Here is a 57,671-nt window from a genome sequence, read left to right as displayed (position 1 = left end):
AAGGCCGACGGCCTGCCGGACATCGGCCACGGCGGGCAGGTCGCGCTGCTGGGCACCGCCGCGATGCCGTACTTCGACCAGGACGGCGTGCACGACATCTACCGGGACTGGCGCCGCATCCTCGACGAGTACGGGCCGGTGGGCGAGGCCGGCGGCCAGGAGCGGATCGCGGTCGCCGAGGCGTGGACGCCGACGATCGAGCGCGCGGCGCGCTACCTGCGCCCCGACGAGCTGCACCAGGCGTTCAACTTCGAGTACCTGACCGCCGGTTGGGGCGCGGACGCGCTGCGCGAGGTGATCGACCGGTCGCTGGAGGCGATGGGCGCGGTCGGCGCGCCCGCGACCTGGGTGCTGTCCAACCACGACGTGACCCGGCACGCCACCCGGCTCGGCAACCTCCCGCCGCTCACCGCCGGGCAGGCGCCGCCGGCGCCGCCGACCCAGCTGCGCACCCCCGGCGACCGGGAGCTGGGCCTGCGCCGGGCCCGCGCGGCCACGCTGCTGATGCTGGCGCTGCCCGGTTCGGCCTACCTCTACCAGGGCGAGGAGTTGGGGCTGCCGGACGTCACGGACCTGCCGGACGAGGTGCGCCAGGACCCGTCGTTCTTCCGCGCTGCCGGGCAGGACGGCTTCCGCGACGGCTGCCGGGTGCCGATCCCGTGGTCCGGCGACACGGCGCCCTACGGCTTCGGCCCGGTCGCGGGCGGACCGAGCTGGCTGCCGCAGCCGCCGGAGTGGGCGGGACTGAGCGTCGAGGCGCAGACCGGCGACCCCGACTCCACGCTGGAGCTGTACCGCTCGGCGCTGGCGGTGCGCCGCGCGCACCCGGCGCTCGGCGCCGGCACCGAGGTGACCTGGCTCGACGCGCCCGAGGGGGTGCTCGCCTTCCGGCGCGACGCACCCGGCGGCGCGTTCGTCTGCACGGTGAACCCGACGGCGTCGCCGGTACGACTGCCGCGCCCGGGCCGGCTGCTGCTGTCCAGCGACGGCCCGGCGGCGGACACGGAAGCACCGGCGGCCACCGACGCGGCGGGGGCTGAGTCGGAGACGGCCGCGACGGCGGCGGCCGAGGACGCGCAGCTCACAGGCGCCACGCAGGTTACCGACGGGTCGGTTCCGGCGGGCTGCTTCGTCACGCTCCCCGCCGACACGGCAATTTGGTGGGCGATCTGACATGGCGGTGTTCCGCCCCGTAGCATCCGGTGCTGTGACCGCGCGGCTCGCAGACATCGCAGCCCAGGCGGGGGTCAGTGAGGCGACGGTCAGCCGGGTGCTCAACGGCAAGCCAGGTGTTTCCGCGGCCACCCGCGAATCCGTGCTGGCCGCACTGGACCTGCTCGGCTACGAGCGACCGGTCCGGTTGCGGCAGCGCAGCGCCGGCCTGGTCGGGCTGATCACCCCGGAGTTGGGGAACCCGATCTTCCCGGCGATGGCGCAGGTCATCGGCCAGGCGCTGACCCGGCAGGGCTACACCCCGGTGCTGGCCACCCAGACGCCGGGCGGCTCCACCGAGGACGAGCTGGTGGAGATGCTCGTCGAACGCGGCGTGGCCGGCATCATCTTCGCCTCGGGCCTGCACGCCGACTCCACCGCCGACACCGAGCGGTACGCCCGGCTCCAGGGCCAGGGCGTGCCGTTCGTGCTGATCAACGGCTACTCCGACAAGATCGACGCGCCGTCTGTGTCGGTGGACGACCGAGCAGCGGTGGGGCTGGCCGTCACCCACCTCGCCGCGCTCGGGCACCGCAGGATCGGGCTGGCCGTCGGGCAGAAGCGGTTCGTGCCGGTGCAGCGGAAGATCGAGGGCTTCCTCGCGGCCATGGGCGAGGTGCTGGGGCTGTCGCACGACGACGCCGAGGCGCTGGTGCAGCACTCGCTGTACACGCTGGAGGGCGGGCAGGCGGCGGCTGGCGCGCTGATAGCCGCCGGCTGCACGGCGATCGTCTGCGCCTCGGACATGATGGCGCTCGGCGCGATCCGCGCGGCCCGGCAGCTCGGGCACGCGGTGCCGGGCGACATCTCGGTGGTCGGCTTCGACGACTCCCCGCTGATCGCCTTCACCGACCCGCCGCTGACGACGATCAGGCAGCCGGTCCCCGCCATGTGCCAGGCGGCGGTCAACGCGCTGCTGGAGGAGATCGGCGACAACCCGCCCCCGCACAGCGAGTTCGTCTTCATGCCCGAGCTGGTGGTCCGCGGTTCGACCGCCGCCGGTCCGGCCGACCGCGGGGCGCCGTCGGCCGGCTGACGGCCCGGCCGGACACCGACACGCGATGTCCGGTTCAGCGGGCCTGGCACCTGTTTGACCGGGCCGGTCTGGCAGACTGGTGTCCCATGGGGGAACCGACCGCCGACACCGCCAAGTCGCCGAAGGCCCGCCGTGCCGACCACGTCGACACCGCCGGGGCCGGCGCCGCCGGAGCGGACCGCGCAGGCACCGCACGTACCGGGCAGGGCGCTTCGGGACCGGACGCTTCCGGGCCGGATTCTTCCGGGCCGGACACGGGCGGCGCCTCCCGGGCCCCCGGACCGGGCTGGTCGCCCGGCGCGCTGCTGACCCGGCTGCGCACCCCGCGCCGGCCCCGGCTCTGGTTCGAACTGGTGCTGATCGGTGTCAGCTACTGGCTCTACTCGCTGATCCGCAACGCGGTGCCCGCCCAGCGCACCACCGCGCTGCGCCACGCCCACGGCGTGTGGGACTTCGAGCGCCATCTCGGCCTGGGCGTCGAGCACAGCGTCAACCACGCGCTGGACTCGGTGACATGGCTGATCGTGGGGATGAACTACTACTACGCCTCCCTGCACTTCGTCATCACCATCGGTGTGCTGGTGTGGCTGTACGTCGCCCATCCCGACCGCTACGCGCCGCCCCGGCTGGTGCTGTTCGCGACCACCTGGCTGGCGCTGATCGGCTTCTGGGCCTATCCGCTGGCCCCGCCGCGGCTGCTGCCGGGCGGCGGCTTCATCGACACGGTGGCCGTGCACGACACCTGGGGCTCGCTCTCCCAGGGCAGCCTGGCCCACGTGTCGAACCAGTACGCCGCCATGCCGTCGATGCACATCGGCTGGTCGCTGTGGTGCGGCGTGACCGTCTTCACGCTGGCCCGGCGCAGGTGGGTGCGGGTGGTGGCGCTGCTGTACCCGGTGTTCACCCTTACCGTCATCATCGCCACCGGCAACCACTTCTGGCTGGACGCGGTCGGCGGCGTGGTCTGCCTCGGCGCCGGCTACGGGCTGGTGTGGCTGCTGTACGGTCGGTGGGCGTACCGGCCGGCGCCCACCTCGTAGGCCGGCGGCACGCTCCTGGTGGACCAGCGCCTCACGCCTCGTAGAACAGCCGGTCCACCACCGCGCGGGCCCGGCGGGTGCGGCGGCGGTACTCCTCCAGCATGTCGCCGACGTGCCCGACCGGGTAGCCGAGGTAGCGGGCCACCGCGGCCAGTTCGCGACCGTCGCCGGGGAAGGTGTCGCCGGGGCGGCCGCGGACCAGCATCACCGCGTTGCGCACCCGGGTGGCCAGCACCCACGCCTCGTCCAGGATGCGGGCGTCCTCCGCGCCGATCAGGTCCTCGGCGCACGCGGCGGCCAGCGCGGACCGGGTGCCGGTGGTGCGCAGCGACGGCAGCCGCGCGCCGTGCTGGAGCTGGAGCAGCTGTACGGTCCACTCCACGTCGGACAGCCCGCCGCGGCCGAGCTTGGCGTGGGTGGTGCGGTCGGCGCCGCGCGGTATCCGCTCGCCCTCCATCCGCGCCTTGAGCCGGCGGATCTCCCGCACCGCCTCGTCGTCGAGGCCGTCGGCGGGGTAGCGCAGCGGGTCGATCAGGGCGATGAACCGCTCGCCCAGCTCCGCGTCCCCGGCGACCGGCAGGGCCCGCAGCAGCGCCTGGCTCTCCCACCCCAGCGACCAGCGCCGGTAGTACGCCTCGTAGGAGGCGAGGCTGCGCGACAGCGGCCCGGACTTGCCCTCCGGGCGCAGGTCGGCGTCGATCAGCAGCGGCGGGTCGGCGGTGGGGATCTGGAGCAGGCGGCGCAGTTCGTTGGCGACGGCGAGCGCGGCGCGGTTGGCGTCGGTGCTGTCGGCGCCCTCGCGGGGTTCGTGCACGAACAGCACGTCGGCGTCGGAGCCGTAGCTGAGTTCGCGGCCGCCGAAGCGGCCCATGCCGATCACCGCGACGCGGGTGGGCAGCGGGTGGGCGTCGCCGCCGGTGACGGCGTTGACCGCGGCGCGCAGCGCGCCCGCGACGGTGGCCGAGGTGAGCCCGTACACGGCGGTGCCGACCCGGTCGACGAGGACGGCCGGGTCGAGCGGGCCGTCGGACTCCTCGTCGTCGCCGTAGGTGTCGATGAGGTCGCCGGCCGCGGTGCGGAACAGCTCGCGGCGGCGCACGCCGCGGACGGCGGCGATGGCCTGCTCGGGGGTGTCGGCGCGGCCGACGGCGGCCAATACCTCCTGTTCCAGGGCCTGGTGGTCGCGGGGGGCCAGGCCGTCGCGGGAGCCGAGCAGCGCGACGGCCTCCGGGGCGCGCATCAGCAGGTCGGGGGCGAGCCGGCCGGAGGACAGCACCCGGGCCAGCCGCTGGGCGGCGGCGCCCTCGTCGCGCAGCAGCCGCAGGTACCACGGGGTCTTGCCGAGCGCGTCGGAGACCTTGCGGAAGCCGAGCAGTCCGGCGTCGGGGTCGGCGGAGTCCGCGAACCAGCCGAGCAGCACCGGCAGCAGGGTGCGCTGGATGGCGGCCTTGCGGCTGACCCCGCTGGCCAGGGCCTCCAGGTGGCGCATGGCCGCGACCGGGTCGGCGTAACCGAGGGCCAGCAGCCGGGTCCTGGCCGCTTCGGTGCTCAACCGGGTCTCTTCGCGGTCGAGTTGGGCGACGGCGTCCAGCAGCGGGCGGTAGAAGAGCTTCTCGTGCAACCGCCGCACCTCGCGGGCGTGCCGCTTCCACTCCCGGTCCAGGGACTGCACGGGTTCGACCCGGAAGCCCAGGCCCCGCCCGAGCCGGCGCAGTCCGGCCTCGTCGTCGGGCACCAGGTGGGTGCGGCGCATCTTCTGGAGCTGGATGCGGTGTTCCATCAGCCGCAGGAAGCGGTAGGCGGCGTCCAGGGAGGCGGCGTCGGCGCGGCCGACGTAGCCGCCGGCGGCCAGCTCCGCCAGCGCGGTCAGGGTGGTGGGGCTGCGCAGGCTCGCGTCGGTGCGGCCGTGCACGAGTTGCAGCAGCTGCACCGCGAACTCCACGTCGCGCAGGCCGCCGGGGCCCAGTTTCAGCTCCCGTTCGACCTGTGCGGCCGGGATGGTGTCGACCACCCGGCGGCGCATCTCCTGCACGTCGGTGACGAAGTTGTCGCGTTCGGCGGCCTGCCAGACCATCGGGCGGATCGCGTCGACGTACGCGGCGCCGAGCGCGGCGTCCCCGGCGACCGGGCGGGCCTTCAGCAGTGCCTGGAACTCCCAGGTCTTGGCCCACCGCCGGTAGTAGGCGAGGTGGCTGCTGAGGGTGCGCACCAGCGGGCCGTTCTTGCCCTCCGGGCGCAGGTTCGGGTCCACCGGCCAGATGGTGCCCTCGGCGGTGGTGTCGGAGCAGACGCCCATCATGCGCACCGCGAGCCGGGTCGCGGACCGCAGCGCCGCGGTGTCGCTGCCCCCGCCACCACCCCCGCCCTCTCCGTCGCCGTCTGCGGTGGCCGCGGCTGCCTCGGCCGGTTCGGCGACGAAGATGACGTCCACGTCGGAGACGTAGTTCAGCTCGTGGCCGCCGCACTTGCCCATCCCGATCACGGCGAGCCGGCAGGCGGCCGCGTCCTGCGGCAGTTCGGCGGCGGCGATCGCCAGGGCGGCGCGCAGCGTGGCGGTGGCGAGGTCGGCGAGTTCGGCCGCGGTGCGCACCAGGTCGTTGGTGCCGCACACGTCCCTGGCCGCTATGCCGAGCAGGCACCGCCGGTAGGCCGCGCGCAGCGCGTCGGCGGTGCGGGCGGCGGCGAGCAGCTCCTCGAACTCCTCGACGCCCGGGTGCAGATCGCGTGCCTCGTACGTCACCAGGGCGTGCCAGTCCGCGGGGTGGCGGGCGAGGTGGTCGCAAAGCGCCTCGGAGGCGCCCATCACGCCCAGCAGGCGGTCGCGCAGGGGCTTGGCGCTGGTGACGGTGTCCAGCAGGGTGTGGCGCTCGCCCGGGTCGAGCGCCTCGGCGAGCCGGACCAGGCCGAGCAGCGCCTGGTCGGGGTCGGCGGTGGCGCCGAGCGCTTCGAGGAGCACCGGGTCGCCGCGGACGCCCGCGAGGGCGTCGTCCTGCAGCAGCCGCTCGGCGGCCGCGGCATCGGTGAACCCGTGCCGCAGCAGACGGGAGAACGTACTGCTGCGTCGACCCTGCATCGGCCCTCCCGGGGTCACCGCGGTTCGCCGCGCTGCGGCACATGACGGGCGGCCGACCTGCGCCGGCCGCCGTGACGAGCCTAGCCGTCCGGCCGGTCCGCGGCGCCCGGCGGGGCCTGCGGTCCGGCCGCGCCGGGCGTACGGGTCGGGGCGCCGGGCGTACGGGGCCACGGCGTACGGTCCGGTTCGCCCTGCATACGGTCAGGGGCGGCCTGTGTACGGTCAGGGCCGCCCGGCGTACGTTCCGGTTCGCCCGGCGTACGGTCGGGGCCGCCCGGCACCAGCGCGCCGTCCCGTACGGTCCAGTGCCCGGCCGCGCCCGGGCGCCCCGCGAGGTAGTGCGCGATGTCCGCGTCCCGCCAGCCGCCCGCCTCGCGCAGGCCCGCCGCGAGGTGGTCGAGGTAGGCCGCCGACGGCACCGTCCAGGGCACCTCGGCCATCGCCCAGGGCGCGGTGAACGTCAGCAGCGGTACGCCGTCCAGCGAACCGGCCCGCACCAGCGTCTCGTAGCGGCCCGGGCCCAGCCGGTCGCGGCCGGTGGCCAGCACCCGCGTCAGGTCCAGGTCGCGGCCGGGCGCGGCGTACATCTCCTGCGCGGCGATGTCCGAGAACTGGCCCACCGTGACCAGGTGCGCGCGGGCCAGCACGCGGCCGGGCGCGGCCGGGTCGTAGAAGGCGCGGCCGCCGCCCCACACCGGGGAGTGCGTGGCGAAGTACATCGTGCCGGGCAGTTCCCACGGCACCGACCGGGCCGGGGGCGTGGTGTCCCGGCACCCCGGGTACTCCCGCGCGCCGCCGGCCGGGCGGCCCCCGGCCAGGTACCGGTGCAGCCGCGCCAGGTGCGTGTTGGAGCCGTAGGAGACGTACCAGACCGTGCGGGCGCCCATCCCCCCAGTGTGGCGCGGGTGGGGCGCTACTGCATCGGAGTGGCACGGGTGCCGGGGCGGGTTCACAGTGGTAGGAGAGCCCGCGTTTCGCCGGCGGGCAGTCGAGAGAGAAGGGGCTTGCCCCATGACAACCGCGGAGAACTCTGCCAAGACCGGTCCCGGCCGCCACAAGGAGACCGCCGGGCGGACCACGATCGCTGACTCGGTGGTGGCCACGATCGCCGGGATCGCCACCCGGGAGGTCGAAGGGGTCCACGCGATGGGCGGCGGCGCCACCCGCGCGGTGGGGGCGGTCCGCGACCGGGTCGCCCGCTCCGACGCGCATACCCGCGGCGTCAAGGTCGAGGTCGGCGAGGAACAGGCCGCGATCGACCTCGATGTCGTCGTCCTCTACGGCACCCATATCGCCGAGACCGCCTCCGACATCCGGGGCAGCGTCACCAGCGCCGTCGAGCTCATGACGGGCCTGGAGGTCGTCGAGGTCAACGTCAACGTCCGCGACGTGCACGTACCCGGTGAGGAGTCCGACGAGGAGGAGGAGTCCCCCGGGCGCGTCCGCTGACCCCTCCGCCCCGGCAGGCGGCAGCCAAGCGGTCCTCGCCGAACCGCGGTGGCCCCGGCGGACGATCCCGCCGGGCCCACCGCACGTGCGTGCCGATGCCCCGGATGACCCGCGCTTACAGGTTCGGGAGGTTCTTGCGCAGCTCGAAGGCGGTGACCTCGGAGCGGTACTCCTCCCACTCCTGCTTCTTGTTGCGCAGGAAGAAGTCGAAGACATGCTCGCCGAGGGTCTCGGCGACGAGTTCGCTGCGCTCCATCAGGGAGATGGCCTCGCCGAGGTTCTGGGGGAGCGGTTCGATGCCGAGGGCGCGGCGCTCGGAGTCGCTGAGGGCCCACACGTCGTCGTCGGCGCCGGCGGGCAGTTCGTAGCCCTCCTGGATGCCCTTCATGCCCGCGGCGAGCAGGACGGCGTAGGACAGGTAGGGGTTGGCGCCGGCGTCCAGCGAGCGGACCTCGACCCGGGTGGAGCCGGTCTTCCCGGGCTTGTACATGGGCACCCGGATGAGCGCGGAGCGGTTGTTGTGGCCCCAGCAGATGTACGAGGGGGCCTCGCCGCCGGCGCCCGCGGTGCGCTGGGAGCCGCCCCAGATCCGCTTGTAGGAGTTGACCCACTGGTTGGTGACCGCGGCGGTCTCCGCGGCGTGCCGCAGCAGGCCCGCGATGAAGGAGCGACCCACCTTGGAGAGCTGGAACTCCGCACCGGACTCGTAGAACGCGTTGCGGTCGCCCTCGAAGAGCGAGAGGTGGGTGTGCATGCCGGAGCCGGGGTACTCCGAGAACGGCTTGGGCATGAAGGTGGCGTGCACGCCCTGCTCCAGGGCGACCTGCTTCATCACCAGCCGGAAGGTCATCACGTTGTCCGCGGTGGACAGCGCGTCGGCGTAGCGCAGGTCGATCTCCTGCTGGCCGGGGGCGCCTTCGTGGTGCGAGAACTCCACCGAGATGCCCATCGACTCCAGCATCGTGATGGCCTGGCGGCGGAAGTCCATGCCGACGTTCTGCGGAGTGTGGTCGAAGTAGCCGGAGTTGTCCGCGGGCGTCGGCCGGGTGCCGTCCAGCGGGCGCTCCTTGAGCAGGAAGAACTCGATCTCGGGGTGGGTGTAGAAGGTGAAGCCGAGGTCGGAGGTCTTGGCCAGCACGCGCTTGAGGACGTAGCGCGGGTCGGCGTACGACGGGGAGCCGTCGGGCATCAGGATGTCGCAGAACATCCGGGCGGTGCCGGGTGCCTCCGCGCGCCAGGGCAGGATCTGGAAGGTACTCGGGTCCGGCTTGGCGATCATGTCGGACTCGTACACCCGGGCGAAGCCCTCGATCGCGGAGCCGTCGAAGCCCATGCCCTCGTCGAACGCCTGCTCCAGTTCGGCGGGCGCGACGGCGACCGACTTCAGGTAGCCGAGCACGTCGGTGAACCACAGCCGTACGAAGCGGATGTCCCGCTCCTCCAGGGTGCGGAGAACGAACTCCTGCTGCTTGTCCATATGCTTCCATCCTCGCCGCTCAGCACCGCTCCCCCGCCGTCGCCATACCGGGGGATCAGGAGCATTGCACCACACCGTTTCGCACGCGTTGCGCGCGCCGCTCCTCCATGGTGCACCCCGGGCGGGGCGGGCGCCGCACCCCGTCCGGGCTGCGGCCCGGCCGCTCAGCCGAAGGTGTCGATGGCGGAGATCTTCCAGCTGCCCGCCTGGCGCACCGCGTCGACCGCGAGCATGGCGGCGGAGTAGGCGCTTCCGGCGTTCGCGCCCTTGGCGGTGGAGGTGTTGGACTGGTCGGCGTAGACCAGCACGCGGGCCCGGTCGCCGCTGATCATCTCCACGCCGGTGGCGGTGACCGTGGTGGTCAGCACCAGCTTCTGCTTGGGGGCGGCCGCCTTCACCTGCGCGATCATCGTGGCGTACTGCTGGACGGCCTTGCCGGTGAGCACCTTCTTCGCGGCGGCGTCGGTGCGGGCGGTGTTGCTGTAGTCGTAGGAGAAGACCGAGTTCACGTCCTGGGCGATCTGGCCCTTGACCTCGGCGGTGCGGGCGTTGTCGGTGAGCGCGGTGTTGGCGGTGGCCGCGTCGTCGTGCAGCGCGGACGCCTTGCCGGCCGCCCAGGCCGCGAAACCGCCGAGCAGCACCGTCAGTGCCGCCAGCAGCGCGACGGCGAGCGGGAAGCGGCCGGGCCGCCGCGCGAGGCGGGTCCGGGACGGCCCGACGGCGTCACCGCTGCCGTCCGCTTCCGGGTCCGTGTCCTCGTCCACCGCGGGTAGGGCGGCCGGTTCCGGCGCGGCGGGAGCCGCCGGGTCGGCGGAAGGGTCGGCGGCGGGACCGGCCGTACGGTCGGGGGCCGGCCGTACGACGGTGCGCGCGCCCACCGCGGCGAGTCTGCGCTGCCGGTTGATGAGGTGGCGGGTGGTGGTCGACATGGGCTGCGGTCCTCTCGCGTACGAACGTACGGCGTGCGGCATACGGCGCTGCTGCGGTGCGGGGCGCGGGCGGTGCGGCTGTGCGGGGGCGCGGGCGGCGCGCCGGTGCGGGGTCAGTGGCCGGCGGTCGTCGTGGGGGTGGGGGTGGCGGTCGCGGGGGCGGTGTCCGTCGAGGTGGCCGCGCTGTCGCCCAGCGGCGCGTCGCCGAGCGCGCTGAGCTTCCACCCGGCCGCGGTGCGGGTCATCTCGCCGAGCAGCCGGCTCTCCTTCACCGCCGGCTTCGCCTTGGGCGCCTGCACGGTGATCTGGAGCGCGACCATCACGTCCGCCTTCCCCGTACGGTCGTCGAGGTCGGTGACCGCGCCGCTGAGCACCTTCGCGGTGCTGACCGTCTGCGCCTGCTGCACCTGCTTCTCGAAGGCGCTGCGGCCCTGGACGAGTTCGTCGTGCAGGTCGCCGGTGGTGCTCTGCTCCCACACCGCGAGCCCGGCCGCGACATGGGCGTGGTCGAGCGTGTTCAGGTTCTGCACCGCCTGCTCGCCCGCCGCCAGTACGGTGTCCCGGCTGCGCGCGAACGCCGCGTCGTCGTCATGGGCGGCGGAGTACCACGACCAGCCGGTCCACGCCGCCGCGACGGCCGCGGCCGCCACGAGGGCGACCGCCACGCCGAGGACGGGCCGCCGCCCGGTCGGCGCGGGCCGGGTGTCCTTCGGCGCGGGCGCCGCTTCCTCGTCGGTCTCCGCGGGGGCCTTCGTGGAGACCTCGGCAGGGGCCTCGGCGGCCCGGGGGTCGTCCTTGCGCGGTGGGCGCGAGCCGAAACGCATACGTGGCATCTGCCTCTCCCCTAGCGGGCCTTGAGTGCGGTGATCCGCCAGTGGCCGTTGATCTGCTCGGCGGTGACCGAGAGTTGGGCGGCGGCACTGGTGGCGGTGGAACCCGCGCGCTGCGCGGTCTGGTCGAGGAAGACCAGCAGCCGGGCGCGGTCGCCGGTGAGGCTGACCACACCGGCCCGTACGACCCTGGTGGTGAGGGTGAGTTGCTGGGCGGCGACGTTCTGCTTGATCTGCGCGAACAGCGCCTGGTACTGGGTGGCCGCGGCGCCGGCGAGGACGCTGCGCGCGGCCTGCTCGGTGGCGTCGGTGCCGTCGGGCGTGTACGCGAAGATCTGGCTCAGCGCGCTGCTGACGTCGCCGATCGCCTGGTCGGTGGTGGCCGTGTCGGTGAGCGCGCGGTTGCGGGTGGCCGCCGGGTCCTTGAGGTCCTGGGCGGCGTAGAGCAACCCGCCGGAGCCGAGCAGCAAGGCGGCGACCACCGCGGCCCCAACGATGCGCCGCCACCCGTACGCCCGCGTGCGCCCCAGCAGCCCCCGGAGCCCCCGGAGCCGTCCTCCCGGCACGCCGGCGTCCACGGGCTCGGCTTCGGACTCGGGCGGCTCGGGCTCGGTCGCAGCCGCGGGTTCGGTGTCCGCCCCGGCGTCAGCGTCCGCGTCGGTGTCCGCGTCCGTGTCCGCGAGGACCTGCTCGGTGTTGTCGATGGTCGTCATCTCGTTGTCCCTCGCCCTCAGCTCGCACCGATCGGGACCGCGGTGAGCGCGGCGAGTTTCCAGGTGCCGTCCGTACGGGACAGGTTGGCTTCGAAGCGTTTGCGGTCGGTGGTGGCCGTGCCGGCCGCGGGGGTGAGCCGGACCTGCACGGTGACGATGAGCTGCGCGGTGCCCGCGCGGGTGTCCAGCTCGGTGACGGCCGCGTCCGTGACGGTGCCGCGGGTGGAGGTGGCGGCCGCCTTCATCGTCGCGGTGTCGGACGCGTGGGTGCGGGTGAGCTGGGCGTGCAGCGGGCCGGTGGTCACGCCGAGCCAGTCGTCGAGGTCCCGGGCGACGTGGGCGGCGTCCACGGTGTTGAGCCGGGCTACCCCGCGCGTGCCCGCGGCCAATGCGGCGTCGCGCGCCTTGCCGTACGACAGCGCGCCGTCGCCGCGGGTGTCGGCGTAGGACCAGGCGGAGTAGCCGGCCAGCAGCAGCGCGACGGTGAGGGCGGCGGCCCAGGCGACCGCGGTGCGCCGGGCCCGCAGCGCCCGGGCGGCGCGTGCGGTACGGCCGCGCGCGGGCGTACGGCCCTGGGGCGCGGGGTCCGGCTCGGCCGCACCATCCGGATCAGCCGGCTCCGCCACGTCCTCGGGCTCGGGCTCCGCCGCCTTCGGGCTCTTCGTCGTCCCGCTCATCAGTGGTCCTCCAGTCCGAGCAGGCCCGCCATGGTGGTGGGCCCGGCGGCGGGCAGCGCGGGCAGCGCGAGGGCGCCGGGCAGCGCCGAAGCCGCGGTGGTGGTGGCGGCGCTCACGGAGGTGGTCGCGGAGGTGGTCGTGGAGGTGGTCGTCGGCAGGACGGAGCCGGGCTGCGCCGGGCTCGGCACTCCCCCGCCGCTGGGCGCGTGCGCGGAGCCGCGTACGTCGGTGCCGGAGGAGGCGGGCGCGGTGCAGGTGGCCGCGGTGTTGAAGGCGGTCGTCGGCGGGCTGGTGTCCAGGCCGTTGCGGTAGGTGGTGCTCCCGTACCCGGAGGTGCACGGCAGCGGCGAGAAGAAGGTGACCGCCATACCGAAGTCGAGCTTGCCGTCCTTGACCGCCGAGGAGCCGGCGGCGGCCACGGCGGGCATCTTCACCAGGAACTCCTGGATGCCGTTCTGCCGGGTGACCGCGACATCGGAGGTGGTCAGCAGGTTGGCCAGCACCACGCTGAGGTTGGGGCCGACGTCCCGCAGCAGCGCGCTGACCTGGGTCGCGGCGCCGGGGGCGGCGGCGATGAGCCGGCGCAGGTCGGTGTCGGAGTCGTCGAGCTGCTTGGCGAGCTGGTTGGCGCTGGTGGCGAAGTTCCTGATCGCGTCGGACTCGTCGACCTGGGTGTGCAGCACCGTCTGCCCGTCGTCGATCAACTTGGTGTCGGTGGGCAGGTTCTCGTCGGCGGCGGTCAGGAACTCGCTGCTGGTGTCCAGCAGGGACTGGAGGTTGTCGCCCTGGCCGCTGAAGGCGAGGCCGAGTTCGTCGACGTCGGTGTGCAGGGCGTCCAGCGGCACGGACTTGGTGAGGTCGTTGACGCTGGTGAGCAGGTTGGTGACCGGCGCGGGCACCTTGGTGCTGGCCTGCACGATGGTCGAACCGCCGTGCAGGTAGGGCCCGTTGTCGGTGGCGGGTTGCAGGTCGATGTACTGCTCGCCGACTGCGGACAGGTTGGCGACGACCGCGGTGAGCCGGGCGGGGATGCGGGGGGCGGAGTTGTTGATCCGCAGTTCGGCCCGCACGCCGTCGGCGGTGAGCCGGATCGGGCCGACCCGGCCGACCGACACGCCCCGGTAGGTGACGTCGGAGTGCTCGAACAGGCCGCCGGTCTGCGGGAGTTGGACGTCCACCGTGTAGTAGCCGCGCAGGCCCACGTAGCGGCCGAGGTCGGCGTAGCGGACGCCGACGAAGCCGATCACGAGGACCGCGACGATCAGGAAGGCGAGGTTCTTGGCGAGGGTGGCGCGGGTCAGCATCAGTTGCTCCCCGGGGTGGTGGCCGACGAGGAGGAGGGCGGGGACGGCGGGGACGGCGAGGAGGAAGTGGCGGGCGCGGAGGAGGTGGACGCCGAGCCGGTCACCGAGGGCAGGGGCAGCGGCAGGTCCTTCGCGGAGGTGCCGGACTTCTTCGCGGAGGAGGTGGCCACCAGGCCGGGGTAGTCGCTGTCGCCCGCCTGGAGTTCGGGGATGAGCTGGGTGCCGGCGCTCGCGGTGAGGTCGAGGTAGACGTTGAGGTAGTCGCCCTTGACGCCGTTGAGCACCTCGTCGGTGAACGGGTAGGTCAGCAGCACCTGGAGGGAGTCGGGCAGGTCGTCGCCGGCGTCGGCGAGCCGCTGGAGGGTGGGGGCCAGCGATCTGAGGTCGGCGACGATGTCGTCCTTGCTCCGGTTGACGGTGTCGGTGGCGACCCCGGAGAGGGTGTCGAGCGAGCGGAGCATGGTGACCAGCGAGCCGCGCTGCTGCTCCAGCACCTTCAGGCCGGGGCTCAGGGAGGTGAGGATGGTGCCGATCTTCTGGTCGCGGGTGGCGAGCGTCGCGGAGAGCTTGTTGACGCTGTCGAGGGCGTCGGTGATGTCCTTCTTGTGGGCGTTCAGGTCGGAGACGAGCGTGTCGACCTGGGTGAGCATGTCGCGCACCGCGGGTTCGTTGCCGCCCAGCGCCTTGTTCAGCTCGGTGCTGATGGTGTGGATCTGCTGGATGCCGCCGCCGTTGAGCACCAGGGAGAGCGCGCCGAAGACCTCTTCGACCTCGGGGTTGCGGTTGGTGTGCGAGGCGGGGATGGTGTCGCCGGACTCCAGCCGTCCGGTGGAGGTCTCGGTGCTGGGCGGGGCGGTGAGTTCGATGTACTTCTCGCCGAGCAGGCTGGACTGCTCCAGCTGGGCGTAGGCGTTCGCCGGGAGCTTGACCTTGCCGTTGAGCTGCATCGTCACGACCGCCGACCAACTGCCGTGCGCCAGCGAGATCTTGGTGACGCGGCCCACGGCGACGTCGTTGACCCGCACCGACGCCTGCGGCACCAGGTCCAGCACGTCGGCGAAGCGGGCCTTGACGGTGTAGGGGTGGCTGCCGACGTCGGCGCCGCCGGGCAGCGGCATGTTCTGCACGTTGGTGAAGGAGCAGCCGGTCAGGGTGAGGGCGGCGGCGGTGAGCAGGGCGGCGGCGGCCGCGTGGCGTGCGTTCACTTCGCCGCCCCCTTGCCGGCGGAACCGGCGGAGCCGGTGGAACCCGGTGAACCGGAGGAACCGGCCGTGCCGCCGGTCGTGGTGTCGCTGCCGTAGACGGTGCCGACCGGCGGCAGGGGCAGCGGCACCGCGTCGTCGGCGGCCGTACCGGACGTCGTGCCGGTGGTGCTCGCCGTACCGGTGGTGGTCGTCGTGTTCCGCTTGACCGCGGACGCGCCGGTGTCGGTCGGGTCCACGCTGCCGCCCATGCTCAGCTCGTTGATGTCGGCCCGGCCGTCGAGGGTGCCGGTCGCCGGGTTGTACGTGTTGAGCAGGTTGTCGGCGGCCAGCGGCGCGTCGTCGAGGAGTTCGGCGAGCGAGGCGCGCTGGTCGACGAGGGTCTGGGTGATCGGGGTGAGCTTGTCGATGCTGGCCTTGAGCCGGCTGCGGTTGTCCTGGATGAAGGTCTTCACCGAGCCGAGCGCGGTGGACAGCTGCTGGAGCGCGCCGCCCAGGTCCTCCTTGTCGTCGGCGAGGAAGCCGCTGACCGTGGAGAGCTGGTCGGTGGCGGTCTTCACCTTGCCGTCGTTGTTCTTGAGCATCGTGGTGAAGGACTGGAGGTAGGCGAGGGTCGCGTACAGGTCGCCGCTGTGGCCGTTGAGGGTCTTGGTGGCCTGGCCGAGCTGGTCGATGCTGTCGCCGATGTCCTTGCCGTTGCCCTTGAGGTTCTGCGCCCCGACGTCGAGCAGGTCGGACAGGGCGCCGTCGGTGTTGGCGCCGTCGGGGCCCAGCGCCTTGCTGAGCTGGGTGACGGAGGCGTAGAGCTGGTCGATCTCGACCGGGGTGGTGGTGCGGCTGGCCGGGATGACGCCGTGGTCGGGCAGTTGGGCGCCGCCGGTGTACGCCGGGGTGAGCTGGACGTAGCGGTCGGCGACCACGCTGGGCGCGACGACCACGGCCCCGGCCTTGGCGGGCACCTTGATGCCGTGGTCCAGCCGCAGGGTCACCTTCACCTGCTTGCCCTGCGGCTTCACCGACTCCACCGTGCCGACCTTCACCCCGAGGATGCGCAGGTCGGAGCCGGCGTAGACGCCGACGGTGCGGTCGAAGTACGCGGTGACGTGCTTGCCGGACGGCCCGCCGAAGGCGACGAACCCGGCGGTGACGGCCCCGGCGGCGACGATCGCCAGTACGACCAGCACGGACAGGGCGCGCAGCGGTACCCGCAGCCGGCGGCCGGTGCGCGGCGGCCGGGGGGTGGTGCGGCGCAGCCGCCGCGGGAAGAGGGTCACGACGCTCCTCCGGTCGCCTTGGGCGGCATGCAGCCGGTGGTCGGCTGGGTGCCGCTGGGCAGGTAGTTCTTGGGCACCAGGCCGCACAGGTAGCTGTCGAACCAGCGGCCGTTGCCGAGGGTGTTGCCGACCACCTGGTAGTAGGGGCCGGCCAGGGCCAGCACCTTGTCGAGGCTGGCCTGGTTGGCGAGCAGCACCCCGGTGACGCGGTCGAGGGCGTCGAGGGTGGGGGCGAGCTGCTGGGTGTTGTCGGTGACCAGGCCGTTGAGCTGGGTGCCCAGGGACTGGGTGCCGGTGAGCAGGGAGTGGATGGCGGTCCGCCGCTTCTCGACCTCGCCGAGGAGCAGGTTGCCGTCGGAGATCAGCTGCTGGAAGCGGCTGTTCTGGTCGGAGAGGGTCTTGGTGAGCTGCTTGCTGCCGCTGAGCAGGGAGGCGAGTTGGGCGTCGCGGCTGGAGATGGTCTTGGACAGCGACGACAGGCCGGTCGCGGCGGTGCGCACGGAGTCCGGGGTGTCCTTGAAGGTGTCCGCGATCGCCTGGAAGCTGGCGGCGAGCTGCTTGGTGTCGATCGCGTCGAAGGTCTGCCCGAGGCCGTTGAACGCCTGCGTGACGTCGTACGGTGAGGTGGTGCGGGACTTGGGGATGGTGTCGCCGGGGTTCTGCTTGGCGTTGCCGAGCGGGTCCAGCGCGAGGTACTTCTCGCCGAGCAGCGTCTTGATGGCGATGGCGGCGGTGCTGGCGTTGCCGATCCAGGTGTGCCGGACCCGGAAGGTGACCTTGACCTGGGCGCCGTCCAGCCCGACGTGGGTGACCTTGCCGACCTTGACGCCGGCCACCCGTACCTCGTTGCCGCTCTTGATGCCGGCGGCTTCGGTGAAGTACGCGGAGTAGGTGGTGCCGCCGCCGATCAGCGGCAGCGCGTCGGCGTTGTAGGCGACCAGGCTGAGCAGGGCCAGCACCAGCAGGCCGACGATGCCGACCGCGACCTGGTTGCGTTCGCGCAGCGGCCGGAAGAGCGGGCCGCGCCGGGCGGGGTCGCGCAGGCGCAGCGCGGGGGCTCGCAGCCTCATGGCCGGCACCTCGATTCGGTGATCGCTATCCCGGTGGGCGGGGTGCTGCCGTCGGAGGTGGTCACGCCGTGCACGGTGGCCTGGCACAGGTAGAGGTTGAGCCAGGAGCCGTAGGAGGCGAGCCGGCCGATGGTCTGGAGCTTGCCGGGGGTGGTGGTGAGGAACTGCTGCAACTGGGGTGTGTTGTCGCCGAGGTTGGTGGAGACCCGGTTGAGCTGGGCGATGGAGTTCTTCAGCGGCTGCCGGCCGTCCTGGAGCAGACCGGCGGTGCTGGTGGTGAGTTGGGAGATGGCGGTGATGGACTGGCCGATCGGCTTGCGGTCGGCGGAGAAGCCGGTGACGAGCTGCTGGAGCGAGGTGATCAGGTCGTTGAAGCCGGCCTCGCGGGTGTTGACGGTGGTCAGCACCGAGTTGAGGTTGTCGATCACCTGGCCGATCACCTGGTCCTTCGCGGCGAGCGTGGTGGTCAGCGTGCCGATGTTGCCGATCAGGCTGTCCACGGTGCCGCCCTCGCCCTGGAGGACCTGCACGATCTCCCCGGACAGCTGGTTGACGTCCTTCGGGGAGAGCCCCTCGAAGAGCGGCTGGAAGCCGTTGAAGAGTTCGGTGAGGTCGAGCGCGGGCTTGGTGTGGCTGAGTGGGATGGTGCCGCCGGGGTGCAGGCCGGCGCCGACCGGGCCGCTGCCCTGCTCCAGGTCGATGTAGCGCTGGCCGACGAGGTTGAGGTACTTGATGGTGGCGGTCGCCGAGGCGGGCAGGGTGCGGTCCTTGCGGACGGAGAAGTGCACTTCGGCGATCCGGTGCCGGACCACCTTGATCGAGTCGACCTGGCCGACCTTGACCCCGGCGATGCGGACGCTGTCGCCCTTGTTGAGCCCGGTGGTGTCGGTGAACTCGGCGTTGTAGCCGGAGGTGCTGCCGACGCCGGCGCCGGCGATGCTCACCGCGAGCACCGTGGTGGCGAACGCGGTGACCAGGATGAAGATCAGCGACTTGACGATCGGTCCGGTCAGGCTGCGGCGGTTCACTTCACCGTCACCTCCGCCCCGCGGTAGACCGGTCCGGTCAGCAGGCTGCTCCAGTCCGGCAGCTTCGTGGGCGAGGTGTCCATGCTGGGCGCGAGCAACTCGTTGACCAGCTCGTTCTCCTGCGGCGAGTTGGCGACCGGGGTGGTGCCGCGGCCGGTGTACGGGACCGGGTAGCACTGCGGGTCGCCGCTCGCGTCGTACACCGGAGTGTCCTTGCCGGCGACGTACTTGCCGCGGGAGGCGACAGCGGTGACGTCGACGTGCAGGCCGGGTTCGTCGGTGCCCTTGCCGAGCGCCTTGTCCATCTCGGGCACGAAGTCCGCGAGGGTGCGCAGGGTGCAGGGGAAGGACGGGGCGTACTTCGCGAGCAGTTGGAGGGTGCCGCGGCTGTCGGCGGCGAGGTGGATCAGGTTCTGCTTGTTCTGCCGCAGGTAGGTGGTGATGTCCTGGGCGGTGGCGGTCGTCGAGCCGTACAGCGTGCTGAGGTTGGCCTGCTGCTCGGCGATGGTGCCGCTGGTTCTGGTGAAGTCGGTGAGGGCCTGCACGATGTCGGGCGCGGCCGCGTCGTAGGTGTTGCTGACCGTCACGAGCTGCTTGATGTCGTCGGTGAGCGCGGGAAGTTGGGGGTTGAGCTTGGTCAGGTAGCGGTCGAGCTGGACCAGGGTGGTGCCGAGTTCCTGGCCGCGGCCGTCGAGCGCGGTGGAGACCGCGTTGAGGGTGGCGGCGAGTTTCTGCGGCTGGACGGCCGTCAGCAGCGGCATCACGTTGTCCAGGACCTGTTCGAGTTCGACGGCGTCGGCCGACCGGTCCTGCGGGATGGTGGCGTGCGCGGCGAGCGTGGCGCCGGTGCCGGTGGTGCCCGTGCCGGTGGCGGCGCCGGCCGGCGGCACCAGCGCGACGAACCGCTCGCCGAAGAGCGTGGTGGGCAGCATCTGCGCGGTGACCCCGGCCGGGATGTGCCGCATCTGACCGGGGTCGATGGCGAGCGTCAGCCGGGCGCCGGCGCCGTCGGCGTGGATGGCGGTGACCCGGCCGACGACGACGCCGCGCATCTTCACGTCCGCGCCCTGGTTCATCTCGTTGCCGGCGCTGCCGGTCTCCACGGTGACCGTCACGGAGTGCGTGAACGACTTGTCGTAGACGGCCACCGCGAGCCAGGCCAGCAGCGCGGGCACCAGCAGGAAGACGATGCCCGCGGTGCGCCGGCGGGCGGTGCCGCCGAAGCGGCGCAGGCGCGGCCGGGCCGGGGGTGCGGGCGGCGCGGGCGCCGGCCCCGGGGTGCGGGTGTCGGTGGTGGTCATCCCGCCACCCGCACGGTGGTGGTGGCGCCCCACAGCGCCAGCGACAGGAAGAAGTCGGTGAGCGAGATGATCACGATCGCGTTGCGCACCGACCGGCCGACCGCGATACCGACACCGGCCGGGCCGCCCTTGGCGGTGAAGCCGTAGTAGCAGTGCGCGAGGATCACCACGACGCTGAAGATCAGCACCTTCAGTATGGACAGCAGTACGTCCTCCGGTGCGAGGAAGAGGTTGAAGTAGTGGTCGTAGGTGCCGGGCGACTGGCCGTTGAACCACACGGTCACCAGCCGGGACGCCGCGTAGCTGCTGAGCAGGCCGATGCCGTAGAGCGGGATGATCGCCACCACGCCGGCGATGATCCGGGTGGTGACGAGGTACGGCATCGAGCGCACGCCCATGCTCTCCAGCGCGTCGACCTCCTCGTTGATCCGCATCGCGCCGAGCTGCGCGGTGAACCCGGCGCCGACGGTCGCGGACAGCGCGAGCCCGGCGATCAGCGGCGCGATCTCGCGGGTGTTGAAGTAGGCGGAGATGAAGCCGGTGAACGCCGCGGTGCCCAGTTCGTTCATCGCCGCGTAGCCCTGGAGGCCGACGACGGTGCCGGTGGCCAGCGTCATGCCGATCATCACGCCGACGGTGCCGCCGATCACGCTCAGGCCACCGCTGCCGAAGGCGACCTCGGCGAGCAGCCGCTGCACCTCCTTGAGGTAGCGGCGCAGGGTGCGCGGCACCCACAGCACGGCCTTGATGTGGAAGAGCAGGTGGTCGCCGGTGTCGTCGAGCCAGCGCAGCCAGCGGCCCGGCCGCACCCGGCGGGCGCGGGGCGGCGGCGCGGGGGGCCCGGGCGGCTCGGGCCGCGGGGCGTCCTTGTCGAGCAGGGCCATCGCTCAGGCTCCCTTCTGCGGCACGAGCTGGAGGTAGATCGCGGTGAGCACCACGTTCACCACGAACAGCAGCAGGAAGGTGATGACCACGGACTGGTTGACCGCGTCGCCGACGCCCTTGGGGCCGCCCTTGGGGTTCAGGCCGCGGTAGGCGGCGACGATCCCGGCGATGAAGCCGAAGATCAGCGCCTTGATCTCGGAGATGTACAGGTCCGGCAGCTGGGCCAGCGCGGAGAAGCTGGACAGGTACGCGCCGGGGGTGCCGTGCTGCACGATCACGTTGAAGAAGTAGCCGCCGGCGGTGCCGACCACCGAGACCAGGCCGTTGAGCAGCAGCGCGACGAGCATCGTGGCCAGCACCCGCGGCACGATCAGCCGCTGCACCGGCGAGACGCCCATCACCTCCATCGCGTCCAGCTCCTCGCGGATCTTCCGCGAGCCGAGGTCCGCGCAGATCGCGCTGCCGCCCGCACCGGCGATCAGCAGTGCCACGATCAGCGGGCTGGCCTGCTGGATCACCGCCAGGACGCTCGCGCCGCCGGTGAAGGACTGCGCGCCCAACTGCTGGGCGAGCGAGCCGACCTGGAGCGCGATCACCGCGCCGAACGGGATCGACACCAGGGCCGCGGGCAGGATCGTCACGCTCGCCACGAACCAGAACTGCTCGATCAGCTCGCGGACCTGGAAGGGCCGCCGGAAGGTGTCCCTGATGGTGGTCGCGCCGAGCGTCATCAGCTGCCCGGTCTGGCGCAGCGCCCCGGTGCCGGGGAAGGGGCGGCGCGGTACGGCGGGAGCGGGTGCGGGCGGGCGCGGCGCCGGCCCCGGCACCGGCGGCGCGCTCACGCGGTCACCCCCGCGGCGGGGCCGGTCCTCATGCGTGCTCCTCCTGTACGGGGGCGGCGACCGGGGCGAGACCGGCCTTCATCGCCGCGCGGGCGGCCGGCGGCAGGTCGTCCCACATCGCCAGCACCCGCGCCCGGCGGCGCTGCACGGCCGCGCGCGGCGGCAGTCCGGGGCTCGGTTCGAGCTGGGGTGCGATCCGGCGCGGCAGTTCGTCGACCGCGGTGAGCTGTTCGCGGGCGAGGGTGGCCTCGTCCTTCTCCTCGGCCATCCCGATCGGGCCTTCCTTGCGGCCGCCGAGGAACTGCCGTACGACCGGCTCGTCGCTGGTGAGCAGCAGTTCGCGCGGGCCGAAGGTGACCAGGCGGCGCCGGAAGAGCATCCCCATGTTGTCCGGCACCGTCGCGGCGATGTCGAGGTTGTGGGTGACGATCAGCATGGTGGCGTCGATCTGCGCGTTGAGGTCGATCAGCTGCTGCGAGATGTAGGAGGTGCGCACCGGGTCGAGCCCGGAGTCCGGTTCGTCGCACAGGATGATCTGCGGGTCCAGCACCAGCGCGCGGGCCAGCCCGGCGCGTTTGCGCATGCCGCCGGAGATCTCGCCGGGCAGCTTCCGCTCGGAGCCGATCAGGCCGACCATGTCCATCCGCTCCATGACGATGCGGCGGATCTCCGACTCCTTCTTGCGGGTGTGCTCCCGCAGCGGGAAGGCGATGTTGTCGAAGAGGTTCATCGAGCCGAACAGCGCGCCGTCCTGGAACATCAGGCCGAAGAGCTTGCGGGTCTCGTAGATGTCCCGCTCCTTGCCGCCGACCATGTCGACGCCGTTCACCAGCACCCGGCCGCGCTCGGGTTTGAGCAGGCCGATCACGGACTTCAGGAAGACGGTCTTGCCGGTGCCGGAGGGCCCGAGCATCACGCTGACCTCGCCGGCCGGCAGAGTGAGCGTCACGTCCTCCCAGACGGTCTGTTTGCCGAAGGACTTCGTCAGACCCTCGACGGTCACTTCGATTCCCATTGCACCTCCCGGGGGTGGTTGCGGTGGACGGACGGGTGGGGGACGTGAGTACGGTCGAACTCCGTACGGCGGGCCGTCACTTGGTGGACCCGGCGCGGACGGGGAGCTGGGGCAGCGGGATGTCGGGCTGGTCGCAGTTCTCGGGCGTGGTGCCGTCCATCGAGCACAGCGGCGCCTGGACGAAGTTGAGGGTGTTGCCGGGTCCCGACAGGGACGCCGTGAAGAGCGAGTTCAGGTTGTCGCCGCCCGGCGTGACACAGCCGGTGAACGGGGGGATGACCAGGTTGTCGTCCACGAGCGGGCCGCCCGATGCGATCGTGTAGTCCGGTCTGCCGTCGTCCCCGGGCAGTCCCTCGTCCTGGCGTCCGGTGAGGACGACGTTCAACGGCCTGGTGGTGTGGCAGCCGGCTCCGAGGTGCATGGACACGCCGTTGACCTTCACGTTGCTGATCCGCAGATCCTGGTACCCGCCGACGACCGTGATCTGGGGAATTCCCTGCGACGGGTACCCGGAGCTGACCACGGTCATCGGGCCATCGGCGACGAAGTCGACGTCGGCGGTGATGGGGACGAACCCGAAACTGAGGAACGTCGAATGGGAGGAGGGAAGTTCGATCCCGAGAAGGGAGTCGACCTCGTAGTAGTTCTCGCTCGTGTTGAGAGCCAGCCTGCGGTTCGAATTGAGGGTCGCCAACCCGGGCTTCCCACGAGGGTCGTTGACGATCATCGCGCCGCTGAGCTTGTTGACGTTGGAGAAGCCGGTGAAGTAACCGCACAGGATCACATCCGGATAGACGAACCCTGCGGGGGGCAGCACGATGGCGCCGGCCGGCGGAACCGGCAGCCGGCTCGGGTCCAGCTCGCCCTTCGGCGCCGCGCCGCAGGACGTCACGCCCGAGCGCGGCGGGGTGTCGAGCGGGACGATGCTGCTGCGGGTGCCGTCGGCCGGACTGCCCGCGGACGGGGAGGACGACGCCGAACCGGACGGCGTACCGGCTGTTCCCGTGGGGCTGGTCGGAGCGCCGGTGCCGGACGTCGGGTCGCCGGTGCCGGGCACGGTGACCGTCGCGAGCGAGATGTCCTGGCTGGCCTTGGCCGCGCACAGCCCGGTGATGTCGGTGAGCGCGCCGGAGCCGGCGCCGTCGGCGGGGTCGGCGGCGGTCGTGCTCCCGGAGCCGTCGGCCGCGGTGGCGGCGGCGGTGTCCGCGGAGGTACCGCTGCTGTCGGAACCCGCCCCGCTCGTACCGGAGCCGTCGCCGGTGGACGGGTCCGGCGTGGGCGTGGCCGGGTCGGTGGGGGTGCTGGTCGCGGCCTGCGGGTGCAGCGTCAGGTCCAGGTCGCCGGCGGCGAAGACCAGGTCTCCCCCGGCGGTCACCGACACGCCGGGCACCTTGCCGGTGAAGACCAGGTCCAGGTCGCCGCTGCCCGCCACCGTGGTGGGCTGCGCGGTCAGGTCCGGCCAGACCGCCACGGTGCGCGAGGTGCCCTGCGTGACGTTGGCCTTCATGTCGGCGCTGCCGCCGAGGGTGTCGGCTTCGGCCGGGACCAGCGCGGTGACCGCGGCCCGCGGGATGCCCACGGTGAGCGTCAGGTCGCCCGGCTGGATCGGTTTGCCGACCACCCCGTTCGACGGGTAGGTCTGCTTGATGCCGACGCTGATGTCCTGCGGGTCCTGGCCCGCGCCGAACTGGCAGGTGTACGCGAGTGACACCCCGTCGGCCGCGCCGGTCGCCGCGGAGTCGGTGCCCGGCAGCAGCCCGGCCAGGAGCGCGGCTGCCGCGACGCCCGCGAGCTGCACCACTCGACGCGGACGCGGTCGGCTCACGCGCACGGCACCCCTCATTTCCGAACTCCTTTTCCAGCCCTGGCGGCAGGACATTACGTGTGGGTAATAAGGCCGGACAAGTGATCGAACACCCGGAGATCCGGCCAATTTCCGGAACCGAGGATTCTTGTCACCCCGTGACAAACCCCAACCGGAATTTTGTCCTCCAGTGAGTGGCCGGGTCAGCCGGCAGCACCGTCCGGGCGGATGGTCTGGGCGGGCGTGACGGGCATGGTGAAGCCGAAAGTCATCCCGTCACCGTCGTTGAGGAACCCGAGGAACGTCCCCTTGACGTCGTACGCCTCCAGGTCGCCGTCACCGAGGGTCAGTTGGTGCGTGGCGTTGTCGTAGCTGAAGGCTTCCGATCCCGTGCCGGAACCGGCACCGCCCGGGCCGTCGAAGTCAGCGGCCGTTCCCACCCCCGACCAGTGCATCGACATCCCCGTCAACGTTCCGGTGGTCGTGTCAGTGGCCGTGTCGTATCCCGCCACTTCCATGTTCCAGGGAAGTTGACCACCCGTCACGGTGAGGACGAGTCCGACGGGACCGGAGCAGGTGAACGGCGCGACGGACGTCCACGCTCCGATCGCCAGGTTGGTCGGCACGCTCCCGGCGGCCAGCGTTCCCACGGCCGCAAGCGGCGTCAGCTCCGACGAGCTCCCACACGCCCACTTCGTGCCGGTGACATCGTCAGCGACCGTCCCAGGACCGGTCGCGGTGAACGCTCCCCCCGGCATCACCGTCCATCCGCCGGCCGCCGCGGACCGCGGTGCCGCAGACGCCGGGACGCCCGCCAGCAGCGCGCCGCCGAGAACAGCCGCGCACAGCACAGCACTTGCTCTGGTCCTACTGCGGGTGAACCTCATCCCGCCCCTCCCCTTCGGGTGTGCTTCTCACGACGTGAGGCCGCCTGTCGTGCCCCTCCTGGCGCAGGGACCCCGGCCTCGTGGCGCGGGCCGGGGTCCCTGGTGGTGCGGGTGGGCGGGGGTGTGGCGATCCGCCCGTCAGGAGATCTGCCGGGTCACGGCGAGGTGATCTGGAGGGTGGTCGGCGAGACGGTGTAGTCGCCGGAGTACGTGGTGGCGTCACCGGAGTTGATCAGGCCGAGGCAGGTGCCCGACACGTTGTACGCGTGCAGGTTGCCGGTGCCCAGCACCTTCAGGTCGTGCGTGGAGTTGGTGTAGGTGACGTCCAGCGTGGCCGGCGTGGTGGCGCTGGCGCCGGCGAAGGTGGCCGTGCAGCCGAGGCCGCTGATGTGCGCCTCGACACCGGTCAGGGTGCCGGTGGTGACGCCGCCGCTGTAGCTGACCGCGTTCAGCGACCACGGGAGGTTGTCGGCCGTGACGGTGAAGGTGATGCCCAGCGGGCCGGAGCAACTGGTCCACGCCACGGAGGCGATCGAGGCGATGCCCGTGCCGCTGGCACCGGTGGTGTTCGCCGCGGTGCCGGTCGCGGTGGACGTCTTGCAGGTGAGCGTGGTGCCGGTGGCGGTGTCCTTCAGGACGGTGTTGGTGGAGGTGCCGGTGAAGGCGCCGCCGCCGGTGACCGTCCACGTGCCGGCCGCGGAGGCCGGGCTGATGGCGAGGCCGAGGGCCGCGGCGAACGCGGCGCCGGTGACGACACCGCCCTTGACGAGAGGCGAGATCTTACGCACGGGCTGTTCCTTCCTGGGAGTTGACGTGCCTGATAAAACCGTCGTCCGCGCTGCTCGAAGCGCGAATTCGGTTGCGACTCACTACCTGGAACGTGGGGTACCGATTCCGGTCGGTTGCCCTTGCGGGGCAGGACGTTACGCACGGGTAACGAGACGGCGCAACAATCGGGCCGAAGAATCTCCACCGATCACTACCGGCCGGTATTTTTCTGTCACCGGGGCAACATCGCCGCCGGCGGCTTTGTAAAGGAGTGAGCACTTGCAGACCGCCGGCCCGCCCGTCGGCGTCCGCCGCGGCGCACCCCGCCGCCCCTGCGGTACGGTCGCCCCGCCGCTCCGGCCCGGGCCCGCGCGGCACCGGCCGACAACGTTTGCGTGTCCATGGGGCTGCGCTCCGTAGACGTTTGGTCTATCTTGCAGCGAGGTCACCGACGCGCGATGGGGCGCTGGGGAGGGGGCGGGGATGACCATCATGCGGCAGACCCCGGAGCACACCGAGTCGCCGGGGCCGATTCCGCGGGAGTTCGCCGCCATCATGCGCCCGGAACTGCCCAGCCTTTTAAAAGAGATGGCGGCTGAAATCGTCACCGCGATCCCCGAATACGGGCACCTCCTGGAGGGCCCGAACAGCCGGGTGATCAAAATCGGGATCGAGCAGAGCATCGCCACGTTCGTGGACCGGGTCGCCGCTCCCACCGCGACCACCTCGCTGCGCGACGACCTGTGCCGCCGGTTCGGCCGCTTCGAGGCGTACGAGGGCCGCAGCCTGGACAACCTCCAGGCCGCGTACCGGATCGGCTGCCAGGTGGCGCTGCGCCGGGTGCGCACGGTCGGGCGCCGCTACAACCTCTCCGCGTCCTTCATGCTCACCTTCGCCGACGCGCTCTTCGCCTACATGGGCGACCTGGCGGAGCTCTCCCGCGAGGGATACGTGCAGGCGCTCGCGGAGTTGGGCGAGGAACCGGACAACCGGCGGCGCCGGCTGCTGCGGCGGATACTCGGCGGCACCGCGGTGGCGCGCAGCGCGCTGGCCGAACTCGCCGAGCACGCCGCGTGGCCGCTGCCGGAGGAGGTCACGATGGTGGCCGTCGCCCCCGGCACCCGGCCGGCCCGGACCGCGCTCGACCGCGACGTGCTCCAGGACTTCGCCGACCCCGAGCCGCACTTACTCGTGCCGGGGGCGTTCACCGAGGAGCGGCGCGCCTCGCTGGCCGCCGCGCTCGGCGGCTGCCGGGCCGCGGTCGGACTGACCACGGGGCTCGGTGAGGCCGCCGACTCGCTGCGCTGGGCCCGGCACACCCTCGCACTGGCCGGCTCCGGGGTGGTCGGGGGCAGCGCGGCCGACGGGGCGGACGACGCGCTGGTCCTCAGCGAGGACCACCTGCTGCCGCTGTGGCTGCTGGGCGACCCGGCGCTGGCCGACCAGATGGCCCGCAAGTACCTCGCGCCGCTGGTCGGGCTGACCCCGGCGCAGCGCACCCGGCTGATCGACACCCTGCGGATCTGGCTGACCACCCGGGGCACCGCGGGCCAGGTCGCCGACCAGTTGGGCGTCCACCCGCAGACGGTCCGCTACCGCCTGCGCATCCTGGACCGCGCGTTCGGCGACCAACTCGCGCACCCGGACGACCGGTTCGCGACGGAGATCGCGCTGCGCGCCCTGCACCTGCGCCGCCACGGCGAGGACGGCACCGCGCCGGCGTAGCGCGTCGGCGTATTGCGTGACGCCCCTCGTCCCGGCGTGCGGTACGCGGAACAAGGGGCGCCCGGGAGGGGTCAGGAGGCGTACGCCTCCAGTTCCGACAGCTGGCCCGCCGGCCAGCCGGTGTTCGCGGTGAAGGTGAGCCGCAGGTAGCGGGTGGCGGCCGAACCCAGCGTGACCGTCGCGGTGTTGCCCGAGGACGGGTCGAACGTGTAGTCGGCGGCGCCCTTGAGCGTGGTGAACGTCGAGCCGTCAGTGGACCCGAGCACGGAGAGGGTCTGGGTGCGGGTGGCCCACGCGGTGGCCGGCGGCAGCTTCAGCACCAGCCGCCCGAGGGTCCGGGTGGCACCGAGGTCCACGGTCAGCGACTGCGGGAAGGCGTTGTCGGTGCTCTCCCAGTACGTACTGGCGTCGCCGTCCACCGCGTTGGACGCCGTGTAGACGTCCGCGTGCCCGGTGTCGGTGGCCGGCCGGCCCTGGGCGAGGTTGCCGTCGGAGGGCGGGGTGGTGCCCCCGGTGGAACCGCCGTCCGTCGAGCCGCTCGTCGAACCGCTCGTCGTACCGCCGTCCGTCGAGCCGCTCGTCGTACCGCCGCTGCTGTCGCCCCCGCCCGGCTGCGGCCAGGTGGTGCAGTCGCCCCAGGTGCCGGACCAACCGCTGTTGCCCGAGCCCTGGTTGACGGTGAAGGGCGTCAGGTCCGCCGGGTACGGGCAGTCGTAGACGCCGGTGGCGCCGGTGCCGGTGGCCGTGACATCGCTGAACGTCGCCGACCCGGGTGTCTCCGCCTGCACCACCACGGTGCCGGTGTTCGTCGCGGTCGCGCCGTCCACGGTCACACCGCTGACGTCGTAGCCGTGGCCGCCGCCGGAGACGAACTCGAAGTCGCTGTAGGGGCTGTCGACGAAGGTGGTGTCGGAGATCCGCACATCCACGGACGTGATCGCCGAGTCGTACGAGTCGACCCGCAGCGCCCCCATCGGGTGGCCCCAGTTGGGGTTCAGCGCGCCGGTGCGGATGAGGGTGTTCCCGGAGACCGTGACCTTGCCCGAGAGCGGGTTGAAGGGCTGGAGGAACGCCTGGTTGGAGATGGCCAGGCCGCTGCCGAGGGCGTTGGTGTCGGCGATGACGTTGTCGGACACGGTGTTGTCCGAACCGCCGTAGATCGCGATGCCGTTGGCGAGGTTGGGCTGCACGATGGTGTTGCCGGTGAAGGTGTTGCCGGTGTCCGGCGAGCCCAGCGACCACATGGCGAGCGAGTCGTCGCCCTGGTTGCGCAGGAAGTTGTTTTTGACGGTGACGCCCTGCGCGCTGCCGTCGAGGTTGAGCCCGTCGGCGGTGGTGCCGATGATCCGGCTGTCCTCGACCGTGAGGTTGTCGTTGTCGCCGGTCAGCCACAGGCCGCACTTCTCGCGCTGCACCCACATCCCGGAGACCACGGAGTTCGGGCCGAGGCTGCCGGTGACGAAGTTGTCGGGCGAGCTGTCGTTGCGGGTGCTGACGTCGCCGAACACCGCGAAGTCGTAGAGCTTGGTGTTGCCGGTGGCGGACGTCTGGTCGATGAAGTGCGAACTGTGCACCACCGAGTACCAGTTGCCCGCGCCGCGCAGCGTGACGTCGTCGACCGGGAGCTGCGAGGTGACCTTGAAGTCGCCGGCGGGTATCCACACCTCCTTGCCGGCGGCCTTGGCGTCGGTGATCGCCTGGCGGAACGCCTGGGTGGAGTCGCCGCCGCCGCTGGGGTCGGCGCCCTCGTCGACGACCGACACCGAGTCCGCCGGCTGCGCGGCGGCCGCCGCGACCTGCTCGAAGTCGGCGACGTCGATGGTGGCGGTGCCGGTGTCGCCGGAGTCGATCTGGAGCTTGACCGTGTCGCCGGCGGCGAGGTTCTGGCCGAGTTGCAGCCGGGAGTCGTCGAAGAAGTGATGGGTTTTGGAGCCGGCGATGTTGCCGGTGTCCACGTAGCTGTACTGCGAGGTGACGGCGAGTTTCCGGCTCAGCTCGGTGCCGTTGACGTAGACCGAGAGGGTGCCGGAGGCGCCCTGCGGCAGGTTGTAGGCGACGTCGACGGCGTTCGCGGACTTGGTGAGGGTGAACTCGACGTACTGGCCCTGGCCGAGGGTGACCGCCTGGCGGCCGGACGCCTCGGAGGCGACGGTGCCCTGGGTGTAGTCGGGGCCGATCACGGTGCCGTCGGTGTGCGCGGCTTCGGCCTCGTACTCCGTGAACGGCACCGAGGCGCCGCCGGCGGCGTCGAATGGGGAGACGGCCGATGCCTTGGCGGCGGGGCCGGCGGCGGTGGGGGCCGCCGAGGCGGTGGCGGTGGCGGTCAGGGCGATGAGTCCGCCCGCGGCCACTGCCGCCGCGGTGGCCGCGGCCAGCACGAGCGAGGAGCGACGTCTGGTGTCCATGGGGTGGGGGGCTTCCCTTCTGACGGGAGTCGCTGACGTGACGCACACCCTAGGGATGCCGAACACGTCACAGCAAGATGTCGATTGGATTTCGCAAGATTTGGATAGCTTGCAGAGATCTCGCAAATACCCTGCAAGAAACTTGCGGTAGCTGTACTAGAATCGACGCCATGACACGACGACTTGCCGAGGTGGCAAAGAAGGTCGGGGTGAGCGAGGCCACGGTCAGCCGCGTGCTGAACGGGAAGCCGGGCGTCTCCGATGCGACCCGGGCCGCGGTCCTCACCGCCCTTGACGTGCTCGGATACGAACGGCCCACCCAGCTGCGCGGCGAACGCGCCCGACTGGTCGGCATGGTCATGCCCGAGTTGCAGAACCCGATCTTCCCCGCGTTCGCCGAGGTGGTCGGCGGCGCGCTCGCCCAGCAGGGGTTCACCCCGGTGCTGTGCACGCAGACCGCCGGCGGCGTATCGGAGGCGGACTACGTGGAGTTGCTGCTCCAGCAGCACGTCTCCGGGGTGGTCTTCTTCGGCGGGCTCTACGCCCAGGCGGAGTCCCCGCACGACCACTACGCGCGCCTGGCCGAACGCAACCTGCCCACCGTGCTGATGAACGCCGCCATCGACCATCTCGACTTCCCCCGCGTCTCGTGCGACGACGCGGTGGCGGTCGAGCAGGCGATGAACCACCTCATCTCGCTCGGCCACCAGCGGATCGCGCTGGTGCTCGGCCCGCCGGACCACGTGCCCTCGCGCCGCAAACTGGCCGCCGCCCGCCGGGTGGACCCGTCGGTCACCGTGGAGCACGCGCTGTTCACGCTGGAGGGCGGGCAGGCCGCGGCGAGCCGGCTGCTGGCCCGCGGGAACACCGCGTTCATCTGCGCCTCCGACCTGCTCGCGCTCGGCACGATCCGGGCCGCCCGGCGCCGCCGGCTGTCCGTGCCCGGGGACGTCTCGGTGATCGGCTACGACGACTCCTCGCTGATGAACTGCACCGAGCCGCCGCTGACCACCGTGCGGCAGCCGATCGAGGCGATGGGGCGGGCCGCGGTGGACCTGCTCGCCGGGGAGATCAGCGGCGCCTCCGTCGACCACGACGAGCTGTTCTTCGAGCCGGAGTTGGTGGTCCGCGGCTCCACCGGCCCGGCCCGCGCCAACGCGTAGGCGCCGCCGAGGGACGTCCGCCACCCAGGGGCGCGGGAGACCGCGCGGCCGGCCCGCCGCCATGCCGCGCCGGGCCGGCCGCGCGGTCTCCCGCGCCCCTGCGCGTTCCCCGCCCGCCAGGGCACCCCTGAGCGCCCTCTCCCTGCTGTGACCAAGTCGTGTCTTTGCGAAATTCGCGCGACATCTTGCGGACATCTATCGGGTTAAGTACGTTGAGCCAACCCGGGACGGCGGCGCACTCTCGCGCCGGACGCATGTGCCTCACGTGCCACGGGGGTCCCAGATCGCAGTCCAACGACGCGCAGTGGTTCAGGGGAAGGGCAGAACATGAGCAGAATCGGCTACCGCAGACTGGTGGCAGTCGCTCTGGTCGCGGGGATCGGGTTGACCGGTACCGCGTGTTCCAGCAGCAAGAAGGACGGCTCGGGCAGCACCAGCAGCGCCGACGCCGCGACCCCCTTGGACCCGAAGACCAAGGTGACCATCAGCGTCGACTGCGAGCCGCCGACCACGAAGAAGGCCGAGCGCCGGGAGTGGACCGACGACGTCGCGGCGTTCAACAAGATCTATCCGAACGTCACGATCAAGAGCAAGGACGCCTTCCCCTGCGAGGACCCGGCCAAGTTCACCGCCCAGCTCCAGGCCGGCACCCAGACGGACACGTTCTACTCGTACTACACCGACCTCGCGCAGGTGCTCGACGCCGGCCAGGCCGCCGACATCTCGGACTACGTCAACGCCAAGACGATCCCGAACCTGGCGAGCATCGACCCGAGCGTGCTGAACGTCCTCAAGGACGGCGGCAAGCTGTACGGGCTGCCCACCTCGAACTACAAGATGGGCCTGATCTACAACCGGAAGATCTTCCAGGAGGCCGGGCTCGACCCGAACAACCCGCCCACCACCTGGGACGAGATCCGCCAGGACGCCAAGGTGATCTCCGACAAGCTCGGCGGCAAGGGCATCACCGGCTACATGGACAACTCCGGCGGCAACCAGGGCGGTTGGCACCTGGTCTCGGAGATGAACGGCGTGGGCGTGCGCGCGGTCAGCGAGGACGGCACCAAGGCCGCCTTCGACACCGCCGCCACCAAGCAGGTGCTCCAGACGCTGCACGACATGCGCTGGACCGACAAGTCGATGCCGGCCGACCCCGGTGTGCAGTGGGGCGACGTCCAGAAGGCGATGGGCACCGGCAAGATCGGCATGTACGTCGGCGCGCCCGACGACGTGACGCTGGAGGTCCAGCAGTACCACGCCGACTACAAGGACCTGGGCATGGCCCCGATCCCCGGCGGCAAGATCGCGCTCATGGGCGGCAACGACTACATGTTCAAGAAGTCGGACAGCCCCGACCAGATCAAGGCGGGCATCGCCTGGATCAACTTCAAGTACCTGACGCTGGGCAAGGGCCAGTTCAACTACGCCCGCACCAAGGCGGACGGCCTGCCGGTCGGCCTGCCCGAGCCGTTCTTCTTCACCGGCTCGGCCAAGGACCAGGACAACCAGCTCAAGACCGCCAGCGCCACCATCCCGGTGGACAACTTCAAGGCGTACACCGGCGTCGACACCCCCGTGCTCGCCGAGCCGCCGAACGCGCAGAAGGTCTACACGGTGCTCGACACCGTGATGTCGGGCGTGCTGACCAACAAGGGCGCCGACATCGACAAGCTGCTCAAGACCGCGACCGACCAGGTCAACCAGCTGCTGGCCGCCAGCAGCTGACCGTACGCCCCACGGGGCCGGTCCGGCGACCGGCCCCGCAGGCACCCGATCCGACCCGCGGCAGCATCCGCGCCACCCCAGCGTCAGCTCCACCTCCAGCTTCAGCCGAGGAGCCCCCATGGCGGCGACGACCGTCCCCGAGAACACGACCAAGCGCCACGCCGGGCGCCCGGCCGGCCCGGACCGGCCCGGCGCCAGACGCGGCCTGCCCCGCAAGGCGGCGGCGAACCTCCAGGCATACGGCTTCCTCGTCGGCGCGGTGGTCTGCTTCCTGGCCTTCTCCTGGTACCCGATGGTCCGGGAGTTCATCATGAGCTTCCAGGACAAGAAGCGCGGGGTGACCTCCTGGGTCGGGATGCGGAACCTCGACCGCGTCTACCACGACCCGTTCTTCTGGACCGCGTGGAAGAACACCGCCGAGTACACCGGCTACGCGCTGGTCATCGGCTTCGCGCTGCCGTTCTTCGTGGCGATCGTGCTCAACGAACTGCGGCACGCCCAGGCCTACCTGCGCATCCTGGTCTACCTGCCGGTGATGCTCCCGCCGGTCGCCGGCGGCCTGCTCTTCAAGTACTTCTACGACCCGGACTACGGGCTCTTCGACCACATCCTGAAGACCCTCCACCTGCCGACCTCGCAGTGGCTGGACTCCTCGCACACCGCGATGATCTCGGTGGTGATCGCGGCCACCTGGATGAGCATGGGCAGCGCCACCCTGGTCTACCTCGCCGCGCTCCAGAACATCCCCGGTGAACTGTACGAGGCGGCCGACCTGGACGGCGCCGGGCTGTGGAGCAAGATCTGGCACGTCACGATCCCGCAGACGCGCATGGTGCTCTCGCTGATGCTGCTGCTCCAGATCGTGGCGACCATGCAGGAGTTCACCAACGTCTTCGTGCTGGCCGGCGGCAACGGCCCGGAGAACTCCACGATGACCGTGGTCTACATGATCTACCAGTACGGATTCCGCTACAACAACCTCGGCAGCGCCGCCGCGCTCGGCCTGTTCCTGCTGCTGGTGCTGATCGTCTTCTCGGGCGTCTACACGCGGCTCAGCCGGACCGACGAGCAGGAGGGATGACGGACATGGCAGCCATCTCCACACCGCAGAACCGCACCCTGATCTCCGCGGCGGCGCTGAACCGCCGCAAGGGCCGGATCACCTACCGAATCGTGCTGACCGTGGTGCTGGTCGTCTTCACCCTGGTCTTCCTCGGCCCGCTGTACTGGATGGTCACCGGCGGCCTGAAGTCCGCGAGCGAGGTCGTCGCGAACCCGCCGACGTACTTCCCCAAGCACCCCAAGCCCGGCACCTACCACACCGCGTGGACCCAGCTGAAGCTCGCGCGGCTGCTGTTCAACACGCTGTACTACGCGTTCGGCGCGCTCGCCTTCCAGCTGGTCTTCGACGTCGCCGCCGCGTACGCGGTCTCCAAGCTGCGCCCGGTGTTCGGCAACGTGATCCTGGCCGGGATGCTGGCGACGCTGATGATCCCCTCGGCGGTGCTGATCGTCCCGCAGTACGTCACCGTGCTCGACCTGCCGCTGCTGCACCTGAACCTGGTCGGCACCCCGTGGGCGATCTGGCTGCCGACGGTGGCCAACGGCTTCAACATCTTCCTGCTGAAGCGGTTCTTCGACTCGATCCCGAACGACCTGATGCACGCCGCCGCGATCGACGGCGCCGGGCCGCTGCGCACCCTGTGGTCGATCATCCTGCCGATGTCCCGGCCGATCCTCGGCGTGGTGTCGATCTTCGCGGTGGTCAACGTCTGGAAGGACTTCCTCTGGCCGATGCTGGTGGAGCCCGACCCGGACAAGCAGCCGATCAACCTCGGCATCAACTCGCTGTCGCAGGGCGTCCCGGAGAACGTGATCATCGCCGCGCTGGCCATCTCCGCGGTGCCCACCCTGCTGATCTTCCTGCTCTTCCAGCGCAACATCATGTCCGGTCTGACCGCGGGCGGCCTGAAGGGCTGACGCCCGCGGCACCGCCTGCGCACCACTTCCGCAGCACCCCTCAGCACTCCGCCGCCGGCCCCTGCCATCATCCCCGCGATCGGGGCCGGCGGCGGAGTCCCACCTGCCCGAAAGGACGTTGACGTGGCAGACACCCCTCAGCCCGAGGCCGACGAGAACTGGTGGCGCGACGCGGTCATCTACCAGGTCTACCCGCGGAGCTTCGCCGACAGCAACGGCGACGGGACCGGTGATCTCGCCGGCGTGCGGTCCCGGCTGCCGTACCTGGCCGAGCTGGGCGTCAACGCACTGTGGTTCAGCCCCTGGTACCCCTCGCCGATGGCCGACGGCGGCTACGACGTCGCCGACTACCGCGACGTGGAGCCGGTCTTCGGCTCGCTCGCCGAGGCCGAGAAGCTGATCTCCGAGGCTCTCGCGCTGGGCATCAGAACGATCATCGACATCGTGCCGAACCACGTCTCGGCCGCGCACCCCTGGTTCCGGGAGGCGCTGGCGGCCGGGCCCGGCTCGGCCGCGCGCGAACGGTTCTGGTTCCGGCCCGGCCGCGGCGCGCACGGCGAACTGCCGCCGAACAACTGGCCCTCGCAGTTCGGCGGACCGGCCTGGACCCGGACCACCGACCCCGACGGCACGCCCGGCGACTGGTTCCTGAACCTCTTCGACTCCGGCCAGCCGGACCTGAACTGGAACCACCCCGACGTGCTCGCCGAGCACGAGGACATCCTGCGGTTCTGGTTCGACCGCGGCGCCGGCGGCGTACGCATCGACTCCGCGGCCATGGTCTGCAAGGACCCCGCCCTGCCCGACCTGCCCGACCCGGGCGCCGGCGCCGAGGCGGCACTGCCCGCGCACCCCTACGTCGACCGCGACGACCTGCACGACATCTACCGGAGCTGGCGGCGGATCGCCGACTCCTACCCGGGCGTGCGCATCCTGGTCGGCGAGGTGTGGCTGCCGGACGCCGAGCGGTTCGCCCGCTACCTGCGGCCGGACGAGATGCACACCGCGTTCAACTTCGACTTCCTGGCCTGCCCGTGGGAACCGGACCGGCTGCGCACCTCGATCGACGTCACGCTCGCCGCGCACGCCCCGGTCAGCGCCCCCGCCACCTGGGTGCTGTGCAACCACGACGTGACCCGCACCGTGACCCGCTACGGCCGGGCCGACACCGGGTTCGACTTCGCCACCAAGGCGTTCGGGATTCCGACCGACCTGGAGCTGGGCACCCGGCGGGCCCGCGCGGCCGCCCTGCTGACCCTGGCGCTGCCCGGGTCGGTCTACCTCTACCAGGGCGAGGAGCTGGGGCTGCCCGAGGTCGAGGACATCCCGACCGGCAAGTTGCAGGACCCGATGTACCTGCGCTCGGCCGGCACCAACCCCGGGCGCGACGGCTGCCGCGTACCTTTGCCGTGGTCCGGTGCCACCCCGCCGTTCGGCTTCGGACCGGACGGCTCGGCCGAGTCCTGGCTGCCCCAGCCGGCCCAGTGGGCCGCCCGCACCGCCGAGGTCCAGTCCGCCGACCCCGGCTCCATGCTCTCGCTGTACCGGGCGGCGATCCGGCTCCGCAAGGACACCCCGGAACTCGGCCACGGCACCGCCTTCACCTGGCTGGACAGCGCCCCCGGCGTGCTGGCCTTCCGCCGCTCCCCCGGCTTCGTCTGCGTCGTCAACCTCTCCCCCGACCCGGCTCCCCTCCCCGCGCACCGCACCCTGCTGCTCACCTCCGCCCCCCTCGCCTCCGACGGCCTCCTCCCGCAGGACACCGCCGCCTGGCTCCTCGCGTAGCGCCGCCTCCCCCTGGGGCCGCCCTCCCCCACAGGCGGCCCCTTCGGTGTGCCCACCCGCCGGAAGTCCCCCGGAAGCCGTGAGAAGTCCCCTCGGAAAGGAGGAGGGCGGGAGCGACATCGCGTCGGGGTGACGATTAGAGTGGGGGGCGTGCCTCAACTACGTCTCGCTCTGAATCAGATCGACTCCCGTGTCGGCGACATCGCCGGGAACCGCGCGGAGGTGGTGCGCCGGGTCCGGTACGCGGCCGAGCAGGGGGCCCACCTGGTCGCGTTCCCGGAGATGATGCTGACCGGCTATCCCGTCGAGGACCTGGCGCTGCGGTCGTCCTTCGTGGAGGCGAGCCGGACGGCGCTGGTGGAGCTGGCCGCGGAACTGGCCGCGGCGGGCCTGGGCGCGCTGCCGGTGGTCGTCGGCTACCTCGGCCGCAGCGAGAACGCGCAGCCGAAGTACGGCCAGCCGGCCGGCGCGCCGCAGAACTGCGCGGCGGTGCTGCACGAGGGGAAGGTCGCGCTGCGGTTCGCCAAGCACCACCTGCCGAACTACGGGGTGTTCGACGAGTTCCGCTACTTCGTGCCCGGCGACACCATGCCGGTGGTGCGGGTCGGCGGCGTGGACGTGGCGCTGGCGATCTGCGAGGACCTGTGGCAGGACGGCGGCCGGGTGCCGGGCGCGCGGGAGGCCGGCGCGGGCCTGCTGCTGTCGGTGAACGCCTCGCCCTACGAGCGGGACAAGGACGACACCCGGCTGGAGCTGGTCCGCAGGCGGGCCCGGGAGGCCGGCTGCACCCTGGCGTACCTGGCGATGGTCGGCGGTCAGGACGAGCTGGTCTTCGACGGCGACTCGATCGTGGTGGGCGCGGACGGCGAGGTCATCGCGCGGGCGCCGCAGTTCACCGAGGAGTGCGTGCTGCTCGACCTGGAGCTGCCCGCGGCCGCCGCCGAGGTGCCGGCCGGGCGGGTCGCGGACGGCCTGGAGCTGCGGCACGTGGTGCTGTCCGCCGAGCCGGTCCCGGCGTACACCCCCCGGTATCCCGGCACCGAGGCCGAGCCGCTGGGCGACGAGGCGGAGATCTACGGCGCGCTGGTCACGGGCCTGCGCGCGTACGTCGCCAAGAACGGCTTCCGGTCGGTGCTGATCGGCCTGTCCGGCGGGATCGACTCGGCGCTGGTCGCCGCGCTGGCGTGCGACGCGATCGGGGCGGAGCACGTGTACGGCGTCTCGATGCCGTCGGCGTACTCCTCGGACCACTCCAAGGGCGACGCGGCCGAGCTGGCCCGCCGTACCGGCCTGAACTTCCGTACGGTGTCGATCGCCCCGATGTTCGACGCGTACATGGAGTCGCTGAAGCTGACCGGCCTCGCCGAGGAGAACCTCCAGTCGCGGCTGCGCGGGGTGACGCTGATGGCGATCTCCAACCAGGAGGGCCAGATCGTGCTGGCCCCGGGCAACAAGAGCGAGCTGGCCGTGGGCTACTCCACGCTCTACGGCGACTCGGTGGGGGCGTACGGCCCGATCAAGGACGTCTACAAGACCACCGTCTTCCGCCTCGCCCGCTGGCGCAACGAGGACGCGGCCGCCCGCGGCGAGACCCCGCCGATCCCGGAGAACTCGATCAGCAAGCCGCCGAGCGCCGAACTGCGCCCGGGCCAGGTCGACACGGACTCGCTGCCGGACTACGACGTGCTGGACCGGGTCCTGGAGCTGTACGTCGACCGGGACCGGGGCCGCGAGGAGATCGTCGCCGCGGGGTACGACGAGGAACTGGTCACGCGGGTGCTGAAGCTCACGGACACCGCCGAGTACAAGCGGCGGCAGTACCCGCCGGGCACCAAGATCTCGGCGAAGGGCTTCGGCAAGGACCGCCGCCTGCCCATCACCAACCGCTGGCGCGAGGGCGGCTGACCCCCCGCCGCCCCGGCCGCCCGCAGCGGGGGCGGCAACATTCGGCCCGGCCCGGAACTCTTGCCCGGGCCCGGGGGCGGCTGCTGTGATCCGGCCCATGGATGCTTCTGCTGCGGGGCCCGGGCCGCTGACGGCGACGTACGACCGGATCGGGGTCGGGTACCGGGACGTGCGGCGCGCCGATCCGCGGCTGGCCGCCCTGATCGACCAGGCGCTGGGCGGGGCGCGCACCGTGGTCAACGTCGGCGCGGGCGCCGGGTCCTACGAGCCGGCCGGCCGGGAGGTGACCGCGGTCGACCCGTCGCAGGTGATGCTCGACCAGCACCCGGGGGCGCGGAAGGTGCTGGCCGGCGCGGAGCGACTGCCCTTCGCCGACGGCGCGTTCGACGCCGCGATGGCGGTGATGACGGTGCACCACTGGCCCGACCTGCGCCGCGGCCTGGCCGAGCTGCGCCGGGTGTCGCGGCGGCAGGTGCTGTTCACCTACGACCCGTACCACCGGCCGGAGTTGTGGCTCCTGACGGAGTACCTGCCGGAGATCGGCGCGTTCGAGCGGGCCCGCTTCACACCGCTGGCGACGGTGGTGGCGGCGATGGACGCGCACACGGTGCTGCCGTTCCCCATCCCGCACGACTTCACCGACGGCTTCCAGAGCGCGTACTGGCGCCGCCCGGAGCTGTTCCTCGACCCCGACGTGCGCCGGGCGAACTCCACCTTCGCCCAACTGCCCGCCGCCGTCGTCGAACCGGCGATCGAGCGGCTGCGCGCGGACCTCGCCTCGGGCGCCTGGCACCGCCGCCACGCCGACCTGCTGGCCTTGGACGCCGTCGACTACGGCTACCGCCTCCTCGTCGCGGGGGGCTGACCCCGCCCGGCAACAGCGCCGCGGCAACGGCAGCGCGGCAACAGCGCGTTGGTCAGGGGACGTCGAGCCGGGCGGCCACCGGCAGGTGGTCGCTGCCGGTGCGGGGCAGCGTCCAGGACGAGACCGGCTCGATGCCCTTGACCATGATCTGGTCGATCCGCGCCATCGGGAAGGACGCCGGCCAGCTGAAGCCCATGCCGTTGCCCGCGGCGCCCTGGGTGGAGCGCATCTGCGAGGTGACGGAGGCGAGCGCGCGGTCGTTCATGGTGCCGTTGAGGTCGCCGAGGAGCACCACGTGCGGCAGGGTCTCCGCGGCGATCGCCGAACCGAGCGCGTCGGCGGCCCGGTCGCGCTGCCCGGCGGTGAACCCGGCGTCGAACTTGACGCGTACGGACGGCATGTGCGCGACGTACACCGCGACCTTGCCGTGCGGGGTGGCGGCGGTGGCGCGCATCGCCCGGGTCCAGCCGAGCCGGATGTCGACCGGACGCACCGAGCTGAGCGGGTACTTGCTCCACAGCCCGACGGTGCCCTGCACCGAGTGGTAGGGGTAGGCGGCCGCCAGGTCGCGGCTGTAGCGGGCGACCTGCCCGGCCGCCAGCTCCTCCAGCGCGACCACGTCCGCGTGCGCGGCGATCACGTCCTTGGCGGTGCCGTCCGGGTCGGGGTTGTCGGCGTTGACGTTGTGCGTGAGGACCGTGAGATTGCCGCCGGTCCCGGCCTTGTCGGTGAGCAGCCCGCCGAAGAGGTTGAACCACACCGCGGTCGGCAGCAGCACCGCGATCAGCGCGGTGACCGAGCGCCGCAGCAGCGCCACCACCAGCAGCACCGGCACGAGCAGGCCGAGCCAGGGCAGGAACGTCTCCAGCAGGCTGCCGAGGTTGCCGACCCGGTTGGGCACGTCGGCGTGGAAGAGCAGCAGTCCGGCGAGCACGACGGCGACCACCGCCGTGACGATGCCGCGCCGCCACATCCCCGCGGGCCGCCACCACCGCAGGAAGCGGGCGCGCAGCCGGTCCCGGGCCCCGGCCGCCCCGGCGTCCGGCCCCACCGGGTCCGTGCCGTCCGTGCTGGTGTCCGTGCCGTTCTGCGCCTGGGTCATAGAAGTCCTTGCCTGCCTGCCACTTGCCGGTGCTTCGAACCCTAGAGCCTGCCGCGGTGATCGCCGCGACCGCCGCGGCGCCGCGCCGCCCGGCACGCGGATCCGCCCGGCACGCGCATCCGCCGTACCGCACCTCCGTCGTACCGCCGCGGGCACGCGCGCCGGTAGGGAGCGCCGTCGTACCGTCACCGGTCGCCGACTCCGAGCGACCGACTCTACGGGATTCGTATGTGAAGCGACGGTCAGGTGCGGGTCGCGGGTTCCGCGGGCGGTACGGATCGACCGGACTGTGACGAGACCTGGACATAAGCGGCCGGCGGCCGTTGGCCGTTCCGGTGGTCGTGACGGCGGCCGTTCGCGGGTCAGGCGCGCGGGCGCATCCCGTCCAGCAGCGTGTCCACCACCCGGTCGGCGAGGTCCGCCGGGAGCGACGCGTCCGGGTAGAGCGTGGCGCGGGACAGCACCGGGCCGACCACCATGTCGCAGAGCAGTTCCAGGTCGGCGCCCAGCTCGGGGCGGATCTCGCCGCTGGCGATGCCGCGTTCCAGCACCGCGACGAGCATCCGGCGGCGGCCGGCGATCACGGTGTCGTGGTAGCGCTGCCACAGGCCGGGGTTGCTCCGCATCTGCGTCACCATGGTGCGCAGCAGCGCCGACTCCCGCTTGGCGAGGCCGCGCCGGCGGATGAACTCCACCGCGCGGACCAGGTCCTCGCGCAGGTCGCCGGTGCCCGCGCCGGCCGGTGGCGGCGGGCCCTCGACGGTGGCGAGCACGTCGAGCAGCAGCGCCTCCTTGCCGGGCCAGCGCCGGTACAGCGTGGCCTTGCCGACGCCCGCGTGCCGGGCGATGCCCTCCATCGTCAGCTCACCGATCTGGGTGCCGTCGGCGATCAGCCGCAGGACGGCGTCGATGACGGTGCGGTCGACGGCGGCGTTGCGCGGGCGTCCGCGGCCGGAGAGGCCCTCCGTCACTGCTCGGCACCCACCATCTCCCGCTCTCCCGAGCCGCCGCCGGGCGCCGGGGACAGCGCGGACTTGGGCGGCAGGAAGACGTAGGCGACGACGCCGCCGAGGATCGCGACGGTCGCCGAGGCGGTCGCGGTGATGTGCATGGCGTGGATGAACGCGTCGTCGGCGGGCCGCACCAGGCTCGCGCCGCCCGGGCCGAGGCGCTGGGCCACCCCGAGGGTCGCCTCGATGGACTCGCCGGCCGCGTGCCGCTGGCCGGCGGGCAGGTGGCCGAGGTGGGAGCTGATGCCGTTGCGGTAGACGGTGGACATCACCGAGCCGAGCACGGCCACCCCGAGGGCGCCGCCGACCTGGCGGAAGGTGTTGTTGACCGCCGAGCCGGACCCGGCCTTCTCCCGCGGCAGCGCGGACATGATCATCACCGTGGCGGGCGGCATGATGTGCGCCATCGCGGTGCCCATCACGAAGAACAGCACCTCCAGCTCCCAGATCGGGGTGGTCCGGCCGAGCAGGAGGAAGCCGAGGAAGGCGATGCCGGTCAGCACCATGCCGCCCGCGCACACCGCGCGGGCGCCGATCCGGTCGACCAGCAGCCGGGCGCGCGGCGCGAAGATCATCTGCGAGGCGGCGAGCGGGATCAGCAGCAGCCCGGAGCGCAGGGCGCTGTAGCCGCGCACCGACTGGTTGTAGAAGACGACGAAGAAGGTCACGCCCATCAGCGCGAAGAAGACCAGGCCGATCGCGGCGACGGAGGCGGCGAACTGCCGCTTCTTGAAGTAGCGCACGTCCAGGGCGGGGTGGTCGCTGCGGGCTTCGTACCAGACGAACACCCCGAGGATGGCCAGGCCCGCCACGGAGGTGCCCCACACCTCGGGGCGGGTGAAGTCGCCGTACTGGCCGCCCTTGATGATGCCGTAGATCAGCAGTACCAGGCCGGCGATGGACAGCAGCACGCCCAGCGGGTCGAGCCGGCCGGGCCGGGGGTCCTTGGAGTCGGGCACGATCAGGAACATCGCGATCAGCGCGACGACCACGATGGGCACGTTGACCAGGAAGACCGAGCCCCACCAGAAGTGCTGGAGCAGCAGGCCGCCGGTGATCGGGCCGACCGCGATCGCCAGGCCCACCACGCCGGCCCAGATGCCGATGGCGCGCGGCTGCTCCTCGCGCTCGAAGACGTTCATGATGATCGCCAGGGTGGCCGGCATGATCAGCGCGCCGCCCAGGCCCATCACCCCGCGCCACGCGATCAGTTGCCCGGCGGTCCCCGCGAACGCGGAGAGCGCCGAGCCGCCGCCGAACACGAACATGCCGGCGAGCAGCACCTTCTTGCGGCCCAGCCGGTCGCCGAGCAGCCCGGCGGTGAACAGCAGGCCGGCGAAGACCAGGGTGTAGGAGTTGATCGCCCATTCCAGCTCGCTCTGGCTGGCGCCGAGCCCGGTCGGGGCCGGCTGGGCGATCGTCTTCATCGCCACGTTCAGGATCGAGTTGTCCAGCACCACGACCAGCAGGCTGAACAGCAGGACGGTGAGGATCGCCCAGCGGCGGCGATGGATCACCTCGGGCACTTTTGTGACTATCGCATCAGCGGCCATCCCCCGAGCCTACCGCTTTTACGATACGACCCCGTCTCGTATCGCAAAGCCCCGGCAAAGCCCCCAGCTCAGCCGCGGATCGGCCAGGGCACCCGGGAACGGTCACGGGGAGGGGGTTGCCCGCGGGCGGCGGCCGGGCGGGTCCGGGGGTTTCCCGGCGGGTCCGGGGGTTTCCCGGCGGGGCCGGGCGTGCCAGCATGGGAGGTGGTCCGGGGACGCCGTCAGGGCGCCTCGAGATGACAACTGAAGGAGCCGTCACCATGACGCAGCTTCCGGCTGCCCAGAAGGCCGCCGACAACCCGAAAGCCCTCTACGGCGGGTCCGGCACCCGCCGCGTGACCGTGCGCGACCTCGGCGCCGCCAAGGAGCGCGGCGAGAAGTGGCCCATGCTCACCGCGTACGACGCGATGACCGCGTCGGTCTTCGACGAGGCCGGCATCCCGGTGCTGCTCGTCGGGGACTCGATGGGGAACTGCCACCTCGGCTACGACACCACCGTGCCGGTCACGCTCGACCACATGGCGATGCTGTCCGCCGCCGTGGTGCGCGGCACCCGGCGGGCCCTGATCGTCGCCGACCTGACCTTCGGGTCGTACCAGGAGGGCCCGGTGCAGGCCCTGCGCAGCGCCACCCGGCTGGTAAAGGAGGCGGGCGTCGGCGCGGTGAAGCTGGAGGGGGGCCGGCGCTCGCTGGCGCAGACCGAGGCGCTGGTCGAGGCCGGCATCCCGGTCATGGCGCACATGGGGCTGACCCCGCAGTCCGTGCACACCCTGGGCTACCGCGTCCAGGGCCGCGGCGACGAGGCGGCACACCGCCTGGTCCAGGACGCGAAGGCCGCGCAGGACGCGGGCGCCTTCGCGCTGGTGCTCGAACTGGTGCCGGCGGAGGTCGCCGCCGAGATCACCAACGCGCTGGAGATCCCGGTGATCGGGATCGGCGCCGGGCCGGACACCGACGCGCAGGTGCTGGTGTGGACCGACATGGCGGGGATGACCGGCGGGAAGGTGCCGCGCTTCACCAAGCAGTACGCGGACCTGCGCCGCACCCTGGGCGACGCGGCGAAGGCGTACGCGCAGGACGTGGTGGGCGGGGAGTTCCCGGCGGCGGAGCACACCTTCCACTGAGCGGGGAGCACACCTTCCACTGACCTGACGCAGGCGGGCGGGTCCGGTACGCCGGGCCCGCCCGGACTTTTCACCCCGCGATCTGAGACATTCCGCCCCCGCGCCCGTATGGACCGGTGAGCGCCGCGGCCGCGGCGACCCTCCACACCTCCGGGAAGCCGTCCGCCGATGTCTCGATCCGCGATACGCGAACTCGACCGGGAGCCGCCGGTGCGGCAGGATGCGCCCGTGGACGGACCCCCGCCGGAGATACCGGAACAGGCCGGCGCGGTGCGCCCGCCCGGTCCCGGCCCGGAGCCGGACCTCGGCCCCGACCGCTCGGGCCCGGAGGAAGACCTCATGCGGGCCCTGTACCGCGAGCACGCGGGCGCCCTGCTGACCTATGTCCTCAAGCTCGTCGCGGGCGACCGCCACCTCGCCGAGGACGTCGTCCAGGAAACCCTGCTGCGGGCCTGGAAGAACGCCGCCCGGCTCGACCCGCGGGCCCGCTCCCTGCGGCCCTGGCTGATCACGGTGGCCCGCCGGATCGTCATCGACGGCCACCGCAGCCGCCAGGCCCGCCCGCCGGAGACCTCGCCCGCCGTGCTCGACCAGCTGCCCGCGCGCGACGAACTGGAGCGCTCGCTGCGCCTGATGACGATCTCCGACGCCCTCCAGGACCTGTCCGAAGCCCACCGCGAGGCGCTCGTGGAGACGTACTTCAAGGGCCGTACGGTCAGCGAGGCCGCCGAGGAGCTGGGGCTGCCGCCGGGGACCGTGCGCTCCCGGGTCTTCTACGCGCTGCGCGCCGCACGGAACGCGCTGGAGGAGAGAGGGGTGACCACCTCGTGACCCCCATGCCGCCCCATGTGGACGTGGGCGCCTACCTGCTCGGGGCGCTGGACGACGCGGAGATGTCCGCGTTCGAGGAGCACCTCGCCGAGTGCGACGCCTGCGGGCGGCAGCTCGACGAGCTGAGCGGCGTGGTGCCGGTCCTCGCCGAACTGCGCGCGGACGGTGTCGGGATGCCCGGGCCGCCCGGCGACGCGCTGCTGGAGCGGATGCTGCGGCAGGTCGCCGGTGAGCGCCGGGCGCGGCGCAGGCGCCGGCTGGTCGCGGTCGCGGTGGCCGCGGTGCTGGTGGTCGGCGGCCCGGCGATCGCGGTGCTGACCACCCGCGGCGACGGCTCGGCGGCCCCTGCTGCCGCCGCGCAGGACTCGGCGAGCGACCCGTCGACCGGGCTGTCGGCGGTGGTGGGCCTGACGGACAAGGCGTGGGGCACCGAGGTGAGCCTGCGGCTGGCCGGGGTCTACGGACCGGACCACTGCCACCTGGACGCGGTCGGCCGCGACGACTCCCGGGAGACGGTCGCGACCTGGTCGGTGCCGCAGGCCGGCTACGGCACGGGCGCGCATCCCCAGGCGCTGACCGTCAGCGGCGCCACCGGCATGCACCCGACGGCGATCAACCGGTTCGAGGTGCGCACGGCCGACGGCACCCTGCTGCTGACCATCCCGCAGTCCGGCACCCAGCCGACCGACCGGCCGCGCGGCTCCACCGGCTGACCTGCGGCGGTGCCCCCGCCGTACCACCGGTCGGGCGGGGCGCCGGCCGCCGACATCCCGCCGACAGGGCGCTGTCGGCGGGATGTCGGTGCCGTGTCGGTGGGCCCGTGCAGGGTGGTGGACATGACGACGCGACTGACAGACAACGGTGGGACCGCCGCCGTCGAGGTGCGCGGTCTGGTCAAGCACTACGGACCGACCAAGGCACTGGACGGGGTGGATCTGGAGGTGCGCCAGGGCACGGTACTCGGCGTGCTCGGCCCGAACGGGGCCGGCAAGACCACGCTGGTGCGGGTGCTGTCCACGCTGGTGCAGCCGGACGCGGGCACCGCGCGGGTGGCGGGCTTCGACGTCCTCAGGCAGCCCCGGCAGCTGCGCCGGGTGATCGGCCTGACCGGGCAGTACGCCTCGGTGGACGAGAAGCTGTCCGGCCGGGAGAACCTGTACATGATCGGGCGGCTGCTGGACCTGCCCCGCAAGGACGCCCGGGCCCGCGCGGACGAGCTGCTGGAGCGGTTCTCGCTCACGGAGGCCGCCAAGCGGCCGGCGATGCAGTACTCCGGCGGGATGCGCCGCCGGCTGGACCTGGCGGCGAGCATGATCGGCCGGCCCGCGGTGCTCTACCTGGACGAGCCGACCACGGGTCTGGACCCCCGCACCCGCAACGAGGTGTGGGACGAGGTGCAGCGGATGGTCGCCGACGGCGCCACGGTGCTGCTCACCACGCAGTACATGGAGGAGGCCGAGCAGCTCGCGAACGAGCTGACGGTCATCGACCGCGGCCGGATCATCGCCGGCGGCAAGGTGGCCGAGCTGAAGGCGAAGGTCGGCGGCCGGACCCTGCGGATCAGGCCGAGCGAGCCGGCCGCGGCGGCCGGAATGGCCGACGCGATCGCGTCGGCGGGCCTGGACGGCGTCGCCGGCGCCCGGATCGACGAGGACGGCCTGGTCAGCGTGCCGATCCTCAGCGACGACCAGCTCACCGCGGTGGTGGGCGTGCTGGGCTCGCGCGGCTACGGCATCGCGCACATCGACACCCATCTGCCCAGCCTGGACGAGGTGTTCCTCGCCATCACCGGCCAGAAGTCCTCGGCGGCGCCCGGGGAGCAGCAGGACGCGGACGGCACGGCCGACCGTGCGCAGGACACGACGGAGAACGTGGAGGTCCCGGTATGAGCACCGCGACGGCGACGGTGACCGCCCCGGCGCGGGTCGCCTCGGACGAGGGCAGGATCGGCCTGCGGGCCAACCTGCGGCACATCGGCGCCCTCGCGCGCCGCAACATGCTCCAGATCAGGCAGGACCCCGAGTCGATGTTCGACGCGGTGCTGATGCCGGTGATCTTCACCCTGCTGTTCGTGTACGTCTTCGGCGGCGCGATCTCCGGCAAGGGCCACCAGCACGAGTACGTGAACTACGTGGTGCCCGGGCTGATGGCGATGATGGGCATGAACCTGTCCATGGCGGTCGGCAGCGGCATCAACGACGACTTCCGCAAGGGGGTCATGGACCGGTTCCGCACCATGCCGATCGCCCGGTCCACGGTGCTGATCGCGAAGATCGTGGTGGAGGTCGGCCGACTGCTGATCGCGATCGCGATCCTGCTGGGCATGGGCTTCGCGCTGGGCATGTCCATCGGGACGGACGTGATGCACCTGGCGGCGGCGATCGTGCTGTCCGTGGTCTTCGGCGCCTCGCTGATGTGGATCTTCATTCTGCTGGGCCTGACCATGAAGACCGCCCAGGCGGTGCAGGGGGTGGGCATGCTCGTACTGATGCCGTTGCAGTTCGGCAGTTCGATCTTCGCCAGTCCGACCACGATGCCGGGGTGGCTGCACAACTTCACCAAGGTCAATCCGCTCTCCAACCTCGCGGACGCCTCCCGGGCGCTGATCAACGGCGGGGCGGTGGCGCACTCGGTGTGGATGACACTGGCCTGGGCGGTCGGCATCACCGCGGTCACCGCGCCGCTGGCGGTCGCCCGCTTCCGCAAGAAGACCTGATCCACGGCGGGCCCCGGCGGGCGGCCCGGCCCGCGAGGAGCCCGGCCCGTACGGGCCCCGAGGAGCGGTCAGTCCACGTCGCACATCAAGGCGACGGCCCCGGCGACGTCGAGGCCGTCGCCTTCGGCGTACGCGGCGGCGTAGCCGTCCTCGCCGAGCAGTTCGCGCAGCCGGGCGCGGGTCCGTTCGATGTCCCGCTTCTCCAGCGGCGGGATCGCCACCGGCCGCAGCCGGTCGTGCGCCGCCAGCAGCCGGACCGCCCGGGTCAGCCGGGCCGGCCCGGCGCCGGGCTCGGCCGCACCGAGGAGCAGCAGCAGTTCGGCGACGGCGGGCGTCATCACCATCGCCACCCGGGGGGCGATCACCCGGGCCAGCGGGTGGGCGTTCATCGCGTTGACGCCCGCGGAGAGGATGGCCAGGCCGCCGGCCGGGTCACCGGAGCGGCCGACGAGGTAGCCGCGGACGCCCTCGAGCATCCCGTCGACGAACCCGGGCACCGGGAAGGCGTTCTCCTTGCTCTCCGCGACAGTCCGCTCGACCAGGGCCAGCGCCTCGGGCACCCGGTCCAGCCGGGAGAGCAGGCCCGCCAGCTGCACCCGGCCGTAGAAGGCGGCGCCGAAGCTGGCGTTGCCGAACCGCTCGGCGTCGGCGATGCCCTCGCGCATCACCCGCTCGCCCTCCTCCACCTCGCCCAGGCTCGCCAGCGCCTCGCCGAGCCGGACCAGCACCACCGGCACGTGCTGGTGCGCCCCGACCTTGCGGGCCAGCACGATGCCCTCGCGGCAGCAGCGGGCCGCGCGCTGCCAGTCGCCCATGTTGCCCGCGGCCTCGGCCTCGCCCGACAGGGTCTCCGCGGTGCCCCACTCGTCGCCGATCCGCTCGAACAGCTGCCGGCTCTCGCCGATGTCGGCGAGTGAGAGGTCGAGCCGTTCGCTGATGTCGTTGTTGACCTTCGCCCGCAGTTGCAGAGTGTAGGCCAGCTCCCAGGTCCGGTCGAAGCGCCGGCAGCACGCGATGGTCTCGTTCATCAACTCGTGCACCCGGTCGAAGTTGCCGGAGAAGAACGCCCCGAAGGCGCGGGTGATGCCGGGCTGGCGGGCCGACTGCGGCAGGTGCGGCGGGTAGGTCTCGATGAGGGCGGCGCCGGCCCGGATGATCCGCTCGTTCGACCACCAGTCGTCCTCGCCGTCATGACTGGACAGCTCCATGACGTGGACGTAGCGGCGGGCCTCCAGCAGCTGTTCGCCCTCCAGCGGCGGCGGGTCGTCCAGCAGGCCGCGCTCCAGCGGCACCAGGCTCGGCGGCTCGGCGAACGGGTCGGGGCCGAGCGCGACGACCGCGGCGGGCCAGTGCCTGCGCTCCGAGACGTAGTTGCGCACCTCCCAGAACCAGGCGCAGCCGATCACCAGCAGCAGCGCCTCCTGCTCGTCGCCGCCCGCCACCGCCCGGCCCAGCGCGGCCCGCAGGTTGTCGTGCTCGGTCTCCAGCCGCTCGAACCACAGGAGTTGGCCGCGCTCGCGCAGCTTCGGGTCGGCGGTGCGGACGTACTCGCGGAAGTGCACGATGTGGCGGCGCTCGATCAGGGCGCGCTCGCCGGACGCGTCGAGCCGCTCGGCTGCGTACTCGGAGATGGTCTCCAGCATGCGGTAGCGGGTGCCGTCGCCGTGCTGGTCGGCGAGGACCAGGGACTTGTCGACGAGGGAGGCGAGCAGGGCGGCGGTGTCGGGCGGGGCTATCCACTCGGCGGGTGCCCCGCGGGCGGGGTCACCGGTCACGGGGTCGGCGGTTCCGGGGGCGGGGTCGGCGCAGACCGCCTCGACCGCGTCCAGCGTCCAGCCGCCGCGGAAGACCGCGAGCCGGCGCAGCAGCACCCGCTCGGCCGGCTCCAGCAGGTCCCAGGACCAGTCCACGACGGCGCGCAGCGTCTGCTGCCGCGGCAGGAGCGTACGGCTGCCGCCGGTGAGCAGGCGGAAGCGGTCGTCGAGCCGGTCGGCGAGCTGGCGCGGCGAGAGGCTGCGCAGCCGGGCCGCGGCCAGCTCGATCGCCAGCGGCAGGCCGTCCAGCCGCCGGCAGAGCTCCGCGCACGCCACCGGGTCGTCGTCGACCCGGAAGCCGGGGCGGGCGGCGGCGCCGCGGTCGGCGAGCAGCCGCAGCGCGGTCGGGTCCGGCAGCGGGTCCAGCGGCCGCACCAGCTCGCCCGGCACGCCCAGCGGTTCGCGGCTGGTGGCGAGCACCGACAGGCGCGGGCAGGAGGCGAGCAGCGACGCGGTGAGGGCGGCGGCCGCGTCGATGACGTGCTCGCAGTTGTCCAGGACGAGCAGGAGTTCGCGGCCGGTGCAGTAGTCGACGAGCTGCCGGGTCGCGTCGCGCGCGCCGGCCGCCTCGGCCGCGAGCGCGACCCCGGCGGCGCTGCCGTGGTGCAGCAGCGTCTCGCGCAGCCCGAGCGAGCTGATCACCGCTTCGGGGAGGGTGCGCGGGTCGCTGACCGGGGCCAGTTCGGCGTACCAGACGCCGTCCGGCCAGCGGCCCGCGACCAGGTCCCCGGCCTCCTGCGACAGCCGGGTCTTGCCGGTGCCGCCCGGGCCGGTGATCGTCACCAGCCGGCCCTGCGCCAGGTCGTGCCGCACCGCCGCGAGGTCCCGCTCCCGGCCCACGAAGCTGGTCAGCCGGGCCCGGGCGTTGCCGGGCGCGCTCACGGTGCCGCCGCGCGGTTCCGCCCCGGCGCCGGGCGTACGGTCGTACGTCCACCCGGCGGGTCCGGAGCCGTTCGCGCCGGGCGGCGGCGCGGCGTCCGGGGTGCGCGCGGTGTCCGGGGCGGGCTCGGCGGGCGGGGGCTGGACGTGCGGGGGCTGGAGGAGTTCCGCGTGCAGGCGGCGCAGCTCCTCGCCGGGGTCGGTGCCGAGTTGCTCGGCCAGGTCCCGGCGGACCGCCTCGTAGGCGGTGAGGGCTTCCGCGGTGCGGCCGGCGGCGCGCAGGGCCCGCAGGTGCAGGGCGCGCAGCGGCTCGTCCAGCGGGTGCGCGGCGGCCAGTTCGGCGAGTTCGGGCAGCACCTGCCCGGCCCGGCCGAGGGCGAGGTCGGCGGTGAGGCGGTGCCGGTGGGCGTCCAGCCGCAGGGCCTCGCTGCGGACGGCGGCGGTGCCGCGGTCGGGCAGGTCGGCCAGCGCGGGGCCGCGCCACAGCGCGAGCGCGTCGCCGAGCAGCCCGCCGGCCTTGACCGGGTCGCCGTCGGCCAGGGCCCGGGCGCCTTCCTCGGCGAGCCGCTCGAAGCGGTACAGGTCCACGTCGTCCCGGGCGGCCTGGAGCCGGTAGCCGCCGCCGAGCGAGGCGACCGCGTCGTGGCCCAGCGCCCGCCGCAGCCGTCCGACCAGGGCCTGGAGCGCGCCGACGGCGTCGGCGGGCGGCTCGCCCTGCCACACCTCGTCGATCAGGGCGTCCGCGCCGACCACCCGGCCGGGCCGCAGCGCCAGCGCGGTGAGCAGCGCGCGCAGGCGCCCGCCCGCGAGGGCGACGGGGGCGCCGTCCTCCCGCAGGGCCTGGGTGGGGCCGAGGATCGTGTATCGCACGGCCCCATTCTTACGGAGTCGGCGCGGCCGGTGTCACGAGGTGCGGCGCCCGGTACGGGCCGCTCGGGCCGGTGCCGGCCGTCCCCCGGGTGGCGCACCGGGCGGAACCGGGGCCGGCCGCCGTCCGTTCTGCGGACGAGGCACGTGTCCGAGCCCGCCCGGGATGGCATGATCGGGCGGCACCGCACCCGAACCCCGCCCCGCGAGGAGCCCGTACATGACCGTCACCCCGCTGCGTATGACCAGGAGAGGCGAGAACCGCCGGATCAGCCCGGTGTTCCTCGGCATCACCGCGGTGATGGTGGTCTCCGGCTGGGCGGTGTGGTCGGGCTACGCGTCCGACGCCGGCTTCGCGGTGTTCCTGTTCGTGCTCTCCGGCTGGCTGTTCTCGCTGTGCCTGCACGAGTACGCGCACGCCCGCACCGCCCTGCACAGCGGCGACACCAGCATCGAGGCCAAGGGCTATCTGACGCTGAACCCGCTGAAGTACGCCAACGCGGCGCTGTCGATCCTGCTGCCGCTGATCTTCGTGGTCCTGGGCGGTATCGGCCTGCCGGGCGGCGCGGTGCTCATCGAGCGCAACCGCATCCGCGGCCGGCTGCGGCACAGCCTGATCTCGGCGGCGGGCCCGCTGGTCAACGTGGCCTTCGCGGTGCTGCTGATGCTGCCCTTCACGCTCGGTCTCGCCGACTCCTGGCCGCAGGACTTCCGGGCCGCCCTGGGGTTCCTCGGGCTGCTCCAGGTGACCGCGGCGATCATGAACTTCCTGCCGATCCCGGGCCTCGACGGCTACGGCGTGCTGGAGCCGTGGCTGTCGTACGAGGTGCGCCGGCAGGTGCAGCCGTTCGCGCCGTTCGGGATGCTCGCGGTCTTCGGGGTGCTCTACATCCACTCGGTCAACGTGAAGTTCTTCAACGCGATGTACCACGTCATGACGTGGTTCAAGGTGCCGGACTGGATGCCGTCCTACGGCTACTACCTCTTCCAGTTCTGGCGGCACTGAGCGGCGCGGGACACTGCCGCGCCGCCTCACCCGGCGGTGTGCTGCTGCCCGGCGGCCGCCGCCAGCTTGGCCCTGCGGTAGTAGTACCAGCACATGTTGCTGGTCAGTCCGGCGAGCAGGACCCAGACCACCCCGATCCAGTGGCCGTTGACGAAGGAGACCACCGCGGCCGCCACGGCCAGCAGGCACACGATCAGGGAGTAGAGGGCGAGGCGGGGCATGGCGGTCGGGCTCCTGTGCTGGTCGGGGGGAAGGTGACGGGCGGGGTCGGTCACACGTCGGTGAGGCGCAGGCCGGCGTGGGCCTTGTAGCGGCGGTTGACGGAGATCAGGTTGGCCACCAGGGACTCGACCTGGTGGGCGTTGCGCAGGCGTCCGGCGAAGACGCCGCGCATGCCGGGGATGCGGCCGGCGAGGGCCTGTACGAGGTCGGTGTCCTTGCGGGAGTCGCCGAGCACCATCACGTCGGTGTCGATCGTCTCCACCCGCGGGTCCTGGAGCAGCACCGCGGACAGGTGGTGGAAGGCGGCGGTGACGCGGGAGTCGGGGAGCAGCGCGGCGGCCTGCTGGGCGGCGCTGCCCTCGTCGGGGGTGAGCGCGTAGGCGCCCTGCTTGTCGAAGCCGAGCGGGTTGACGCAGTCGACGACGAGCTTGCCGGTGAGCGGCTCGCGCAGCGCTTCGAGGGTCTTGGCGTGCCCCTCCCAGGGGACGGCCACGATCACGATGTCGCTGCGGCGGGCGCACTCGGCGTTGTCCGCGCCCTGCACACCGGTGGCGCCGAACTCGCCCGCGGCCAGTTCGTCCGCGGCGGCCTGGGCGCGGGCGGCGTCGCGCGAGCCGATCACCACGGACTGCCCGGCCCGCGCCAGGCGGTAGGCCAGGCCCCGGCCCTGGTCGCCGGTGCCGCCCAGCACCCCCACGGTCAGGTCGGACACGTCGGGCAGCGCCCAGGGGTCCTTGGCGGCGGGCTTCTTCACGTCGTCAGCGGTCATGGCCCCTATCTTCCCACCGGCTGCCCTCCCGCCCGCTTCCGGGCGGCTACGCGGGCAGCGCGTCGTCGGCGGTCGCGTCGTCGGGGACGTCGGCCGGGCTGTCGGCGGGGGCGTCGGCGGGGGTGGCCGGTTCCACCGGGGGCGCGTTCCGCGAGTCGTACGCCATCAGGGCGGGCAGGAACAGCGCCAGCAGGCCCACGGAGGCGACGCAGGCCAGCCCGCCGGACCAGACCGAGATCCGCGCGGTGCCGAGCGCGGCGACACCGCCGGAGCGGACCTGGCCGAGCTGCGGCCCGGTGGAGTACGACAGCAGCTCGATCCCGGCCAGCCGCCCGCGCAGGGAGTCGGGGATGGTCTCGTTCCACATGGTGGAGCGGCCGATGCCGCTGACCATGTCGCAGGCGCCGGCCGCCCCGAGGAAGACCAGCACCACCCAGATGTGCCCGGTCCAGCCCGCGCAGGCCATCGCCAGCCCCCAGCCGGCGGCCGCATAGACCACCATCCGGCCGTGCCGCCGCACCCGCGTGGCCCAGCCGCTGGTGAGGCTGACCAGCAGCGAGCCGACCGACCCGGCGGCGTACATCAGGCCGAGCGACCAGCGGGCGTGCAGGTCGTCGGCGAGGAAGGGGAAGATCGCGGCCGGGTAGGCGAAGAACATCGCGGCCATGTCGATCAGGTAGGTGCCCAGCAGTTCCTTGCGGCTCCAGGCGTAGCGGGCGCCCTCGGCGATGCCGCGCAGCGACGGCGGGCGGGCGTCGTGGGCGGCGGGCGAGCGGCGCAGGAACACGCTGAGGGCGACGGAGACGGCGAAGGTGGCCGCGTCGACGCCGTAGGACCAGCCCAGGCCCGCGTAGGCGATGACCAGGCCCGCGGCGGAGGGGCCGGCGATCGCGCCGATCTGCCAGCGCAGCGCGTTCAGCGAGGCGGCCGCGGCCAGTTGGTCGCGGGGCACGATGCGCGGCACGATCGCGTCCAGCGCGGGCCGTTGCAGGCCGGCGAGCGCGCTGGACAGGGCGGCGCCGGCGTACAGCGGCCACACCGCGGGGTGCGGGGCGAGCGCGTTGGCCAGCAGGCCGACCACCAGCAGGCCCTGCGCGGCCTCGGCGGCGACGATCAGCGTCTTGCGGTCGACGGCGTCGGCGAGCGCGCCGCCGTAGAGCCCGAAGACGATCAGCGGCACGAGCTCGACCGCGCCCACCGCGCCCACCGCGACCGCCGAGCCGGTGATGTCCTTGATCTGGACCGGCAGCGCGACCATCGTCAGGAAGCTGCCGAAGTTCGTCACCACCCCCGCGGTCCACATCAGCCGGAAGTCGCGGGAACTGCGCCAGGGCGCGAGGTCGGGCAGGAGACGCTTCAGCTTCACCCGGGTGAATCTGCCGGGCGCAGGGGGGCGCGGGCAACGTGTTTTCCGGCACGTCCGCCGCCCGCGGTGCAGGTCAGGCGGGTGGACAGCGCCTGGCCGGCGGTGCCTTGGGCCCGGGGGCTCAGTCCTGGGCGTCCCAGTCGTCGTTGCGCTCCGCGACGCGCTCCATCGCGTGCTCGGCCTCCGCCTTGGTCGGGTAGGGCCCGAAGCGGTTCTTCGCCGGGCAGTCCGGCCCCTCCTCGACCCGCTGGTGCTTCAGGCAGTAGAACCACTCGCCCGGCTTGCCCGCGGGCTTGTCCGCCTTGTGGAACACCATGACGCTCTCCCTCGCTCGCGGCCGCCACCGGCCGTGTCCCGACGCCGCCCGGCGCACCTGCCGCGCGGCCCGGACCTCCTCATCGTGCCCGATCTCCCGTGGATACACTCGTCGGCATGTCTGGTCAGTCGCCGCTCGTGCCCGGCACTCTGTCCCCCTCCCGCCAGGTCCCGGGGTCGATCCCGCGGCCCGAGTACGTCGGCCGGCCGGGCCCCGCCGCGTACACCGGCTCCGAGGTGCAGGACGAGGAGACCGTCGAACGGATGCGGGTCGCCTCGCGGATCGCGGCGCGGGCGATGGCCGAGGCCGCGAAGGCGGTGGCGCCGGGGGTGACGACGGACGAGCTGGACCGGATCGCCCACACCTACATGGTCGACCACCGGGCCTACCCCTCCGACCTGGGCTACCGCGGCTTCCCCAAGTCGATCTGCACCTCCGTCAACGAGGTGATCTGCCACGGCATTCCGGACTCGACGGTGCTGCGGGACGGCGACATCGTCAACCTCGACGTCACCGCGTTCATCCACGGCGTGCACGGCGACTGCAACGCGACGTATCTCGTGGGCGACGTGGCCGAGGAGTCGCGGCTGCTGGTGGAGCGCACCGAGGAGGCGCTGAACCGGGCGATCAAGGCGGTCCGGCCGGGCCGCCGACTCAATGTGATCGGGCGGGTCATCGAGTCGTACGCCAAGCGCTTCGGCTACGGCGTGGTGCGGGACTTCACCGGGCACGGCATCCACACCGCCTTCCACTCGGGCCTGATCGTGCCGCACTACGACGACCCGCGGGCGACCACGGTGCTGCGGCCCGGGATGACCTTCACCATCGAGCCGATGCTCACGCTGGGCACCCACGAGTACGACATGTGGGCGGACGGCTGGACGGTCGTCACCAAGGACCGCAGGCGCACGGCCCAGTTCGAGCACACGCTGGTCGTGACGGCCGACGGCGCCGAGGTCCTCACGCTCCCCTGACGGGCGGCGCCCGGTAGGGTTTGCGGCGATCCCCATCGGGTACGAAGGAGAGCCGACGCGCCATGATCCGCCGCAGGTTGTGCCTCGGGGCCGCCGCCATCGCGCTGACCGTGCCACTGGCCGGCTGCGTGACCGTGCACGGCGAGCGCGCACTTGTTCCGTCGCTCCGGCCCGCCGAGGCGGCCAAGGTGCTGGCGGACTTCGCCGCGCAGAACAACAAGGCGACCAGGGCCTACGACGAGCAGGCGATCACCGCCGCCGAGGCGGGGCCGCTGGGTGCGATCGACCAGGCCGGGGTACGCGCGAAGCACGCCAACAACCCGGGTGGGAACACGAGTTACTCGCCGCTGAAGTTCTCCGACGCGAAGTTCCTCATCCCCGAGCAGCGCGGCTGGCCGAAGTTCTTCGTCGCGGAGGCGAAGACGAACCGCAACGGGGACGCGCGCTGGCTGCTGGTGTTCCGCCACGGCGGGGCGGGGCAGCCGTGGAAGGCGGACTTCCTCGGGGTGGCCACGGCGGACGAACTGCCGGACTTCGCCGTCGACAAGGACGGGCACGCCGAGGCGGTGCCGCTGGCGGGTACCGATCTGGCGGTGCAGCCGGGGCAGTTGAGCGCGCAGTACGCGAACTACCTCGACAGCGGTGCCGGTGCGTCCGGGGGTTCCGGTGCTTCCGGCGGGTCCGGTTCCGGTTCCGGGAAGAACGGGGCCGCCGCGGCCGGGGTGTTCGCGGACGGGCCGGCCACCTCCGGGCTCAAGGACAGCCGCGCGAAGTCCGCGCACACCGCCAGCACCGTGACGCAGTACGCCGACCAGGCCGATGTCGCGGGCGACTTCGCGCCGGTCGCGCTGCGCACCACCGACGGCGGCGCCGTCGTCTTCTTCGGCTCCCGCCACCAGTCGCGGGCGACCTTCCGCGCCGACCACCCGCTCACCCTCGACGACGACACCAAGGCGCTCACCTCCGGCACCCCGAAGACGTCGATCACCCTCTACCGGGTGGCGCAGAGCATGGTGCGGGTGCCGCCGAAGAAGGCGGGCGCGAAGGTCACGTTCGTGAGCTACCTGACGGGCCTGGTCTCGGCGAAGGGCGAGTAACCGGGCCGGGAGCCGAACCATCGGCCGGGCCGCCGGCGGGCGGTGCGGGTCGGCGCCTGGCGGGCGTGCCGGTGTCAGCGGCCCCAGGCGACCGGCGCGGGCTCGAACTCGTAGCCGAACTGGGCGCAGGCGTCGGTGAGGATGGCGAGTACCGGCAGCGGGTCGGGCAGCGGCAGGTCCGGGCCGTGGCCGTCGAGCCACTGGACGCTGTGGCCGGAGGGCAGCCGCGCGGGCGGCAGCAGGACGTAACTGCCGCGGCAGTGCCAGCGGATGCCGGGGTGCTCGTCGGCGGTCTCGGGGTGGCTGTCCAGCGCGCAGGGCCACCACTCGTCCTCGTCGGCGGGGGTGCCGCGGGTGGCGGTGAAGAACAGCAGCCGCTCCTCGCCGTGGGCCGCGACCGGCCCGAGCGTCGCCGCGTCGGCCGTCAGCCGCTCCAGGGCGAGCCGGCCGGCGTCCGCGGGCACGTCGAGCACGTCGTGGCCGATGCCGGTCGCAGTGACGAAGTTCGCCAGCGGGTGGGTGCGCAGCCAGTCCTCGACGCGCTGGGGATCGGTGGACGCCTGGGTCTGCCAGGCGAGCGAGACCGGGTGCAGGCCGGGGATCGGACAGCCGATCCGCTCGCAGGAACAGCCGTAGTTCTCCGGGTGGGCCGCCGG

General features: G+C 72.6%; 48 protein-coding genes and 1 pseudogene (2 of these 49 cut by a window edge). 20 read left to right on the top strand and 29 right to left on the bottom strand.

The annotated features are described in order from the left end of the window. The 3 genes from AC3EVP_RS24345 to AC3EVP_RS24335 all read left to right on the top strand — a co-directional run. Positions 1-1,173: the 3' portion of a glycoside hydrolase family 13 protein gene (locus tag AC3EVP_RS24345; protein WP_435132975.1), read on the top strand. Its footprint begins 696 nt before the window's first position; 1,173 of the gene's 1,869 nt are visible here — the last part of the coding sequence; its start codon lies beyond the left edge, outside the window; the stop codon is at positions 1,171-1,173. A 34-nt stretch (positions 1,174-1,207) separates the two neighbouring features. Beyond that, positions 1,208-2,248 carry a LacI family DNA-binding transcriptional regulator gene (locus AC3EVP_RS24340; protein ID WP_335982738.1) on the top strand — a complete coding sequence of 347 codons (1,041 nt, stop codon included), beginning with the start codon at positions 1,208-1,210 and terminating at the stop codon, positions 2,246-2,248. A gap of 86 nt (positions 2,249-2,334) precedes the next feature. After that, positions 2,335-3,288: a phosphatase PAP2 family protein gene (locus AC3EVP_RS24335; RefSeq protein WP_435132972.1), complete on the top strand. Its 954-nt coding sequence runs from the start codon at positions 2,335-2,337 to the stop codon at positions 3,286-3,288. A gap of 31 nt (positions 3,289-3,319) precedes the next feature. Here the strand turns inward: AC3EVP_RS24335 and AC3EVP_RS24330 are convergent, their stop codons facing one another. Then, complete coding sequence (locus AC3EVP_RS24330) at positions 3,320-6,361, bottom strand: bifunctional [glutamine synthetase] adenylyltransferase/[glutamine synthetase]-adenylyl-L-tyrosine phosphorylase (RefSeq protein ID WP_435132969.1); 3,042 nt, start codon at positions 6,359-6,361, stop codon at positions 3,320-3,322. Positions 6,362-6,651: 290 nt separating this feature from the next. Next, a pseudogene (locus AC3EVP_RS24325) lies at positions 6,652-7,248 on the bottom strand (histone deacetylase); the annotation flags it as partial. 124 nt (positions 7,249-7,372) lie between these two features. On the opposite strand from AC3EVP_RS24325, the gene AC3EVP_RS24320 reads away from it, so the two are divergent. Continuing rightward, positions 7,373-7,810, top strand: coding sequence for an Asp23/Gls24 family envelope stress response protein (locus AC3EVP_RS24320; protein ID WP_335982729.1), 438 nt, complete (start codon positions 7,373-7,375; stop codon positions 7,808-7,810). A gap of 115 nt (positions 7,811-7,925) precedes the next feature. Here AC3EVP_RS24320 and glnA read toward each other — a convergent pair whose 3' ends face one another. From glnA to AC3EVP_RS24235, 17 genes are all read right to left on the bottom strand, one after another. Then, entirely contained in the window at positions 7,926-9,287 is a 1,362-nt protein-coding gene (gene glnA, locus AC3EVP_RS24315) for a type I glutamate--ammonia ligase (protein WP_335982711.1), read from the bottom strand. A 164-nt stretch (positions 9,288-9,451) separates the two neighbouring features. Beyond that, positions 9,452-10,216, bottom strand: coding sequence for a hypothetical protein (locus AC3EVP_RS24310; RefSeq protein WP_435132965.1), 765 nt, complete (start codon positions 10,214-10,216; stop codon positions 9,452-9,454). 113 nt (positions 10,217-10,329) lie between these two features. After that, a complete protein-coding gene (locus tag AC3EVP_RS24305) occupies positions 10,330-10,881 on the bottom strand; it encodes a hypothetical protein (protein WP_435133058.1) in 552 nt (183 codons plus the stop codon). Between the two features lie 179 nt (positions 10,882-11,060). Then, positions 11,061-11,759 (bottom strand): hypothetical protein, encoded by a 699-nt coding sequence (locus AC3EVP_RS24300; RefSeq protein ID WP_435132963.1) that lies wholly within the window; start codon positions 11,757-11,759, stop codon positions 11,061-11,063. 17 nt (positions 11,760-11,776) lie between these two features. After that, positions 11,777-12,436, bottom strand: a complete 660-nt coding sequence (locus AC3EVP_RS24295) for a hypothetical protein (RefSeq protein WP_435132961.1) — start codon at positions 12,434-12,436, stop codon at positions 11,777-11,779. Beyond that, a complete protein-coding gene (locus AC3EVP_RS24290; RefSeq protein ID WP_435132959.1) occupies positions 12,436-13,740 on the bottom strand; it encodes an MCE family protein in 1,305 nt (434 codons plus the stop codon). The genes AC3EVP_RS24295 and AC3EVP_RS24290 overlap by 1 nt, the downstream gene beginning before the upstream one ends. Then, positions 13,740-14,945 (bottom strand): MCE family protein, encoded by a 1,206-nt coding sequence (locus tag AC3EVP_RS24285; protein ID WP_435132956.1) that lies wholly within the window; start codon positions 14,943-14,945, stop codon positions 13,740-13,742. Before AC3EVP_RS24285 ends, AC3EVP_RS24290 begins: the two co-directional genes overlap by 1 nt. Continuing rightward, on the bottom strand, positions 14,942-16,141 hold the full coding sequence (locus tag AC3EVP_RS24280) for an MCE family protein (protein WP_435133056.1): 1,200 nt from the start codon (positions 16,139-16,141) through the stop codon (positions 14,942-14,944). Before AC3EVP_RS24280 ends, AC3EVP_RS24285 begins: the two co-directional genes overlap by 4 nt. 71 nt (positions 16,142-16,212) lie before the next feature. After that, the gene (locus AC3EVP_RS24275; protein WP_435132954.1) at positions 16,213-17,286 is read right to left on the bottom strand and encodes an MCE family protein; all 1,074 of its coding nucleotides are present in this window, start codon (positions 17,284-17,286) and stop codon (positions 16,213-16,215) included. Further along, entirely contained in the window at positions 17,283-18,314 is a 1,032-nt protein-coding gene (locus AC3EVP_RS24270; RefSeq protein ID WP_435132951.1) for an MCE family protein, read from the bottom strand. Before AC3EVP_RS24270 ends, AC3EVP_RS24275 begins: the two co-directional genes overlap by 4 nt. Further along, on the bottom strand, positions 18,311-19,615 hold the full coding sequence (locus tag AC3EVP_RS24265; RefSeq protein ID WP_435132949.1) for an MCE family protein: 1,305 nt from the start codon (positions 19,613-19,615) through the stop codon (positions 18,311-18,313). The genes AC3EVP_RS24270 and AC3EVP_RS24265 overlap by 4 nt, the downstream gene beginning before the upstream one ends. After that, positions 19,612-20,499 carry an MlaE family ABC transporter permease gene (locus AC3EVP_RS24260; RefSeq protein ID WP_335982690.1) on the bottom strand — a complete coding sequence of 296 codons (888 nt, stop codon included), beginning with the start codon at positions 20,497-20,499 and terminating at the stop codon, positions 19,612-19,614. Before AC3EVP_RS24260 ends, AC3EVP_RS24265 begins: the two co-directional genes overlap by 4 nt. 3 nt (positions 20,500-20,502) lie before the next feature. Next, entirely contained in the window at positions 20,503-21,342 is an 840-nt protein-coding gene (locus AC3EVP_RS24255) for an MlaE family ABC transporter permease (RefSeq protein ID WP_335982688.1), read from the bottom strand. 28 nt (positions 21,343-21,370) lie between these two features. Then, positions 21,371-22,357 carry an ABC transporter ATP-binding protein gene (locus AC3EVP_RS24250; RefSeq protein ID WP_335982685.1) on the bottom strand — a complete coding sequence of 329 codons (987 nt, stop codon included), beginning with the start codon at positions 22,355-22,357 and terminating at the stop codon, positions 21,371-21,373. Between the two features lie 76 nt (positions 22,358-22,433). Beyond that, entirely contained in the window at positions 22,434-24,182 is a 1,749-nt protein-coding gene (locus tag AC3EVP_RS24245; RefSeq protein ID WP_435132945.1) for a DUF6801 domain-containing protein, read from the bottom strand. Positions 24,183-24,364: 182 nt separating this feature from the next. Continuing rightward, positions 24,365-24,811 carry a hypothetical protein gene (locus AC3EVP_RS24240; RefSeq protein WP_435132942.1) on the bottom strand — a complete coding sequence of 149 codons (447 nt, stop codon included), beginning with the start codon at positions 24,809-24,811 and terminating at the stop codon, positions 24,365-24,367. A gap of 392 nt (positions 24,812-25,203) precedes the next feature. Then, positions 25,204-25,836, bottom strand: a complete 633-nt coding sequence (locus tag AC3EVP_RS24235) for a hypothetical protein (RefSeq protein ID WP_435132940.1) — start codon at positions 25,834-25,836, stop codon at positions 25,204-25,206. 463 nt (positions 25,837-26,299) lie between these two features. Between AC3EVP_RS24235 and AC3EVP_RS24230 the strand changes: the two genes are divergently transcribed. Continuing rightward, positions 26,300-27,541 (top strand): PucR-like N-terminal domain-containing protein, encoded by a 1,242-nt coding sequence (locus AC3EVP_RS24230; RefSeq protein WP_335982677.1) that lies wholly within the window; start codon positions 26,300-26,302, stop codon positions 27,539-27,541. Between the two features lie 71 nt (positions 27,542-27,612). On the opposite strand, the gene AC3EVP_RS24225 is transcribed toward AC3EVP_RS24230, so the two are convergent. After that, complete coding sequence (locus AC3EVP_RS24225) at positions 27,613-29,946, bottom strand: discoidin domain-containing protein (protein ID WP_435132937.1); 2,334 nt, start codon at positions 29,944-29,946, stop codon at positions 27,613-27,615. A gap of 170 nt (positions 29,947-30,116) precedes the next feature. Between AC3EVP_RS24225 and AC3EVP_RS24220 the strand changes: the two genes are divergently transcribed. The 7 genes from AC3EVP_RS24220 to AC3EVP_RS24190 all read left to right on the top strand — a co-directional run bounded on the left by AC3EVP_RS24220 (position 30,117) and on the right by AC3EVP_RS24190 (position 39,369). After that, complete coding sequence (locus AC3EVP_RS24220) at positions 30,117-31,109, top strand: LacI family DNA-binding transcriptional regulator (protein WP_335982672.1); 993 nt, start codon at positions 30,117-30,119, stop codon at positions 31,107-31,109. 327 nt (positions 31,110-31,436) lie between these two features. Then, positions 31,437-32,834, top strand: a complete 1,398-nt coding sequence (locus tag AC3EVP_RS24215; RefSeq protein WP_435132934.1) for an ABC transporter substrate-binding protein — start codon at positions 31,437-31,439, stop codon at positions 32,832-32,834. A 118-nt stretch (positions 32,835-32,952) separates the two neighbouring features. Beyond that, positions 32,953-33,915, top strand: a complete 963-nt coding sequence (locus AC3EVP_RS24210; protein ID WP_335982667.1) for a carbohydrate ABC transporter permease — start codon at positions 32,953-32,955, stop codon at positions 33,913-33,915. A gap of 5 nt (positions 33,916-33,920) precedes the next feature. After that, positions 33,921-34,814 carry a carbohydrate ABC transporter permease gene (locus tag AC3EVP_RS24205; protein WP_335982664.1) on the top strand — a complete coding sequence of 298 codons (894 nt, stop codon included), beginning with the start codon at positions 33,921-33,923 and terminating at the stop codon, positions 34,812-34,814. A gap of 123 nt (positions 34,815-34,937) precedes the next feature. Then, on the top strand, positions 34,938-36,599 hold the full coding sequence (locus AC3EVP_RS24200) for a glycoside hydrolase family 13 protein (RefSeq protein ID WP_435132930.1): 1,662 nt from the start codon (positions 34,938-34,940) through the stop codon (positions 36,597-36,599). A 150-nt stretch (positions 36,600-36,749) separates the two neighbouring features. Beyond that, the gene (locus tag AC3EVP_RS24195; protein ID WP_335982658.1) at positions 36,750-38,504 is read left to right on the top strand and encodes an NAD+ synthase; all 1,755 of its coding nucleotides are present in this window, start codon (positions 36,750-36,752) and stop codon (positions 38,502-38,504) included. Between the two features lie 97 nt (positions 38,505-38,601). Continuing rightward, positions 38,602-39,369, top strand: a complete 768-nt coding sequence (locus AC3EVP_RS24190; protein ID WP_435132927.1) for a class I SAM-dependent methyltransferase — start codon at positions 38,602-38,604, stop codon at positions 39,367-39,369. 52 nt (positions 39,370-39,421) lie between these two features. Here the strand turns inward: AC3EVP_RS24190 and AC3EVP_RS24185 are convergent, their stop codons facing one another. The 3 genes from AC3EVP_RS24185 to AC3EVP_RS24175 form a co-directional block, all read right to left on the bottom strand. Further along, entirely contained in the window at positions 39,422-40,342 is a 921-nt protein-coding gene (locus tag AC3EVP_RS24185) for an endonuclease/exonuclease/phosphatase family protein (protein ID WP_435133053.1), read from the bottom strand. Positions 40,343-40,833: 491 nt separating this feature from the next. Then, positions 40,834-41,442, bottom strand: coding sequence for a TetR/AcrR family transcriptional regulator (locus AC3EVP_RS24180; protein ID WP_435132924.1), 609 nt, complete (start codon positions 41,440-41,442; stop codon positions 40,834-40,836). Next, positions 41,439-43,034, bottom strand: a complete 1,596-nt coding sequence (locus AC3EVP_RS24175; RefSeq protein WP_335982652.1) for an MFS transporter — start codon at positions 43,032-43,034, stop codon at positions 41,439-41,441. The genes AC3EVP_RS24180 and AC3EVP_RS24175 overlap by 4 nt, the downstream gene beginning before the upstream one ends. Before the next feature lie 260 nt (positions 43,035-43,294). Here AC3EVP_RS24175 and panB point away from each other — a divergent pair, with 260 nt between their 5' ends. The 5 genes from panB to AC3EVP_RS24150 all read left to right on the top strand — a co-directional run bounded on the left by panB (position 43,295) and on the right by AC3EVP_RS24150 (position 47,705). Then, positions 43,295-44,158 (top strand): 3-methyl-2-oxobutanoate hydroxymethyltransferase, encoded by an 864-nt coding sequence (panB, locus tag AC3EVP_RS24170; RefSeq protein ID WP_335982650.1) that lies wholly within the window; start codon positions 43,295-43,297, stop codon positions 44,156-44,158. Positions 44,159-44,497: 339 nt separating this feature from the next. Next, entirely contained in the window at positions 44,498-44,989 is a 492-nt protein-coding gene (locus AC3EVP_RS24165; protein ID WP_335982774.1) for a sigma-70 family RNA polymerase sigma factor, read from the top strand. A 5-nt stretch (positions 44,990-44,994) separates the two neighbouring features. Beyond that, positions 44,995-45,702, top strand: a complete 708-nt coding sequence (locus tag AC3EVP_RS24160; protein WP_435133051.1) for an anti-sigma factor family protein — start codon at positions 44,995-44,997, stop codon at positions 45,700-45,702. A gap of 123 nt (positions 45,703-45,825) precedes the next feature. Next, on the top strand, positions 45,826-46,878 hold the full coding sequence (locus AC3EVP_RS24155) for an ATP-binding cassette domain-containing protein (RefSeq protein WP_435132920.1): 1,053 nt from the start codon (positions 45,826-45,828) through the stop codon (positions 46,876-46,878). Continuing rightward, a complete protein-coding gene (locus AC3EVP_RS24150; protein WP_335982646.1) occupies positions 46,875-47,705 on the top strand; it encodes an ABC transporter permease in 831 nt (276 codons plus the stop codon). Before AC3EVP_RS24155 ends, AC3EVP_RS24150 begins: the two co-directional genes overlap by 4 nt. Before the next feature lie 68 nt (positions 47,706-47,773). On the opposite strand, the gene AC3EVP_RS24145 is transcribed toward AC3EVP_RS24150, so the two are convergent. Next, complete coding sequence (locus AC3EVP_RS24145) at positions 47,774-51,268, bottom strand: AfsR/SARP family transcriptional regulator (protein WP_435132916.1); 3,495 nt, start codon at positions 51,266-51,268, stop codon at positions 47,774-47,776. Between the two features lie 217 nt (positions 51,269-51,485). Between AC3EVP_RS24145 and AC3EVP_RS24140 the strand changes: the two genes are divergently transcribed. Then, complete coding sequence (locus tag AC3EVP_RS24140; protein WP_335982642.1) at positions 51,486-52,271, top strand: site-2 protease family protein; 786 nt, start codon at positions 51,486-51,488, stop codon at positions 52,269-52,271. 26 nt (positions 52,272-52,297) lie between these two features. Here AC3EVP_RS24140 and AC3EVP_RS24135 read toward each other — a convergent pair whose 3' ends face one another. The 4 genes from AC3EVP_RS24135 to AC3EVP_RS24120 form a co-directional block, all read right to left on the bottom strand. Next, the gene (locus AC3EVP_RS24135) at positions 52,298-52,492 is read right to left on the bottom strand and encodes a hypothetical protein (protein ID WP_335982639.1); all 195 of its coding nucleotides are present in this window, start codon (positions 52,490-52,492) and stop codon (positions 52,298-52,300) included. A gap of 50 nt (positions 52,493-52,542) precedes the next feature. Then, positions 52,543-53,262: an NADPH-dependent F420 reductase gene (gene npdG, locus AC3EVP_RS24130; protein ID WP_435132914.1), complete on the bottom strand. Its 720-nt coding sequence runs from the start codon at positions 53,260-53,262 to the stop codon at positions 52,543-52,545. A 46-nt stretch (positions 53,263-53,308) separates the two neighbouring features. Further along, on the bottom strand, positions 53,309-54,622 hold the full coding sequence (locus tag AC3EVP_RS24125; protein ID WP_435133048.1) for an MFS transporter: 1,314 nt from the start codon (positions 54,620-54,622) through the stop codon (positions 53,309-53,311). 127 nt (positions 54,623-54,749) lie between these two features. Then, the gene (locus AC3EVP_RS24120; RefSeq protein ID WP_335982630.1) at positions 54,750-54,944 is read right to left on the bottom strand and encodes a hypothetical protein; all 195 of its coding nucleotides are present in this window, start codon (positions 54,942-54,944) and stop codon (positions 54,750-54,752) included. A 116-nt stretch (positions 54,945-55,060) separates the two neighbouring features. Between AC3EVP_RS24120 and map the strand changes: the two genes are divergently transcribed. Then, on the top strand, positions 55,061-55,918 hold the full coding sequence (gene map / locus AC3EVP_RS24115) for a type I methionyl aminopeptidase (protein ID WP_335982628.1): 858 nt from the start codon (positions 55,061-55,063) through the stop codon (positions 55,916-55,918). 62 nt (positions 55,919-55,980) lie between these two features. After that, the gene (locus tag AC3EVP_RS24110) at positions 55,981-57,015 is read left to right on the top strand and encodes an SCO2278 family lipoprotein (RefSeq protein WP_435132909.1); all 1,035 of its coding nucleotides are present in this window, start codon (positions 55,981-55,983) and stop codon (positions 57,013-57,015) included. A 74-nt stretch (positions 57,016-57,089) separates the two neighbouring features. On the opposite strand, the gene AC3EVP_RS24105 is transcribed toward AC3EVP_RS24110, so the two are convergent. Further along, on the bottom strand, positions 57,090-57,671 hold the 3' portion of the coding sequence (locus tag AC3EVP_RS24105) for a bifunctional DNA primase/polymerase (protein WP_435132906.1). 216 nt of this gene lie beyond the right edge of the window; the window shows 582 of its 798 coding nt (coding positions 217-798); its start codon lies beyond the right edge, outside the window — the gene reads right to left on this strand; the stop codon is at positions 57,090-57,092.

The sequence above is a fragment of the Actinacidiphila sp. bgisy144 genome (assembly GCF_057708105.1).
The sequence above is the reverse complement of the archived record's forward strand: the minus strand, read 5'-3'. Positions and strand labels throughout refer to the sequence as shown.

Bases quoted from the DNA above. Each gene is read 5' to 3' on its own strand.
- AC3EVP_RS24120 (WP_335982630.1), bottom strand. From the start codon at position 54,944: ATGGTGTTCCACAAGGCGGACAAGCCCGCGGGCAAGCCGGGCGAGTGG.
- AC3EVP_RS24230 (WP_335982677.1), top strand. From the start codon at position 26,300: ATGACCATCATGCGGCAGACCCCGGAGCACACCGAGTCGCCGGGGCCG.
- AC3EVP_RS24320 (WP_335982729.1), top strand. From the start codon at position 7,373: ATGACAACCGCGGAGAACTCTGCCAAGACCGGTCCCGGCCGCCACAAG.
- AC3EVP_RS24330 (WP_435132969.1), bottom strand. From the start codon at position 6,361: ATGCAGGGTCGACGCAGCAGTACGTTCTCCCGTCTGCTGCGGCACGGG.
- glnA (WP_335982711.1), bottom strand. From the start codon at position 9,287: ATGGACAAGCAGCAGGAGTTCGTTCTCCGCACCCTGGAGGAGCGGGAC.
- panB (WP_335982650.1), top strand. From the start codon at position 43,295: ATGACGCAGCTTCCGGCTGCCCAGAAGGCCGCCGACAACCCGAAAGCC.
- AC3EVP_RS24190 (WP_435132927.1), top strand. From the start codon at position 38,602: ATGGATGCTTCTGCTGCGGGGCCCGGGCCGCTGACGGCGACGTACGAC.
- AC3EVP_RS24335 (WP_435132972.1), top strand. From the start codon at position 2,335: ATGGGGGAACCGACCGCCGACACCGCCAAGTCGCCGAAGGCCCGCCGT.
- AC3EVP_RS24225 (WP_435132937.1), bottom strand. From the start codon at position 29,946: ATGGACACCAGACGTCGCTCCTCGCTCGTGCTGGCCGCGGCCACCGCG.
- AC3EVP_RS24300 (WP_435132963.1), bottom strand. From the start codon at position 11,759: ATGACGACCATCGACAACACCGAGCAGGTCCTCGCGGACACGGACGCG.
- AC3EVP_RS24275 (WP_435132954.1), bottom strand. From the start codon at position 17,286: ATGAGGCTGCGAGCCCCCGCGCTGCGCCTGCGCGACCCCGCCCGGCGC.
- AC3EVP_RS24260 (WP_335982690.1), bottom strand. From the start codon at position 20,499: ATGGCCCTGCTCGACAAGGACGCCCCGCGGCCCGAGCCGCCCGGGCCC.
- AC3EVP_RS24185 (WP_435133053.1), bottom strand. From the start codon at position 40,342: ATGTGGCGGCGCGGCATCGTCACGGCGGTGGTCGCCGTCGTGCTCGCC.
- AC3EVP_RS24205 (WP_335982664.1), top strand. From the start codon at position 33,921: ATGGCAGCCATCTCCACACCGCAGAACCGCACCCTGATCTCCGCGGCG.
- AC3EVP_RS24160 (WP_435133051.1), top strand. From the start codon at position 44,995: ATGCCGCCCCATGTGGACGTGGGCGCCTACCTGCTCGGGGCGCTGGAC.
- AC3EVP_RS24175 (WP_335982652.1), bottom strand. From the start codon at position 43,034: ATGGCCGCTGATGCGATAGTCACAAAAGTGCCCGAGGTGATCCATCGC.
- AC3EVP_RS24295 (WP_435132961.1), bottom strand. From the start codon at position 12,436: ATGAGCGGGACGACGAAGAGCCCGAAGGCGGCGGAGCCCGAGCCCGAG.
- AC3EVP_RS24265 (WP_435132949.1), bottom strand. From the start codon at position 19,615: ATGACCACCACCGACACCCGCACCCCGGGGCCGGCGCCCGCGCCGCCC.
- AC3EVP_RS24140 (WP_335982642.1), top strand. From the start codon at position 51,486: ATGACCGTCACCCCGCTGCGTATGACCAGGAGAGGCGAGAACCGCCGG.
- AC3EVP_RS24290 (WP_435132959.1), bottom strand. From the start codon at position 13,740: ATGCTGACCCGCGCCACCCTCGCCAAGAACCTCGCCTTCCTGATCGTC.
- AC3EVP_RS24110 (WP_435132909.1), top strand. From the start codon at position 55,981: ATGATCCGCCGCAGGTTGTGCCTCGGGGCCGCCGCCATCGCGCTGACC.
- AC3EVP_RS24250 (WP_335982685.1), bottom strand. From the start codon at position 22,357: ATGGGAATCGAAGTGACCGTCGAGGGTCTGACGAAGTCCTTCGGCAAA.
- AC3EVP_RS24215 (WP_435132934.1), top strand. From the start codon at position 31,437: ATGAGCAGAATCGGCTACCGCAGACTGGTGGCAGTCGCTCTGGTCGCG.
- AC3EVP_RS24165 (WP_335982774.1), top strand. From the start codon at position 44,498: ATGCGGGCCCTGTACCGCGAGCACGCGGGCGCCCTGCTGACCTATGTC.
- AC3EVP_RS24150 (WP_335982646.1), top strand. From the start codon at position 46,875: ATGAGCACCGCGACGGCGACGGTGACCGCCCCGGCGCGGGTCGCCTCG.
- AC3EVP_RS24155 (WP_435132920.1), top strand. From the start codon at position 45,826: ATGACGACGCGACTGACAGACAACGGTGGGACCGCCGCCGTCGAGGTG.
- AC3EVP_RS24210 (WP_335982667.1), top strand. From the start codon at position 32,953: ATGGCGGCGACGACCGTCCCCGAGAACACGACCAAGCGCCACGCCGGG.
- map (WP_335982628.1), top strand. From the start codon at position 55,061: ATGTCTGGTCAGTCGCCGCTCGTGCCCGGCACTCTGTCCCCCTCCCGC.
- AC3EVP_RS24310 (WP_435132965.1), bottom strand. From the start codon at position 10,216: ATGTCGACCACCACCCGCCACCTCATCAACCGGCAGCGCAGACTCGCC.
- AC3EVP_RS24135 (WP_335982639.1), bottom strand. From the start codon at position 52,492: ATGCCCCGCCTCGCCCTCTACTCCCTGATCGTGTGCCTGCTGGCCGTG.
- npdG (WP_435132914.1), bottom strand. From the start codon at position 53,262: ATGACCGCTGACGACGTGAAGAAGCCCGCCGCCAAGGACCCCTGGGCG.
- AC3EVP_RS24220 (WP_335982672.1), top strand. From the start codon at position 30,117: ATGACACGACGACTTGCCGAGGTGGCAAAGAAGGTCGGGGTGAGCGAG.